Annotated in this window: 53 protein-coding genes, 1 tRNA gene and 1 pseudogene (2 of these 55 cut by a window edge); 23 read left to right on the top strand and 32 right to left on the bottom strand. The window is 59.2% G+C overall.

All coding sequences use genetic code 11. The features are described from left to right. From ACM6IV_RS00470 to edd, 10 genes are all read right to left on the bottom strand, one after another. A protein-coding gene (locus ACM6IV_RS00470) for a carbohydrate porin (RefSeq protein ID WP_322844545.1) crosses the window boundary here: on the bottom strand, nt 1-156 show its beginning. 1,194 nt of this gene lie to the left of the window's left edge; the window shows 156 of its 1,350 coding nt (coding positions 1-156); the start codon lies at nt 154-156; its stop codon lies off the left edge, out of view. Nucleotides 157-349: 193 nt separating this feature from the next. Next, entirely contained in the window at nt 350-1,510 is a 1,161-nt protein-coding gene (locus ACM6IV_RS00465) for an ABC transporter ATP-binding protein (protein ID WP_105706980.1), read from the bottom strand. 2 nt (nt 1,511-1,512) lie between these two features. Continuing rightward, a complete protein-coding gene (locus ACM6IV_RS00460; protein WP_123453558.1) occupies nt 1,513-2,358 on the bottom strand; it encodes a carbohydrate ABC transporter permease in 846 nt (281 codons plus the stop codon). Further along, nucleotides 2,351-3,259, bottom strand: coding sequence for a carbohydrate ABC transporter permease (locus ACM6IV_RS00455; RefSeq protein ID WP_414868290.1), 909 nt, complete (start codon nt 3,257-3,259; stop codon nt 2,351-2,353). Before ACM6IV_RS00455 ends, ACM6IV_RS00460 begins: the two co-directional genes overlap by 8 nt. Nucleotides 3,260-3,410: 151 nt before the next feature. Further along, complete coding sequence (locus ACM6IV_RS00450) at nt 3,411-4,712, bottom strand: ABC transporter substrate-binding protein (RefSeq protein ID WP_016983700.1); 1,302 nt, start codon at nt 4,710-4,712, stop codon at nt 3,411-3,413. Between the two features lie 118 nt (nt 4,713-4,830). Continuing rightward, nucleotides 4,831-6,090: an AGE family epimerase/isomerase gene (locus tag ACM6IV_RS00445; protein WP_414868289.1), complete on the bottom strand. Its 1,260-nt coding sequence runs from the start codon at nt 6,088-6,090 to the stop codon at nt 4,831-4,833. A gap of 294 nt (nt 6,091-6,384) precedes the next feature. Beyond that, nucleotides 6,385-7,854 (bottom strand): ATP-binding protein, encoded by a 1,470-nt coding sequence (locus ACM6IV_RS00440; protein WP_414868288.1) that lies wholly within the window; start codon nt 7,852-7,854, stop codon nt 6,385-6,387. Further along, nucleotides 7,844-8,575 (bottom strand): response regulator, encoded by a 732-nt coding sequence (locus ACM6IV_RS00435; protein ID WP_003227460.1) that lies wholly within the window; start codon nt 8,573-8,575, stop codon nt 7,844-7,846. Before ACM6IV_RS00435 ends, ACM6IV_RS00440 begins: the two co-directional genes overlap by 11 nt. 179 nt (nt 8,576-8,754) lie before the next feature. Next, complete coding sequence (locus ACM6IV_RS00430) at nt 8,755-9,714, bottom strand: glucokinase (RefSeq protein WP_414868287.1); 960 nt, start codon at nt 9,712-9,714, stop codon at nt 8,755-8,757. Then, nucleotides 9,711-11,537: a phosphogluconate dehydratase gene (gene edd, locus ACM6IV_RS00425; protein WP_414868286.1), complete on the bottom strand. Its 1,827-nt coding sequence runs from the start codon at nt 11,535-11,537 to the stop codon at nt 9,711-9,713. The genes ACM6IV_RS00430 and edd overlap by 4 nt, the downstream gene beginning before the upstream one ends. Nucleotides 11,538-11,757: 220 nt before the next feature. Between edd and gap the strand changes: the two genes are divergently transcribed. From gap to ACM6IV_RS00380, 9 genes and pseudogenes are all read left to right on the top strand, one after another. Beyond that, entirely contained in the window at nt 11,758-12,759 is a 1,002-nt protein-coding gene (gap, locus tag ACM6IV_RS00420; RefSeq protein ID WP_034153396.1) for a type I glyceraldehyde-3-phosphate dehydrogenase, read from the top strand. 191 nt (nt 12,760-12,950) lie between these two features. Next, nucleotides 12,951-13,469, top strand: a complete 519-nt coding sequence (locus ACM6IV_RS00415; protein ID WP_414868285.1) for an RNA polymerase sigma factor — start codon at nt 12,951-12,953, stop codon at nt 13,467-13,469. A gap of 124 nt (nt 13,470-13,593) precedes the next feature. Further along, nucleotides 13,594-14,559: a FecR family protein gene (locus tag ACM6IV_RS00410; RefSeq protein WP_414868284.1), complete on the top strand. Its 966-nt coding sequence runs from the start codon at nt 13,594-13,596 to the stop codon at nt 14,557-14,559. Nucleotides 14,560-14,681: 122 nt separating this feature from the next. Beyond that, nucleotides 14,682-17,267 carry a TonB-dependent receptor gene (locus ACM6IV_RS00405; RefSeq protein WP_414868283.1) on the top strand — a complete coding sequence of 862 codons (2,586 nt, stop codon included), beginning with the start codon at nt 14,682-14,684 and terminating at the stop codon, nt 17,265-17,267. Between the two features lie 110 nt (nt 17,268-17,377). Continuing rightward, nucleotides 17,378-17,974, top strand: coding sequence for a biliverdin-producing heme oxygenase (locus ACM6IV_RS00400; RefSeq protein ID WP_414868282.1), 597 nt, complete (start codon nt 17,378-17,380; stop codon nt 17,972-17,974). A gap of 167 nt (nt 17,975-18,141) precedes the next feature. Beyond that, complete coding sequence (locus tag ACM6IV_RS00395) at nt 18,142-18,552, top strand: YbaN family protein (RefSeq protein WP_414868281.1); 411 nt, start codon at nt 18,142-18,144, stop codon at nt 18,550-18,552. Nucleotides 18,553-18,700: 148 nt separating this feature from the next. Next, a pseudogene (locus ACM6IV_RS00390) lies at nt 18,701-19,975 on the top strand (chemotaxis protein); the annotation flags it as partial. Between the two features lie 150 nt (nt 19,976-20,125). After that, nucleotides 20,126-20,881 carry a methyl-accepting chemotaxis protein gene (locus ACM6IV_RS00385; protein ID WP_414868366.1) on the top strand — a complete coding sequence of 252 codons (756 nt, stop codon included), beginning with the start codon at nt 20,126-20,128 and terminating at the stop codon, nt 20,879-20,881. A gap of 192 nt (nt 20,882-21,073) precedes the next feature. Continuing rightward, entirely contained in the window at nt 21,074-22,423 is a 1,350-nt protein-coding gene (locus tag ACM6IV_RS00380) for a CoA transferase (protein ID WP_414868280.1), read from the top strand. Between the two features lie 182 nt (nt 22,424-22,605). On the opposite strand, the gene arcD (ACM6IV_RS00375) is transcribed toward ACM6IV_RS00380, so the two are convergent. After that, nucleotides 22,606-24,033, bottom strand: a complete 1,428-nt coding sequence (gene arcD / locus ACM6IV_RS00375) for an arginine-ornithine antiporter (protein WP_414868279.1) — start codon at nt 24,031-24,033, stop codon at nt 22,606-22,608. Between the two features lie 427 nt (nt 24,034-24,460). On the opposite strand from arcD (ACM6IV_RS00375), the gene arcD (ACM6IV_RS00370) reads away from it, so the two are divergent. The 12 genes from arcD (ACM6IV_RS00370) (at nt 24,461) to ACM6IV_RS00315 (ending at nt 39,265) form a co-directional block, all read left to right on the top strand. Next, a complete protein-coding gene (gene arcD, locus ACM6IV_RS00370) occupies nt 24,461-25,888 on the top strand; it encodes an arginine-ornithine antiporter (RefSeq protein ID WP_414868278.1) in 1,428 nt (475 codons plus the stop codon). Nucleotides 25,889-25,921: 33 nt separating this feature from the next. Then, nucleotides 25,922-27,178 carry an arginine deiminase gene (arcA, locus tag ACM6IV_RS00365; RefSeq protein ID WP_414868277.1) on the top strand — a complete coding sequence of 419 codons (1,257 nt, stop codon included), beginning with the start codon at nt 25,922-25,924 and terminating at the stop codon, nt 27,176-27,178. Between the two features lie 69 nt (nt 27,179-27,247). Continuing rightward, nucleotides 27,248-28,258 (top strand): ornithine carbamoyltransferase, encoded by a 1,011-nt coding sequence (locus ACM6IV_RS00360; RefSeq protein ID WP_186620630.1) that lies wholly within the window; start codon nt 27,248-27,250, stop codon nt 28,256-28,258. A 193-nt stretch (nt 28,259-28,451) separates the two neighbouring features. Further along, nucleotides 28,452-29,381 carry a carbamate kinase gene (gene arcC, locus ACM6IV_RS00355; protein WP_414868276.1) on the top strand — a complete coding sequence of 310 codons (930 nt, stop codon included), beginning with the start codon at nt 28,452-28,454 and terminating at the stop codon, nt 29,379-29,381. 62 nt (nt 29,382-29,443) lie between these two features. Further along, nucleotides 29,444-29,806, top strand: coding sequence for a DUF5064 family protein (locus ACM6IV_RS00350; RefSeq protein WP_283439239.1), 363 nt, complete (start codon nt 29,444-29,446; stop codon nt 29,804-29,806). Between the two features lie 245 nt (nt 29,807-30,051). Further along, a complete protein-coding gene (locus ACM6IV_RS00345; protein ID WP_414868275.1) occupies nt 30,052-31,560 on the top strand; it encodes a sigma-54-dependent transcriptional regulator in 1,509 nt (502 codons plus the stop codon). 432 nt (nt 31,561-31,992) lie between these two features. Continuing rightward, nucleotides 31,993-32,376, top strand: coding sequence for a glycine cleavage system protein GcvH (gcvH, locus tag ACM6IV_RS00340; protein ID WP_236428244.1), 384 nt, complete (start codon nt 31,993-31,995; stop codon nt 32,374-32,376). 11 nt (nt 32,377-32,387) lie between these two features. Then, on the top strand, nt 32,388-35,240 hold the full coding sequence (gene gcvP / locus ACM6IV_RS00335) for an aminomethyl-transferring glycine dehydrogenase (protein WP_414868274.1): 2,853 nt from the start codon (nt 32,388-32,390) through the stop codon (nt 35,238-35,240). Between the two features lie 204 nt (nt 35,241-35,444). After that, entirely contained in the window at nt 35,445-36,821 is a 1,377-nt protein-coding gene (locus tag ACM6IV_RS00330) for an L-serine ammonia-lyase (protein ID WP_414868273.1), read from the top strand. 116 nt (nt 36,822-36,937) lie between these two features. Further along, nucleotides 36,938-38,062: a glycine cleavage system aminomethyltransferase GcvT gene (gcvT, locus tag ACM6IV_RS00325; protein WP_414868272.1), complete on the top strand. Its 1,125-nt coding sequence runs from the start codon at nt 36,938-36,940 to the stop codon at nt 38,060-38,062. Nucleotides 38,063-38,466: 404 nt separating this feature from the next. Continuing rightward, complete coding sequence (locus ACM6IV_RS00320; protein WP_003227496.1) at nt 38,467-38,679, top strand: cold-shock protein; 213 nt, start codon at nt 38,467-38,469, stop codon at nt 38,677-38,679. 97 nt (nt 38,680-38,776) lie between these two features. Continuing rightward, on the top strand, nt 38,777-39,265 hold the full coding sequence (locus ACM6IV_RS00315; RefSeq protein ID WP_414868271.1) for an RDD family protein: 489 nt from the start codon (nt 38,777-38,779) through the stop codon (nt 39,263-39,265). 133 nt (nt 39,266-39,398) lie between these two features. Here ACM6IV_RS00315 and nadA read toward each other — a convergent pair whose 3' ends face one another. The 19 genes from nadA to ACM6IV_RS00220 all read right to left on the bottom strand — a co-directional run bounded on the left by nadA (nt 39,399) and on the right by ACM6IV_RS00220 (nt 54,452). Beyond that, on the bottom strand, nt 39,399-40,457 hold the full coding sequence (gene nadA, locus ACM6IV_RS00310) for a quinolinate synthase NadA (RefSeq protein WP_003227499.1): 1,059 nt from the start codon (nt 40,455-40,457) through the stop codon (nt 39,399-39,401). A 271-nt stretch (nt 40,458-40,728) separates the two neighbouring features. Beyond that, nucleotides 40,729-40,804: transfer RNA gene (locus tag ACM6IV_RS00305), tRNA-Lys, on the bottom strand. A gap of 62 nt (nt 40,805-40,866) precedes the next feature. Beyond that, on the bottom strand, nt 40,867-41,559 hold the full coding sequence (queC, locus tag ACM6IV_RS00300; protein WP_414868270.1) for a 7-cyano-7-deazaguanine synthase QueC: 693 nt from the start codon (nt 41,557-41,559) through the stop codon (nt 40,867-40,869). A 1-nt stretch (nt 41,560) separates the two neighbouring features. After that, nucleotides 41,561-42,208, bottom strand: coding sequence for a 7-carboxy-7-deazaguanine synthase QueE (gene queE / locus ACM6IV_RS00295; protein WP_414868269.1), 648 nt, complete (start codon nt 42,206-42,208; stop codon nt 41,561-41,563). Nucleotides 42,209-42,374: 166 nt separating this feature from the next. Next, nucleotides 42,375-43,208, bottom strand: a complete 834-nt coding sequence (ybgF, locus tag ACM6IV_RS00290) for a tol-pal system protein YbgF (protein WP_414868268.1) — start codon at nt 43,206-43,208, stop codon at nt 42,375-42,377. 6 nt (nt 43,209-43,214) lie between these two features. Next, on the bottom strand, nt 43,215-43,712 hold the full coding sequence (gene pal / locus ACM6IV_RS00285) for a peptidoglycan-associated lipoprotein Pal (protein ID WP_003178634.1): 498 nt from the start codon (nt 43,710-43,712) through the stop codon (nt 43,215-43,217). A 52-nt stretch (nt 43,713-43,764) separates the two neighbouring features. Then, on the bottom strand, nt 43,765-45,066 hold the full coding sequence (tolB, locus tag ACM6IV_RS00280) for a Tol-Pal system beta propeller repeat protein TolB (RefSeq protein WP_414868267.1): 1,302 nt from the start codon (nt 45,064-45,066) through the stop codon (nt 43,765-43,767). Further along, entirely contained in the window at nt 45,063-46,127 is a 1,065-nt protein-coding gene (gene tolA / locus ACM6IV_RS00275; RefSeq protein ID WP_414868266.1) for a cell envelope integrity protein TolA, read from the bottom strand. Before tolA ends, tolB begins: the two co-directional genes overlap by 4 nt. Then, nucleotides 46,127-46,579 (bottom strand): protein TolR, encoded by a 453-nt coding sequence (gene tolR, locus ACM6IV_RS00270; RefSeq protein WP_160767866.1) that lies wholly within the window; start codon nt 46,577-46,579, stop codon nt 46,127-46,129. Before tolR ends, tolA begins: the two co-directional genes overlap by 1 nt. Before the next feature lie 23 nt (nt 46,580-46,602). After that, on the bottom strand, nt 46,603-47,298 hold the full coding sequence (gene tolQ, locus ACM6IV_RS00265) for a protein TolQ (protein WP_007912733.1): 696 nt from the start codon (nt 47,296-47,298) through the stop codon (nt 46,603-46,605). Beyond that, the gene (ybgC, locus tag ACM6IV_RS00260) at nt 47,288-47,755 is read right to left on the bottom strand and encodes a tol-pal system-associated acyl-CoA thioesterase (protein WP_129395228.1); all 468 of its coding nucleotides are present in this window, start codon (nt 47,753-47,755) and stop codon (nt 47,288-47,290) included. Before ybgC ends, tolQ begins: the two co-directional genes overlap by 11 nt. A 127-nt stretch (nt 47,756-47,882) precedes the next feature. After that, nucleotides 47,883-48,944: a Holliday junction branch migration DNA helicase RuvB gene (gene ruvB / locus ACM6IV_RS00255; protein WP_414868265.1), complete on the bottom strand. Its 1,062-nt coding sequence runs from the start codon at nt 48,942-48,944 to the stop codon at nt 47,883-47,885. Next, nucleotides 48,945-49,553 carry a Holliday junction branch migration protein RuvA gene (ruvA, locus tag ACM6IV_RS00250; protein WP_003227522.1) on the bottom strand — a complete coding sequence of 203 codons (609 nt, stop codon included), beginning with the start codon at nt 49,551-49,553 and terminating at the stop codon, nt 48,945-48,947. It abuts the gene before it with no gap. A gap of 114 nt (nt 49,554-49,667) precedes the next feature. Beyond that, complete coding sequence (ruvC, locus tag ACM6IV_RS00245) at nt 49,668-50,195, bottom strand: crossover junction endodeoxyribonuclease RuvC (protein WP_007962095.1); 528 nt, start codon at nt 50,193-50,195, stop codon at nt 49,668-49,670. Between the two features lie 157 nt (nt 50,196-50,352). Beyond that, a complete protein-coding gene (locus ACM6IV_RS00240) occupies nt 50,353-51,099 on the bottom strand; it encodes a YebC/PmpR family DNA-binding transcriptional regulator (protein ID WP_085745204.1) in 747 nt (248 codons plus the stop codon). Between the two features lie 129 nt (nt 51,100-51,228). After that, a complete protein-coding gene (gene aspS, locus ACM6IV_RS00235) occupies nt 51,229-53,004 on the bottom strand; it encodes an aspartate--tRNA ligase (protein ID WP_093430490.1) in 1,776 nt (591 codons plus the stop codon). Between the two features lie 99 nt (nt 53,005-53,103). After that, nucleotides 53,104-53,325, bottom strand: a complete 222-nt coding sequence (locus ACM6IV_RS00230) for an FmdB family zinc ribbon protein (RefSeq protein ID WP_064119106.1) — start codon at nt 53,323-53,325, stop codon at nt 53,104-53,106. 131 nt (nt 53,326-53,456) lie between these two features. Next, nucleotides 53,457-53,795, bottom strand: a complete 339-nt coding sequence (locus ACM6IV_RS00225) for a ribbon-helix-helix domain-containing protein (RefSeq protein ID WP_414868264.1) — start codon at nt 53,793-53,795, stop codon at nt 53,457-53,459. Nucleotides 53,796-53,981: 186 nt separating this feature from the next. Next, nucleotides 53,982-54,452 carry a Dps family protein gene (locus tag ACM6IV_RS00220; RefSeq protein WP_414868263.1) on the bottom strand — a complete coding sequence of 157 codons (471 nt, stop codon included), beginning with the start codon at nt 54,450-54,452 and terminating at the stop codon, nt 53,982-53,984. Nucleotides 54,453-54,763: 311 nt separating this feature from the next. On the opposite strand from ACM6IV_RS00220, the gene ACM6IV_RS00215 reads away from it, so the two are divergent. Continuing rightward, nucleotides 54,764-55,366 carry a cold shock domain-containing protein membrane protein gene (locus tag ACM6IV_RS00215; protein WP_414868262.1) on the top strand — a complete coding sequence of 201 codons (603 nt, stop codon included), beginning with the start codon at nt 54,764-54,766 and terminating at the stop codon, nt 55,364-55,366. A 69-nt stretch (nt 55,367-55,435) separates the two neighbouring features. Here ACM6IV_RS00215 and ACM6IV_RS00210 read toward each other — a convergent pair whose 3' ends face one another. Further along, nucleotides 55,436-55,642 (bottom strand): SlyX family protein, encoded by a 207-nt coding sequence (locus ACM6IV_RS00210; protein WP_099757009.1) that lies wholly within the window; start codon nt 55,640-55,642, stop codon nt 55,436-55,438. A 3-nt stretch (nt 55,643-55,645) separates the two neighbouring features. Further along, nucleotides 55,646-56,071, bottom strand: coding sequence for an HIT domain-containing protein (locus ACM6IV_RS00205; protein ID WP_414868365.1), 426 nt, complete (start codon nt 56,069-56,071; stop codon nt 55,646-55,648). Nucleotides 56,072-56,965: 894 nt separating this feature from the next. Between ACM6IV_RS00205 and ACM6IV_RS00200 the strand changes: the two genes are divergently transcribed. Continuing rightward, nucleotides 56,966-57,671, top strand: the 5' portion of a protein-coding gene (locus ACM6IV_RS00200; protein ID WP_414868261.1) for an OprD family porin. Its footprint extends 644 nt past the window's final position; the window shows 706 of its 1,350 coding nt (coding positions 1-706); the start codon lies at nt 56,966-56,968; the stop codon falls past the right edge of the window.

The raw sequence follows: 57,671 nt of genomic DNA, 5'->3' as shown, positions 1-57,671 counted from the left end.
CTCGATCAGCTTGGTCCGCTCGCCACCCCAGTCGCCGGTCATCCATTTCGAATCGGAACTGAAGGCATCCGCCGCCATCGCGTTACCGGCCAGCACCAATGCCGCCGCAGCTGATACCTGGCAGATCAACCGGGCATTGACGTGTTTCTTTTTCATCCCTACATCCTCGTCTTTATTGTTATTAACTGTTTTTATCTAACGCGGTTTACATAAAGTGCGACGAATGACAGGCCATTCACCGCGTGCTCCTTTGTGGGAGCGGGCTTGCTCGCGAAGGCGCCGTGTCAGTCAGTACATGTGTTGCCTGACACTCCGCATTCGCGAGCAAGCCCGCTCCCACATTTGTTCCTCAGCGGCCTTTGAATTGCGCCACGTTCGCAGACCGCGCATCGGTCTGTGGTTGCCCGGCAGTGCCGAGGCGCTCGCCGGTATTGGCATCGAACAACAACACTTTCGACGGATCGAATTGCAGCGTCAGGCTCTCGCCCACCTGCGGTGCCACGTCTGGCGCTAAACGGCAGCAGACTTTGGTTTCATTCAAATTGACGAACACCAGGGTGTCCGGACCGGTCGGCTCGGTCACCTGCACTTCGGCGCGAATGCTCGGCAGGCCATTGCCCTCGCCGTTCGCCAGTACGATCTGTTCAGGGCGCAGGCCGAGGATCACTTCGCGATCTTCCAGCCCGGCATCCTGCATGCTCATCGGCAATTCACAACGCGCCTGACCGCTGTCGAGCAGCGCCAGCAGACGGCCGTCCTTGCGTTGCAGACGCAGCGGGATGAAGTTCATCGGCGGCGAACCGATGAAGCTCGCCACAAACAGGTTGGCCGGGTTGTTGTAAATGTCTTTCGGCGTGCCGAACTGCTGGATGATGCCGTCCTTCATCACCGCAACCTTGTCGCCCAGAGTCATCGCTTCGATCTGGTCGTGGGTCACGTAGACCGTGGTGGTTTTCAGGCGCTGGTGCATCAGTTTCATTTCGGTGCGCATCTCGACGCGCAGCTTGGCGTCGAGGTTGGACAGCGGTTCGTCGAACAGATAAATCTTCGGCCGACGCGCCAGTGCACGGCCCATCGCCACACGCTGTTGCTGACCACCGGAAAGCTGACCCGGCTTGCGATTGAGCAGGTGTTCGATCTGCAGCAGCTTGGCCACGCGCGCGACTTCTTCGTCGATCGCCGCCTGCGGCATCTTGCGGATCTTCAGACCGAACTCGATGTTCTCGCGCACGCTCATGGTCGGGTAAAGCGCGTAGGACTGGAACACCATGGCGATGTCGCGATCCTTCGGGCTCATGCCGCTGACGTCTTGATCACCGATCATGATCGCGCCGCCGGTGATGGTTTCCAGACCGGCGATGCAGTTCATCAGGGTCGATTTGCCGCAGCCCGACGGGCCGACCAGGATCAGGAACTCACCGTCCTTGATCGACAGTTCGATGTTCTTCAGGGTGTCCGGCAGGCCGGCACCGTAGGTCTTGTTGACGTTGCGAAGTTCGAGCGTTGCCATGATTACCCCTTGACTGCGCCGGCTGTCAGCCCGCGCACGAAATACTTGCCTGCGACCACATAGACCAGCAGGGTCGGCAGGCCGGCGATCATCGCCGCTGCCATATCAACGTTGTATTCCTTGGCGCCGGTGCTGGTGTTGACCAGGTTGTTCAGCGCTACTGTGATCGGTTGCGAATCACCGCTGGAGAACACCACACCGAACAGGAAGTCGTTCCAGATCTGGGTGAACTGCCAGATCAGGCAGACCATGATGATCGGCGTCGACATCGGCAGAATGATCCGGCGGAAAATCGTGAAGAAACCCGCGCCGTCGAGGCGCGCAGCCTTCACCAGCGCATCCGGAATGCTCACGTAGTAGTTACGGAAGAACAGCGTGGTGAACGCTAGACCGTAAACCACGTGGACAAACACCAGACCGGTGGTGGTGCTTGCCAGGCCCATTTTGCCGAGGGTGAACGAGGCTGGCAGCAGCACGGTCTGGAACGGCAGGAAGCAACCGAACAACAGCAGACCGAAGAACAGCTGCGAACCACGGAAGCGCCACATCGACAACACGTAACCGTTCAATGCACCAATGGCGGTGGAGATGATCACAGCCGGAACAGTGATCTTGATCGAGTTCCAGAAGTAACCGTCAACCGTGGCCCAGGCCTTGACCCAGCCGATGCCGCTGACCACGGTCGGCCAGCTCAGCAGGTTGCCGGTGCTGATGTCTTCCGGGGTCTTGAAGCTGGTCAGCAACATGACCACCAGCGGCACCAGATAAAGCAGTACAGCGAGGATCAGCACCGCGTAGATCGCGATGCGACTCAGGCTGATGGCAGGTTTGGCAGCGAGACTAGTCATTGCGCTTGGTCCTCAGCTCGGAATACAGGTAAGGCACGATGATCGCGAGGATCGCACCGAGCATCAGAATCGCACTGGCCGAGCCCATGCCCATCTGGCCGCGACTGAAGGTGAAGGAATACATGAACATCGCTGGCAGGTCGGAGGAATAACCCGGGCCACCGGCAGTCATCGCCGCGACAAGGTCGAAGCTCTTGATTGCGATGTGCGCCAGAATCATCACCGCACTGAAGAACACCGGACGCAGGCTTGGCAGCACCACTTTCCAGTAGATGCGCGGCATGCTCGCGCCGTCGATCTGCGCGGCACGGATGATCGATTGATCGACGCCACGCAGGCCAGCGAGGAACATCGCCATGATGAAGCCCGAGGCTTGCCACACGGCGGCGATCACCAGGCAGTAAACCACGCGATCCGGGTCGATCAGCCAGTCGAGACGGAAGCCTTCCCAGCCCCAGTCACGCAACAATTTGTCCAGGCCCATGCCCGGGTTGAGCAGCCATTTCCACGCGGTACCGGTGACGATCATCGAGAGCGCCATCGGGTACAGGTAAATGGTGCGGATAAAGCCTTCTCGACGGATGCGTTGGTCGAGGAACACCGCCAGCAACACACCAATCACCAAGGTGATGCCGATGAACATGCCGCCGAACACGGCGAGGTTTTTGCTCGCGACCCACCAGCGATCGTTGTCGAACAACCGCGCGTATTGTGCAAGGCCCGCCCACTTGTAAGTCGGCAGGAACGTCGAGGTGGTGAACGACAGCACGAACGTCCACAGGATGTAGCCATAGAAGCCCACCAGCACGATGAACATGCTCGGCGCCAGCACCAGTTTTGGCAGCCAGCGTTGCAATGCATCGAACGGCGAGGCCTTGCTGAACACAGCAACAGAACTCATGGGGAAATCCAGTACGAGGGTAGAAAATTCACATGCTTCCCTTTTGTGGGAGCGAGCTTGCTCGCGAAGGCGTCCGACAGGTATTACACCTGCGCCTGACATTGCGCTTTCGCGAGCAAGCTCGCTCCCACAGGGGTTGCGGTGTTAGCTGTTATTTGGACGACTTGATCGCTGCACCCAGTTTCTTGGCGGTGTCGGCCGGGTCGGCTTTCGGGTCGTTGATGTAGTTGGTCACGACATCAAAGAACGCACCTTGCACCGCCAGCGTGGTCGCCATGTTGTGCGCCATGCTTGGTTGCAGGCCGCCGGACTTGGCGTCCGCGAGGAAGTCTTTGGCAGCGGTCTGTGCGCAGGAGTCGAAACCGAGCTTGTCCATGTTGTTCAACATGTCGTTACGCACCGGGATCGAGCCTTTGTTGATGCTGAAGACTTTCTGGAAGTTTTCACCCAGCACGACTTTGGCGATGTCCTGCTGACCGGCCGCCGTGCCGGCGTCCTTCTGCTTGAACACGGCCAGCGAGTCGATGTTGTAGGTGAACGCCTTGTCGGTGCCCGGGAAGGCTACGCACTCGTAATCCTTGCCGGCGACTTTCTTGGCAGCGGTCCATTCGGACTTGGCCCAGTCACCCATGATCTGCATGCCGGCCTTGCCGTTGATGACCTTGGCCGCTTCCAGGTTCCAGTCCTGACCTTTGCCGTCGGCGTCCATGTAGGTCGCGACTTTCTTCAGCTCGGTCAGCGCCTTGACCATTTCCGGGCCGGTCAGCGCGGCGTTGTCCAGGTCAACCAGGGCTTTCTTGTAACCATCGACACCCATGACCGAGAGCACCACGGCTTCGAACACGGTGCTGTCCTGCCAAGGCTGACCGCCGTGAGCCAGCGGAATGAAGCCCGCCGCTTTCAGCTTGTCGCCAGCGGCATAGAATTCTTCGAGGGTGGTCGGGTTCTTGGTGATCCCGGCTTTCTTGAACACTTCCGGGTTGATCCACAGCCAGTTCACGCGGTGAATGTTCACCGGCACGGCCACGTAATCACCGTCGTACTTCACGGTATCGGAGACTTTCTTGTCGAGCAGGCTGTCCCACTTTTCCGACTTGGCGACGTCTTTCAGCACGTCGGTGTCGAGCAGGCCGGTCGACGCCCATTCCTGGATGTCCGGGCCTTTGATCTGGGCGACGCCAGGCGGGTTGCCGGCAACGGCGCGGCTTTTCAGCACGGTCATGGCAGTCGCACCGCCGCCACCGGCAACAGCGCCGTCTTTCCAGGTGAAACCGTCTTTTTCGACTTGGGCCTTGAGTACATCAACAGCGGCTTTTTCGCCACCGGACGTCCACCAGTGCACGACTTCGACCGAACCTTTGGATTCGGCAGCGGAAACACTGAGCGGCAGGATTGCGAGCGGGAACAGGGAGGCGACAGAAATGACAGTAGCGAGGCGAGAAATCGCATTCATTCGGAATGTACCTTTCTTGTTGTTATGCATTGCAAGTCTGGTGCTTGCGCTGCACAGGAGTTTAAACAGGACGTTTCCCCCGCAGGTAACGAAGGGACGCGCGAATGTCACCACATGGTTACACAGGAGTGCCGTGAGACAACTGCGCTAAAGCAGTCGCCATGCTCGGTGCCAAGGGCAGACGAGGGATCAACACCGCCTGCCAGGCGTGGTACAGATCGGGTTTGCCCGCCCAGATATCGGCACTTGGTGTGTTTTGCGGATTGAGTTCGTGGTGCCAGCTGCCGTTGCAACGGTCGATGAAATGCACCTCGCAAAATTCCCAGAACAGCCGGTACCAGGTTTCGTACTGCGCTTCGCCGGTACGTTTGAGCAGAGCACTGGCGGCGGCGCTGGCTTCGGCATGGGTCCAGTGCAGGCGATGGCGGACCACGGCCTGGTTGTCCCAGTCGAGGGTGTAGACGATCCCCGGCGCACCATCGACATCCCAGCCGTGGCGACAGTTCTGCTCGAAGAGTTTCTGCGCATCGGTAGCGAGCCAACCCGGCGTGAGCATGCCAGCCTGCACCCGCGCGGCTTCGAGATGGAGCAAGAGCCGCGCCCATTCGAAACCGTGGCCGGGCGTGGTGCCGTAAGGGCGGAAACCATCGGCCGGATTGTCGTGGTTGTATTCGCGCAACGGTTGCCAGTCGCGGTCGAAGTGCTCGATGACCATGTAACCGTTGCCGGCAGCGTGACCGTGGATCACCCGCTCGACGATGCGTTGCGCACGCACCAGCCAGCGCGGATCTTCAGTGACATCGGCCAGCGCGAGGAATGCTTCGGTGGCGTGCATGTTGCTGTTGGCACCGCGATACGCTTCTTCTTCACTCCAGTCGCGGTTGAAGAATTCGCGCATGGCGCCCTCTTCTTCGCTCCAGAAATAGGTGTCGATGATGTCGATGGCGTCATCCAGCAGCGCTTGGGCACCGGGACGTTGTGCGACCACTGCAGAGCTGGCCGCGAGCGCGACAAAGGCATGCAGATAGGCGTTCTTGCCGGTGTTGTCGTCACGGTGTTCGGCGACCGCAAACCAGCCGCCGTGCAGGGCGTCACGCAACGGCCCACGCAGGGCGGCAATGCCGTGATCGACCAGTTCGGCAAAACCCGGCAAGCCTTGAATATGGGCCATGGCGAAGCTGTGGGTCATGCGTGCGGTGTTCATGGTTTCGGCGTGTGCGTTCGCTGGCAGACGGCCGCGTTCGTCGAGGTTGCCGAAGCCTTCAGGCAGTTTCGATGCCTTGGCGAATTCCAGCAGGCGCAGGCCTTCGGCGGCGAGCCATTGCTGGTGGGCAGGGGAGTTCAGCCAACTGCTGAAGCCTGGGTGGAAGAGATCCATGGGTGGCCTTTTTTGTTGTTATGACTGCGGGGAGTCTAAACAACGGGCCGGGGTGGGCTTGTAACGAAGGGGGCGGGTTTTGTCACCATGTCGTGACAAAAGAACCACCCTCACCCCAGCCCTCTCCCAGAGGGAGAGGGGGCCGACCGAGGTGTAATGAGCTTTCCGCCGACCTGATACATCGAGTCGATTATGGATTCGCTACCGGACTTCCAGGTCGGCGTATCTCTGCAGCATCCCCCGATCAGTCCCCTCTCCCTCCGGGAGAGGGCTAGGGTGAGGGGCTCTTTTGATCTAATCCGCCGAACGCGGCAACTGCAACGTCACCCGCAAGCCACCCTCACGCAAATTCTGCAACGTCACTTCCCCACCATGGCTGTGGGCAATGTTGCGTGCAATGCCGAGACCCAAGCCATAGCCCTGCTGCTGCCCCGCCAAGCGGAAGTGCGGCTCGAACACCTGCTCCAGGCGCTGCTCCGGCACGCCCGGACCTTCATCGTCGACGTGCAGAACAAACGCGCGCTCATCATCGTCGATGTGCAAATGCGCGTTCTGCCCGTACTTCAAAGCGTTGTCGATCAGGTTGCCGATGCAGCGCTTCAGCGCCAAAGGCTTGCCCGGATAAGCTGCCAGCGCCTTGCCCTGCTGCGTCACGCGGCCATTGCCGTTGGGCGCCAGATACGGCTCTACCAGGCAGTCGAGCACATGATTGAGGTCCACCGGTTCGATGTTCTCGTGAATGTCGGTGTCCTTCACGCATTGCAGCGCGCCCTTGACCAACAACTCCAACTCGTCCAGATCACGGCCGAACTTGGCTTGCAGCTTCTCGTCTTCAAGCAATTCGACACGCAAACGCAAACGGGTGATCGGCGTGCGCAGGTCATGGGAAATCGCGCTGAACAACTGGCTGCGCTCGGTCAGGTAGCGGCTGATGCGTTCACGCATGGTGTTGAAGGCGCGGCCCACTTCGACCACTTCACTGCCCCCGCCCTCGGCCACCGGTTCGACGTCCGCCCCCAGCGACAGATCCCGCGCGGCTCGGGCCAGACGCTTGAGTGGGCGGCTTTGCCAATGCACCAGCAGGCCGATGAACAGCAGCAGAAAACCACTGGTGAGGACGATGAACCACACCTGTTGCGATGGCAGACCTTGCTCTTCAAGACTGGTGTACGGCTCCGGCAACAGTGAGGCGATATACAGCCATTCGCCCGGCGCCATTTGAATCTGCGTGACCAGTACCGGTGGGTTTACCGGTTCCAGAGTCAGCGCGTAATGCGCCCACGAGCGGGGCAACTCATCGAGTTTCAGCCCGGCGTTGAAAATCCGCAGGTCTTCGGGGCTGACAAAGGTCACGGAAATATCGGTGTCATGGCCCAACGTCTGACGCAGCACCTCGTCGACCGCCTTCATCACCGCCGCTTTACGCGGTGTGACCGGCAGCACATCCATGCCCAACGGTTTGTCATTGAGCGTCACGACGAAGCGCGTGCCGCCCATGCTGCGCAATTGATCGAGGACCAACGGCCGATAAGCGACCGGCAATGAGCGGAAGTAACTGACGCTGGCGGTCATCGAATGCGCAAGACTGCGCGCGCTGGTGACAAGACCTTCGAGCTGGGTAGCACGCAGTTGCGAGACCCAGATCACGCTCGACAAGGTCTGCGCAAACAACACCGCAAGCAGGGTCAACAGCAGCATGCGTCCGAGCAACGAACGCGGCACCGGCACTTTGGCAGCAAGTTTGCGCAGCGACTCAGTGACCATTGCCGGCAACCACGTTGGCTGCCAGTTGGTAGCCGCTGCCACGTACGGTGCGAATCAGTCGCGGCGGTTTTTCCGTGTCGCGCAGGCGTTGGCGCAAACGGCTCACGGCCATGTCGACGATGCGGTCGAGCGGCATCAGGTCGCGGCCGCGGGTGGCGTTGCCGATGGTGTCGCGGTCGAGGATTTCCTGCGGGTGATCGAGGAACAGTTTCAGCAGGGCGAAGTCCGCACCGGAAAGAATCACTTCCTCGCCATCGGTGTGAAACAGGCGATGGCTGACCATGTCCAGACGCCATTCATCGAAGGCCAGCACGTCACTGCCACTGCGCTCCTGACCGAATTGTGCACGGCGCAGCAAAGCCTTGATGCGCGCTTGCAGTTCGCGGGGGCTGAAGGGTTTGCCGAGGTAATCGTCGGCGCCGAGTTCGAGGCCGATCACGCGGTCGGCTTCATCGGAACTGGCAGTGAGCATGATGATCGGCACCTGCGCCTGACGCGGATGCTGACGCACCCAACGGCAGAGGCTGAAGCCGTCTTCGTCAGGCAGCATGACATCGAGGATCACCAGATCGCTCGGCGCCTCGTTGAGGGCCTGACGGAAACTGGCACCGTCGGCGGTAGCCCGTACCTGAAACCCGGCACGGGTCAGATAGGTTTCCAGCAACTCGCGTATTTCCTGGTCGTCATCGACCAACAATATCGACTTGTTGACTGAGCTCACTTCGAAGGCATCCTTGTTGTTGGAATTGGGGCGGATTATGCCTTAAGCATGGAACTTACAAACACCACAGAACCACTGTGGGAGCGGGCTTGCTCGCGAAAGCGGTGTGTCAGTCACCTTGAATGTCTCTGATACACCGCTTTCGCGAGCAAGCCCGCTCCCACAATTTTGAGCGCATTTCAGGTCGAGATTGATTGATCCAGCGCTACGCCGGCCCCCACAAGGCCGGAATACGGCGCCGTCACCAGCCACACCGGGATGCCTTTGAAGTAATCGCTCATGCAACCCTTGTCAGCGAAGCTGCGGGCAAAACCGCTTTCAAGGAAGAAATCGGCAAACCGCGGAATCACCCCACCGACAATGTAAACCCCGCCACGGCCGCCGGTGGTCAGCACGTTATTACCCGCCACACGACCGAGCCAGCAGCAGAACTGCTCGAGCACTTCCAGCGCAATCGGATCGCCCGCAAGACCTGCCGCCGTAATCGCTTCCGGCGTATCGAGTGTCGGCTCATGCCCATCGACTGCGCAGATAGCCCGGTAAACCCGTGGCAAGCCACCACCGCTCAACGCAGTTTCCGCGCTGACATGGCCAATCTCGTTATGAATGTGCTGCCACAACTGGGTTTCACGCGGACTGCTCAGCGGCAGATCAACGTGCCCGCCCTCGCCCGGCAACGCCGCGAAACGGCCTTCACCGAGATCAAGCAAGGTGCCGACGCCAAGACCAGTGCCCGGGCCGATCACCACCGCCGGACGCAACGGCTCCGGCGTGCCCTCGCAGACCACGCGGAATTCGCCCGGTTGCAAACAGGTCATGCCCAGCGCCATCGCCGAGAAGTCGTTGACCAGCAACAACTGCTCGACCTGCAAGGTTTTGCAAAACGCTGTGCGACTCAAGCGCCAGTGGTTGTTGGTGAACTTGAATTCATCACCGCTGACCGGACCTGCCACCGACAGGCACACCGAACCGATCGAACCCGGTGCCAGACCGAGCCCGCTCAGGTACAGGCTGATCGCCTCTTCCGGGCTGGCATGGTCGGCCGTGGCCAGCACCTGAACCGATTCCAGTTGCTGGTTTTTCCACAACGCAAACCGCGCGTTGGTGCCTCCGATATCACCGACCAAAGCCAGTTTCAATTAAGCGTCTCCAGGGCAGAAGTGAAGGCGCTGGCGCCCTGCTCCGCCGAGCTGAAGGCCAAACGCATGAAACCAAACAGTTCGCGACCGCTGCCGATGTTGTTGCCCAACAGGCCTTTGGCGGGTTCGCGCGCTGCAAATTCGGCGGCGTCGACCTTGAGTTCCAAAGTGCCTTTGACGCCATCGACGCGGATGATATCGCCCTCTTGCACGCGCGCCAAAGCGCCACCGACATAAGCTTCGGGGCTGACGTGAATCGCCGCCGGGATTTTCCCCGACGCGCCGGACATCCGCCCGTCCGTCACCAGCGCCACTTTGAAGCCGCGATCCTGCAGCACGCCGAGGAACGGCGTCATCTTGTGCAGTTCCGGCATGCCGTTGGAACGCGGGCCCTGGAAGCGCATCACCGCGACAAAATCCTTCTCCAGCAGACCGGCCTTGAACGCATCGGCCAGGTCCTGCTGATCCTGGAATACCATCGCCGGCGCTTCGACGATCTGGTTTTCCAGCGCCACTGCGGACACCTTCATCACCCCGCGACCGAGATTGCCTTCCATTACGCGCAAGCCGCCCTCTGGCGAGAACGCGCGGGACACCGGACGCAGGATGTTTTCGTCGAGGCTGTCGACCGGGCCTTCGCGCCAGACCAACTCACCGTTATCGAGAAACGGTTCTTTGGTGTACCGGCTCAAACCGTGGCCGAGCACGGTGTTGACGTCTTCGTGCAGCAGACCGGCGCCAAGCAGCTCGCGGATCAGGAACGACATGCCGCCCGCCGCCTGGAAGTGGTTGATGTCGGCTTTGCCGTTCGGGTAGACGTGGCTCAGGGTCGGCACGACTTCGGAGAGGTCGGCCATGTCCTGCCAGGTCAGTTGAATGCCCGCCGCCATGGCGATGGCCGGCATATGCAGGGTGTGGTTGGTCGAGCCGCCAGTGGCGTGCAGCGCAACAATGGAGTTGACCAGCGCCTTCTCGTCGACGATTTCGCCGATCGGCATGAAATTGCCATTCTGTTTGGTCAGGCGTGTGACCTGGTGCGCGGCCTCGCGGGTCAACGCGTCACGCAGCGGCGTGTTCGGATTGACGAACGAGGCGCCCGGCAAGTGCAGGCCCATGACTTCCATCAGCAACTGGTTGGTGTTGGCAGTGCCGTAGAAGGTGCAGGTGCCCGGGCTGTGGTAGGACTTCATCTCCGATTCCAGCAGCTCTTCGCGGGTGGCTTTGCCTTCGGCGTACTTCTGGCGCACATCGGCTTTTTCCTTGTTGGAAATCCCCGAGACCATCGGCCCGCCCGGCACGAAAATGGTCGGCAGATGGCCGAAACGCAGCGAGCCCATCATCAGGCCCGGGACGATCTTGTCGCAGATGCCCAGCATCAACGCGCCATCGAACATGTTGTGCGACAGCGCCACAGCGGTGGACATGGCGATCACTTCGCGGCTCGGCAGGCTCAGCTCCATGCCCGGCTCGCCCTGGGTGACGCCGTCGCACATCGCCGGCGTACCGCCAGCGAACTGGCCGACCGAGCCGATTTCGCGCAAGGCATTCTTGATCTGTTGCGGGAAGACTTCGTAGGGCTGGTGCGCCGAGAGCATGTCGTTATACGAAGACACAATGGCGATGTTCGCCGAGTTCATCATCCGCAGGCTGTGCTTGTCTTCGCTGCCGCAACCGGCCACGCCGTGGGCGAAGTTGGCGCATTGCAGCTTGCCGCGCATCGGCCCGTCGGTGGCGGCGCCGCGAATCAGTGCAAGGTAAGCCTGACGCGTGGCGCGGCTGCGGGCGATAAGCCGTTCGGTGACCTCAAGGACGCGGGGATGCATGTGTAGAACTCCAGGCTAACGGATGTGGCGACCTGATTGTCTATGCTGATCAAACGCCGTTGTTGTTGGAATGACAGACGGCTTTTTTGACCATTCGGACCAGTTGATTCAGGTCACTCGTTGTAGATAAAACAAAATATTGCCACTAAAAAGGCTTGTTTTCTATTTTTATGCGAATAATCTTGTAATTCCAACAACAAAACGACGGCGGCGCTGTTCAATGACTCTTCGAATCGCAATCAATGGTTTTGGCCGCATCGGCCGTAATGTCCTGCGCGCACTGTATACCCAAGGCTATCGACAGGATTTGCAGATTGTCGCCATCAATGATCTGGGCGACAGCTCGATCAATGCTCATCTGCTCAAATACGACACCGTTCACGGCACGTTCGACGCTCAGGTCGAGCATGACAATGAAAGTCTGACCGTCAACGGCGACCGCATTGCGGTCAGCGCCATTCGCAACCCGGCCGAACTGCCATGGGCGGCGGAAAAGATTGATGTGGTGTTCGAATGCACCGGTCTCTTTACCGATCGCGCCAAAGCAGCCGCGCATATTACTGCCGGCGCACGCAAAGTGATCATCTCGGCGCCGGCCAAAGGCGCCGACGCCACTGTCGTATATGGTGTGAACCACGACATTCTGCGCCAGTCGCACCAGATCATCTCCAACGCTTCGTGCACTACTAACTGCCTGGCGCCGGTGGCGCAAGTGCTGCACCGCGAGCTGGGGATCGAAAGCGGCCTGATGACCACGATTCATGCCTACACCAATGACCAGAACCTCACTGACGTCTATCACACCGATCCGTACCGCGCGCGTTCGGCCACACAGAACATGATCCCGAGCAAGACCGGCGCTGCTGAAGCCGTCGGCCTGGTGCTGCCGGAACTGGCGGGCAAACTGACTGGCATGGCCGTGCGTGTGCCGGTGATCAATGTGTCGCTGGTGGACCTGACCGTGCAGCTGAAAAAAGAAGCCAGCGCCGAGGAAGTCAACGCGCTGATGAAAGCGGCCAGCCAACACTCGAAGATTCTCGGCTTCAACACCCTGCCGCTGGTGTCCAGCGACTTCAACCACAATCCGCTGTCGTCGATCTTCGACGCCAACCACACCAAATCCAGCGGCAAGCTGCTGAAAGTGCTGGCCTGGTATGACAACGAGTGGGGCTTCTCCAACCGCATGCTGGATAACTGCCTGGCGCTGTGTAACGCCGAGTAATCCCTAAACCCCATGTGGGAGCGGGCTTGCTCGCGAAAGCGGTGAGTCAGTCGATACATTTATTGCCTGACAAGACGCATTCGCGAGCAAGCCCGCTCCCACAGTGTTTAGTGCTGTATTCAAAATCAGAGCTTGACCATGCAGGCAGATGATAAGCATTATCATTCGCTCGAAATGGATCAGGTTCCCCCGTGAGTCAATCGCGCTTCAACCATGTCTTCCTCACCCAGCGCACCTCGTTGCTGCGCACGCTGGAACGGATGGTCAACAATCACAGCACCGCCGAAGACCTCTTGCAGGAGACCTACCTGCGTGTGACACGGGCGTTGAGCGAGCGGGCCATCGATCACCTCGAACCTTTTGTCTTCCAGACCGCACGCAATCTGGCGCTGGATCATTTGCGTGCGCGCAAGATTCACGCGCGGACCATGGTCGACGATGTGCCGCAGGATGTCGTGCACAGCGTCGCCGCCCCTGCCAGCAGCGCCGAAGACGCCGCCCACGCCGAACAGATGCTGGAGCGCTTGAACGTGAGCCTCAGTCAACTCAGCCCCCGCCAGCAGCAGATTTTCATCCTCAGCCGTTTGCACGGGAACAGTTATCAGGAAATCGCTGATGAACTGAACGTCTCCCTCAGCACCGTGCAAAAAGAACTGAAGCTGATCATGACCATTTGTATCGGCGTCGCTGAACGTCTGAATGGCGACTGAAGCTGTAGGGCTTTTCTGTAAGTACCAGGATCGCCTGCACGGATCAGCTGGCTTTGTTACCCTTGCCCGACTTTTACGCTTCACTTAAAAAACAGCCGTGCGCAGACACTGCCGAGGAAACACCGTGACGGACACCCACCGCTCGCCTTCGCCGGATTCGGCGCAGGACGCTGCCAACGCAATGGACCAGGCACTCGACTGGCTCATCGTGCTCGGCAGCCCGGACGAGGAGCAGACCCGGCAGTTCCATGCCTGGCTGGCGGCCGATCCGTTGAACGCCGAGGCGTTTGCCAAGGCCCAGGCGATCTGGGACGGCCCGCAAGTCGCACTGTGTGCGCAAAGCCTGGCGGCGAAACCTGCGAAGATCACTGTCCTCAAGCGTCTGCGTCCGCACTGGAAACCGCTGGCCACTGCCGCCGTGCTGCTGCTCGGTGTGTTCAGTTTCAGTAATGTGCCGATGCGTCTTCAGGCCGATCACCTCACGGTCGTCGGCGAGCGTCAGCGCCTGCAACTGGAGGACGGCTCGAAAGTCCTGCTCAATACCAATTCGGCATTCTCCAGCACCATCAATGATCAGCAGCGTGTTGCCCGGCTGTTTCAGGGCGAGGCGTTTTTCGAGATTGCCAGCGGCCGCAGTCAACCCTTGGAAATCGACGCCGGCCCGGTCCGCGCCAGCGTGCGCGATACCGCATTCGCCGTGCGTTATCTCGATGGCGTGGCGCAGGTCAACGTGCAGCGCGGCGATGTCGATCTGCAGGCGACGCATAACGACGCTCGCGTACGTCTGACGGCCGGAGAAAGCATCCGCATCGGTCCCAACGGTTTCGACCGCCCGGCCAGACTTGACGCCAACACGGATCTGGCCTGGGTACAGGGCCGACTGGTGTTCGAGAACTGCCCGCTGAATCAGGTGCTGGCCGAATTGCGCCGTTACTATCCGGGCTGGATCATCAACACCAACGAGCAGTTGGCCGACGTCGCCGTAACCGGCAATTACCGTCTCGATCAACCGCTCGACGTGGTGCGTTCCCTCGCGCACATCACCTCGGCGCAACTGAAAGAATTCCCCGCCCTGGTCATCCTGAACTAAATGAGAATTATTTTTACTCGATAGCCAGCGTCAGTACGTCTCGTTATAGCCAATGCAATTGATTCGCAACACGCGAAACCAATCAGCCCCTATAAAGATTCGTGCGACACGGAGCGCTATCGATGTCCTCACGCCATACCCGCCAATCCTCTTCCCCTTCTCGCGTTCTGTCGCTGTTGACCGCTGCCATTCTCATGGCCGGCGCGGCGCCATTGATGGCGGCCACCGAACAGCCGACGCGCAACATGGGCGATTACTCGTTCTCCATCGGCCAGCAACCGCTGGTGTCGGCGCTCAATGCCTTCACCACCGTGACCGGTTGGCAGGTCGGTTTGCCGGCGGAACTGGGTCAGGGCGTATCGTCACCGGGCGTGCGTGGCTCGTTGCCAGCGGAAAAAGCCCTGGAGCGTCTGTTGGTGGGGACCAACCTGAGCTTCCGCAAAATCAGCAACAACAACGTCGTGCTGGAAAAACGCAACGCCAGCGGCACGCTCAATCTGGATCAGGTGACCATCAGCGCCACCCGCCAGGAGCAGTCGGTCAACAGCGTGCCGGCTACCGTTACCGTGCGGACCCGTCAGGATCTGGACCGCAACAACGTCAACACCATCAAGGATCTGGTGCGTTATGAGCCGGGCGTGTCCGTCGGCGGCGCTGGCACACGGGGCGGTATCAGCGGCTACAACATTCGCGGGATCGACGGCGACCGCATCCTGACGCAAGTCGACGGCGTCGAAGTGCCGGACGGCTTCTTCAACGGCCCGTACGCCAAGACCCAGCGCAATTACGTCGACCCGGAAATCGTCAAACGGGTGGAAATCCTCCGTGGCCCGGCCTCGGTGCTGTACGGCAGCAACGCCATCGGCGGCGCCGTCAGCTATTACACCCTCGACCCGGACGACATCATCAAGCCGGGCCAAGACGTCGGCGCCCGTCTGAAAACCGGTTACAGCTCGGCCGATGACAGCTGGCTGAAGTCCGCCACCGTGGCCGGCCGCGCCGACCAGTTCGATGGCTTGCTGCACTACAGCCAGCGCGACGGTCACGAAACCGATTCCTACGGCAGCAACAATGGCACTGGCCTTGAGCGCACCGCCGCCAACCCGGAAGACGTCAACGCCTACAACGTGCTGGCCAAGATCGGCTGGAACTACAACGAAGATTCGCGTCTGGGCCTGACCTACGAAAAGTACAAGGATGATCGCGACACCGATCAGAAAAGCGCTTACGGCGGCCCGTACTTCAACGGCGCGCCGACGATTCCGAACAGCGTGCTGCCCGGCGGTATGTACCAGTGGCGCACCGGCAACGACACCATCACCCGTGAGCGTTTCGGCATCGAGCACACGTTCGCCCTCGACAGCCTGCTGGTCGACAACGTGAAGTGGAGCCTCAACCACCAGATTGCCAAGACCGACCAGAGCACCACCGAGTTCTACTACCCGATCACCCGTAAAGTGCTGCGCACTCGCGACACGATCTACGAAGAAAAGCAGTGGGTGTTCGATGCGCAACTGGACAAGGCGTTCGCCATCGGCGACACCGATCACGTCCTGACTTACGGCACCACCATCAAACAACAGAAAGTCACCGGCTCGCGCAGCGGCAACGGCACCTGCCTGGCGGTCGGTCGCGGCTGCACCGCGATCGGCGCAACCAGCAGCGCTGACGTGTTGGCCAAAGCCACCGACTTCCCGGACCCGACCATCAACACCTACAGCCTGTTCGCCCAGGATCAGATCAGCTGGAACAACTGGACCTTCCTGCCGGGCCTGCGCTACGACTACACCCAGCTCAAGCCGCACATCACTCAGGAATTCCTCAACACCGTGGCGGCTGACGGCCAAGGCTCGGTCAGCGACGAAAACAAAACCTGGCACAAAGTCTCGCCAAAATTCGGCCTGACCTACGCCCTGAGCGAAAACTACACCTGGTACGGTCAGTACGCCGAGGGCTTCCGCACCCCGACCGCGAAAGCCTTGTACGGCCGCTTTGAAAACACCACGACCGGTTATAGCGTGGCGCCGAACCCGGACCTCGAACCGGAAAAAAGCAAAAGCTATGAAACCGGTCTGCGCGGCAATTTCGAGCAAGGCTCGTTCGACGTGGCCGTGTTCTATAACAACTACCGCGACTTCATCAATGAAGACGCCGTCACCCCGGGCTACAGCGAGCTGACCTTCCAGTCGAGCAACATCAAGCACGCCACCATCAAGGGTGCGGAAGTCAAAGGTCGTCTGAACCTGGACGCGTTCGGTGCCCCGCAAGGCCTCTACACCCAAGGCTCGATCGCCTACGCCTACGGTCGCAACAACGACAACGGCGAGCCGATCAACAGCGTCAACCCGCTGACCGGCGTGTTCGGTCTGGGTTACGACCAGGACAACTACGGCGGCCTGCTGAGCTGGACCGTGGTGAAGAAAAAGGATCGCGTCGACGACAGCAACTTCAAGTCGCCGGATGGCGTCAGCAGCCAGTTCAAGACCCCGGGCTTCGGCATTCTTGATCTGGCCGGTTATTACAAAGTCACCGACGACGTCACCGTCAGCGGCGGCATCTACAACCTGACCGACAAGAAGTACTGGCTGTGGGACGACGTGCGCGGTTACGACAGCGTCGGCGAAGCCTCGGTGACGCAACCGGCCAACCTCGATCGCCTGACCCAACCAGGCCGCAACTTCGCGATCAATCTGATCTGGGACATCTGATCCGGCCAACCTCACGGCGCGTGTTCAGGCACCGCGCCGTGAGGTTTTTTTACGCTTGCACCTCGTCTTGTTCGTCTCGTTATCAAGCGCCTCTTTATCAAGGACATGTCATGACCACTTCGGAAAAAGCCCTGCGTTCACAACGCCTGAACCAGATCACCCATGCGCCGCACAGCAAGCTCGATGCCCTGGTCAAAGCCCATGCGCCATTCGAGACCCGCGCCAATTTCGCCCGTTTCGTCGTCGCGCAGTACCTGTTCCAGTCGGAACTGGTCGACCTCTACAACGACGCCGAACTGACCGCGATCGTTCCGGATCTGCCGGCGCGTTGCCGCGCCGAAGCGGCCAAGGCTGACTTGGCGGATCTCGACACTGAAGTGCCGGCGCCGGTGGCGGGCGCGGTGAAAAATCCGAGCAAGGCTCGCGCGCTGGGCTGGATCTTTGTTTCCGAAGGTTCGAAGCTCGGCGCTGCGTTTCTCATTAAACGCGCGGTGGCGCTGGAACTGAGCGAAACCTTCGGTGCCCGTCACCTCGGCGAACCTGAAGGTGGCCGCGCCGAGGGCTGGAAAAGCTTCGTGCGCACCCTCGATTCGCTGCAGTTCAGTGCTGAAGAAGAAGCCGAAGTGGAGCAAGGCGCGCTTGATGCGTTCAACCGCTTCACCGTGTTGCTGGAACAGGCTTACGCCACAGAAGCCGAACCGGCCTGATTCCCGACACACCACAAAACCCTGTGGGAGCGAGCTTGCTCGCGAAGACGGCAGCACATTCAACGCTGATGTGACTGACATACCGCTTTCGCGAGCAAGCTCGCTCCCACATGGGAACAGCGCAAGTCTGTAGAATCCCCATCTCGCCTCACAGCAATCCCGAGCCCATGCCGCCACCCGCCTCCTCGAAACTCGCCCGTCTGCTGTTCGGCCTGCTGGCGTACGTCAGCCTCGGCATCGGCCTGATCGCCATTGTCGTGCCCGGCCTGCCGACCACCGAGTTCATCCTGCTCGCCGCCTGGGCCGCGACCCGCAGCTCGCCGCGCCTCAGTGCCTGGCTGGAAAACCATCGGTTGTTCGGGCCGATCCTGAGTAACTGGCGCAACGGCAAGATCATCGCGCGCAAAGCCAAAGTCAGTGCGACGGTAAGCATGTTGCTTTGCGCAACTCTGATGCTGGTGATGCTTGATCACGGCTGGCCGATCTATCTGGCGATTGCCGGGATGAGCCTGGGCAACCTGTGGATCTGGTCGCGTCCGGAATCGGTAGCTGTGCGCAGCGATCCTTCTTCGCACTGAAACATCCCTGTAATTAATCGCTTTTTCAGCACTTTCCCCTGCGCAAACGTTTAGCGCTGACCGTTCGTCGGCAGCCGCCTCATGCGCTCTCGTTCCACGCCGATGAGCAGTGAATAGCGCTGAATGGATTTGGCGAACCGGATAGTTCATGTCCGTCTGCCACCCGTTTATTCATTCGCGAGATCGCCCCATGTTCGCCTCTCTGTCCATTCGCCTGAAAATCGTCCTGCTCTCCGGTCTGTGCCTGCTCGGTGTGGTCGCGCTGATCGTCGGCATGAACATCTACCAGACCAACCGCAACGACGAACTGGTCAGCCACTCGAGCAACCAGTTGCTCACCGCCAGCGTGCAAAATCTGCTGCAAGCCAAAGCCGCCGAGCAAGCAGTGCGGGTACAGAAGACCTTTGGCGAAAGCCTGACGGTGATCACCGCTCTGGCTGACCAGATCAAGGACATGCGCGCCATGGCTGCCAAGCGTTCGCTGGACGCCGGCGCCCTGCGGGAAGAGTTGAACCTGAGCCTGAAAACCGCCTTCCAGCGCAACGACAAAGTGCTCGGGATCTGGCTCGCCTTCGAACCCGACGGCCTCGACGGCAAGGACAGCGAGTTCGTCAACGACGCTGCCCGCCAGTCCAACGAAGCCGGACGCTTCGCCACCTACTGGAGCCGGGCGGCGGGCGCGGTGCTGAACACGATCATGGTCGAAGAAGACTTGACCAAGACCACCCTCAGCCTCAGTGGCACGCCCTATAACAGCTGGTACACCTGCCCTCGCGACAACAAGCGTACCTGCCTGCTCGACCCGTATGCCGACACCGTCGGGGGCAAGGAAATGCTCATGACGACCATTTCCGTGCCATTGATCATCGACGGTAAAGCCATCGGCGTGGTCGGTATCGACATTGCCCTCGATGCGCTGCAAGCGGCCGCCGTGGATTCTCAGCGCAACCTGTTCAACAACGCCGGGCACATGCTGATCGTCTCCGGCAGCGGCGTGCTCGCTGCTGACAGTTCTGACGCCAGCAAGGTCGGCAAAAAAATCAGCGACACCGCCGGCGCCGATAGCAAGGATGTCCTGCAACTGCTGAGTTCCGGCGCACCGAAGATTCTCGAACAGGGTGACCTGATTCGCGCCGTGTACCCGGTCGACCCGATCGGCAACTCGCGCGCCTGGGGCGTGGTCATCGACCTGCCGAAACAGGTGCTACTGGCCGACTCGGTCAAGCTGCAAGCGGTACTCGACGACGCTCAGGAAACCGGGGTGATCACCGCGCTGCTGGTCGCCATCGCTGCCGGCCTGGTGGGTCTGTTGTTGATCTGGCTGACCGCATCCGGCGTCACCCGTCCAATCAACAGCGTCGCCGAGATGCTGAAGAACATTGCCAGCGGCGAAGGCGATCTGACCCAGCGCCTGCACTACAGCAAGCAGGATGAACTGGGCGAACTGGTGAACTGGTTCAACCGCTTTCTCGACAAGCTGCAACCGACCATCGCGCAGATCAAACAGAGCATCACCGAAGCCCGCGGCACCGCCGACCAGTCTTCGGAAATCGCCCGTCAGACCAGTGAAGGCATGCAGGTGCAGTTCCGTGAAATCGACCAGGTCGCCACCGCCTCCAACGAAATGAGCGCCACGGCCCACGATGTCGCCAACAGCGCCTCCAACGCGGCCAACGCCGCGAAAGGTGCCGATCAGTCGGCCAAGGACGGCATGTCGATCATCGAGCGCAGCACCCGCGACATCAATCAACTGGCCGATGAAGTCAGCAAGGCTGTGACCGAAGTTGAAGCACTGGCGGTCAATAGCGAACAGATCGGCTCGGTGCTGGAAGTGATCCGCAGCATCGCCGAACAAACCAACCTGCTCGCCCTCAACGCCGCGATCGAAGCGGCTCGTGCCGGTGAGAGCGGCCGGGGCTTTGCAGTGGTTGCCGACGAGGTGCGCAACCTCGCCAAGCGCACTCAGGATTCGGTAGAAGAGATTCGCATCGTGATCGAGCGCATTCAGACCGGCCCCCGTGGCGTCGTCGCGACCATGCATTCGAGCCAGACCCAGGCGCACAACAACGCCGGGCAGATTCGTCAGGCGGTCGATGCACTGGGCAAGATCAGCGATGCGGTGACGGTGATCAGCGACATGAACCTGCAGATCGCCAGTGCCGCTGAACAGCAAAGTGCAGTCGCCGAAGAGGTAAATCGCAATGTCTCGGCCATCCGCACCGTGACTGAAACCCTGACCGGGCAAGCCACTGAATCGGCGGCGATCAGCAGCCAGCTCAATGCACTGGCCAGTCAGCAGATGAAATTGATGGATCAGTTCCGCGTCTGACGCTACACCGTTGAACCCTGTGGGAGCGAGCTTGCTCGCGAAAGCGGTCTGCCATTCAGTAATGATGTTGAATGTGACGGCCCCTTCGCGAGCAAGCTCGCTCCCACAGTGGTGAGTGCTCACCTGCCGGGATTTCATCTGACTCGGGATTGTTTTGCACTATCATCGCCCTCTCGCTCCGGAGGGCCTTCGATGACTGATTTACTCACGTCCATTCAAGCCGCACTCGGCTTGCCGCATACGCCGATCCCGTTCACCGACCGTGGCGCCCTGCCCTCGGCGTTTGCCGTCACTGACCTTGCCTGCGCCGGCATGGCCGCGGCCGGTCAGGCTGTCAGTGAATTGCTCCGGCAGCAGACCGGCCAACTGCCCGCCGTTGAAGTCGACCGACGTCTGGCCTCGTTCTGGTTCGCCACATCGATCCGTCCCATTGGCTGGCAGGTCCCGCCGCTGTGGGATCCGGTGGCCGGTGATTACGCGACAAAGGACGGCTGGATCCGTCTGCACACCAACGCTCCACATCACCGCGCCGCCGCTGAACGCGTACTCGGCGCCTGCGCCGACCGTGCCGCGATGGCTGGCAAAGTCGCGCAATGGGCGAGTACCGATCTTGAGCAAGCGGTGGTCGACGCCAAGGGCTGTGCTGCCGAAATGCGCAGTTGGGCACAGTGGCAGAATCATCCGCAGGGGCTGGCGGTGAACGCCGAGCCGCTGGTGCATTTCCATGCTGCGCAGGATGAACATAACCAAACGTGGCAAGGCTCAGTGGCGCAACCGTTGGCCGGGATCAAGGTGCTGGACCTGACGCGCGTGCTCGCCGGCCCCACCGCCAGTCGCTTTCTCGCCGGCCTTGGCGCGGATGTATTGCGCATCGATTCACCGACCTGGGACGAACCGGGTGTCGTCCCGGAAATGACCCTCGGCAAACGTTGCGCGCGACTGAACCTGCATGATCCGGCCGATCGCGTGGTGTTCGAGGGTTTGTTGCAAGACGCCGATATGCTGCTGCACGGTTACCGCGCCGATGCGCTGGAGAATCTGGGTTTCGGGATTGAGCGCCGTCGCCAACTCGCGCCGGGCCTGATCGACGTCGGCCTCAACGCCTACGGCTGGAGCGGTCCCTGGCAGAACCGCCGCGGCTTCGACAGCCTGGTGCAGATGAGCAGCGGCATTGCCGAGGCCGGACAGCGCTGGAAGCAGGCCGAGAAACCGACGCCGTTGCCGGTGCAGGCACTGGATCATGCGACCGGGTATTTGCTGGCGGCGAGTGCGATCAGATTGCTGACCGAACGTTTGCAGACGGGTCGCGGTGGCTTGGCTCGGTTGTCGCTGGCGCGTACGGCGAAGTTGTTGGTTGAGCATGGACCGGGGACAACGGAAGCGCTGCGCGCCGAGGATGCACAGGATCAGAGTTCGCTGCTGGAACAGACATCTTGGGGCCCGGCGCATCGTTTGCAGGTACCGGTGAGGATCAGCGGCACACCAATTCAGTGGGCGTTGCCGGCTACAAAATTGGGTTCACACCGACCACAGTGGGTCTGAAAAGCCCCTCACCCTAACCCTCTCCCAGAGGGAGAGGGGACTGATTGGGGGATATTCGAGAGTTACGCCGACCTGAAAGATTCACAGTGAATCCATAATCGACTGTTTTTTTCAGGTCGGTGTATAGCGCCAGACACCGCGGTTGGCCCCCTCTCCCTCCGGGAGAGGGCTGGCTTTTCAGATCACAACGACAACACTCCGCTATACAACCCATACGCCGCCAACCCTGCCCCAATCACCACGCAGGCAAAAATCCCTTTTTCCACCGTAGTGAAAACCGGCTGTCCCTGTTCACGCTTGGCCTTGGCAAACAAAATCACCCCCGGCGCATAGAGCAACGCCGACAGCAGCAAATACTTCACCCCGCCGGCATACAACAACCACACCGCGTAGACGAGAGCGATGCCACCGATCAGCAGATCCTTGGTGCGCTCCGCCGAGGCGTGTTCGTAGGTTTCGCCGCGCCCGCTGAGCAGCACCGCGTACGCCGCCGACCACAGGTACGGCACCAGAATCATCGACGACGCCAGGTAAATAAGACTGGTGTAAGTGCCCGCCGAAAACAGCGTGATCAGCAGGAAGATCTGGATCATCACATTGGTCAGCCACAACGCATTGACCGGCACATGGTTGGCGTTTTCCTTTCTGAGAAACGCCGGCATGGTTTTGTCCTTGGCGGTAGCAAAGAGAATCTCGGCACACAGCAGCGCCCACGACAGCAATGCGCCGAGTAAGGAAATCGCCAGACCAATGCTGATCAACAACGCGCCCCACGGCCCGACGATGTGTTCCAGCACCGCTGCCAGCGACGGGTTCTGCAACTTGGCCAATTCCGGTTGGCTCATGATCCCCAGCGACAGCACATTGACCAGCACCAATAACGCCAGCACGCCGATGAAACCGATCACCGTGGCGCGGCCGACGTCGCTGCGTTTCTCCGCCCGCGCCGAGTACACGCTGGCGCCTTCGATGCCGATGAACACGAACACGGTGACCAGCATCATGTTGCGCACCTGATCCATCACCCCGCCGAAACTCGGGTTGCTGCGGCCCCAGATATCCCGGGTAAATATGTCGGCCTTGAACGCCACGGCGGCGATGACAATGAACATGATCAGCGGCACGATCTTGGCCACCGTGGTCACCTGATTGATGAATGCCGCCTCCTTGATCCCGCGCATTACCAGAAAATGCACGGCCCACAGCAGCACCGAGGCGCAGCCGATAGCGATCGGCGTGTTGCCCTGACCGAATACCGGAAAGAAGTAACCGAGGGTGCTGAACAGCAACACGAAATAACCGACGTTGCCCAGCCACGCGCTGATCCAGTAACCCCACGCCGAGGAAAAGCCCATGTAGTCGCCAAACCCGGCCTTGGCGTAGGCATATACGCCGGAATCCAGCTCGGGTTTGCGATTGGCCAGCGTCTGGAATACGAACGCCAGGGTCAGCATGCCGATGGCCGTAATGCCCCAACCGATCAGGATCGCCCCGGCATCGGCGCGTGCCGCCATGTTCTGCGGCAGCGAGAAAATCCCTCCGCCAATCATCGAACCCACCACCAGCGCGATCAACGCGCCTAATCGCAGCTTTTGCGTCGGTTGCGACATTTCAATTTTCCTTTATGTGTGGCGATCGGTTGTTTGTAACAACTATTGGCTAAATCAATAAAGCAAGATGATGGCTATCAGGTAAAGCCCGTGAATATATAGCGGATGACGCTAACGCCTACCACGTTAAGACAGTTTTGTGCGCTGATCCTGATAATTCAATTCTGTACTGAAAACAGATGCGGAAAATTTGCCAAAAGCTGAAAAAGAACTAGCGTGATAATTCCAAAGTAATAATAGCCATTCGCAAAAATGTAGCCACAACGCCTCTGGGACGGGCCTTGCGGGCACAAGCCTCATGCCTTCAAACCGAAGCCTAAGTCATTCATTAACAATGGAATGTGACCATGCACTGATCTAAGTCAGCTGTTTGAACAGACAACAGAACTACGCTGTGATCTCTTCTCTCCTGCAATGGAGTCATGCAATGTCTGAAGCTCCCGGAAAACTGCGACTAGGTGCACTGGTCGCGTTGGTAGTCGGCTCGATGATTGGTGGCGGGATATTCTCTTTGCCACAAAACATGGCCGCCAGCGCCGATGTCGGTGCGGTACTTATCGGTTGGGCCATTACCGCTGTCGGCATGCTCACCCTCGCTTTTGTCTTCCAGACCCTCGCCAATCGCAAGCCTGACCTGGACGGCGGGGTCTACGCCTACGCCAAGGCCGGATTCGGCGATTACATGGGTTTTTCGTCCGCCTGGGGTTACTGGATCAGCGCCTGGCTGGGCAACGTCGGTTACTTCGTTCTGCTCTTCAGCACCCTCGGCTATTTCTTCCCGATTTTCGGTGAAGGCAATACCGTTGCTGCGGTGATCGGCGCTTCAGTGCTGCTGTGGGCCGTGCATTTCCTGGTGCTGCGCGGGATCAAGGAAGCGGCGTTCATCAACCTGGTGACCACGGTCGCCAAGGTCGTGCCACTGCTGCTGTTTGTGCTGATCGCGATCTTCGCCTTCAAACTGGACATCTTCACCGCTGACATCTGGGGCGTGAAGAACCCGGATCTGGGCAGCGTGATGAACCAGGTACGCAACATGATGCTGGTCACCGTATGGGTGTTCATCGGCATCGAGGGCGCGAGCATCTTCTCGGCCCGCGCGGAAAAACGCTCGGACGTCGGTAAAGCCACTGTGATCGGCTTCATCACCGTGCTGCTGTTTCTGGTGCTGGTGAACGTGCTGTCGCTGGGCATCATGACCCAGCCAGAACTGGCGAAATTGCAGAACCCGTCGATGGCCGCCGTGCTTGAGCATGTGGTCGGTCACTGGGGCGCGGTGCTGATCAGCGTCGGCCTGATCATCTCGCTGCTGGGCGCGTTGCTGTCGTGGGTGCTGCTGTGTGCGGAGATCATGTTCGCCGCCGCCAAAGACCACACCATGCCGGAGTTCTTGCGTAAGGAAAACGCCAACCACGTACCGGTCAACGCCCTGTGGCTGACCAACGCGATGGTGCAGATTTTCCTGATCATCACACTGTTCTCGGCCAGTACTTACTTGTCGCTGATCTACCTCGCCACTTCAATGATTCTGGTGCCGTACCTGTGGTCAGCGGCCTACGCCCTGCTGCTGGCGGTACGCGGCGAAACCTACGAAGGCTTTGCGGCCGAACGGCGCAAGGATCTGATTATCGGCGGCATCGCGCTGATCTATGCGGTGTGGCTGCTGTATGCCGGCGGGGTCAAGTATCTGCTGCTCTCGGCCCTGCTCTACGCACCTGGCGCGATCCTGTTCGCCAAAGCCAAGCTGGAACTCAAACAAGCGATTTTCACTAACGTCGAGAAGCTGATTTTCGCCGCCGTGATCGTCGGTGCCCTGGTGGCGGCCTACGGTCTCTACGACGGCTTCCTGACTCTGTAACCCCTGATTGATTTGTTATCTGGAGGATCTGAAATGACCACGGAAAAAGTTAAGTACGGCGTCCATTCCGAAGCCGGCAAACTGCGCAAAGTCATGGTGTGCTCCCCAGGTCTGGCCCACCAGCGGCTGACCCCGAACAACTGCGATGAACTGCTGTTCGACGACGTGCTCTGGGTCGCCCAGGCCAAGCGTGACCACTTCGACTTCGTCACCAAAATGCGTGAGCGCGGCATCGATGTGCTGGAAATGCACAACCTGCTGACCGACATCGTCGCCATCCCTGAGGCGCTGGACTGGATTCTCGAGCGCAAGGTCACCGCCGACTCGGTGGGCCTGGGCCTGATCAGCGAAGTCAAATCCTGGCTGAAAAGCCTCGAGCCACGGCACATCGCTGAATTTCTGATTGGCGGCGTGTCCGCCGATGATCTGCCGGACAGCTTCGGTGGCAAGACCATCCAGATGTTCCGCGATTTCCTCGGCCATTCGAGCTTCATTCTGCCGCCGCTGCCCAACACCCAGTTCACCCGCGACACCACCTGCTGGATCTACGGCGGCGTGACGCTGAACCCGATGTACTGGCCAGCTCGCCGTCAGGAAACCCTGCTGACCACCGCCATCTACAAATTCCACCCGCAGTTCACCAACGCCGAATTCGAAATCTGGTACGGCGACCCGGACAAGGATCACGGCAATTCCACCCTGGAGGGCGGCGACGTCATGCCGATCGGCAACGGCGTGGTGTTGATCGGCATGGGCGAGCGTTCATCACGTCAGGCCATCGGCCAACTGGCGCTGAACCTGTTCAACAACAAAGCCGTGGAAAAAGTCATCGTCGCCGGCCTGCCGAAGTCCCGCGCGGCGATGCACCTGGACACTGTGTTCAGCTTCTGCGACCGCGACCTGGTGACGATTTTCCCGGAAGTCGTAAACCAGATCGTCGCTTTCACCCTGCGCCCGGACGAAAGCAAACAGGGCGGTATCGACATCCGCCGCGAAGAAGGCAGCTTCCTCGACACCGTCGCCGCCGCGCTCAACCTGCCGAAGCTGCGCGTGGTGGAAACCGGCGGCAACAGCTTCGCCGCCGAACGCGAGCAATGGGACGACGGCAACAACGTGGTGGCCGTGGAACCGGGCGTGGTCATCGGCTACGACCGCAACACCTACACCAACACCCTGTTGCGCAAGGCCGGCGTGGAAGTCATCACCATCAGCGCCGGCGAACTGGGCCGTGGCCGTGGCGGCGGCCACTGCATGACTTGCCCGATCATCCGCGACCCTATCGATTACTAAACGACCATCTCCCCGGCCGCACCCATCCCGTAGCGGCCGGGCCGATTACCGAATCCAAGGAGAATCATCATGGCGTTCAACATCCACAACCGTAACCTGCTCAGCCTGGAACACCACACCCCACGTGAGCTGCGTTACCTGCTCGACCTGTCCCGCGATCTGAAACGCGCGAAATACACCGGCACCGAGCAACAACACCTGAAGGGCAACAACATCGCCCTGATCTTCGAAAAAACCTCGACCCGTACCCGTTGCGCCTTCGAAGTGGCGGCGTATGACCAAGGCGCCAACGTCACCTACATCGACCCGAACTCGTCGCAGATCGGCCACAAGGAAAGCATGAAAGACACCGCCCGCGTGCTCGGGCGCATGTACGACGCCATCGAGTACCGTGGCTTCAAACAGGAAATCGTCGAAGAGCTGGCCAAGTTCGCTGGCGTGCCGGTGTTCAACGGTCTGACCGATGAATATCACCCGACTCAGATGATCGCCGACGTGCTGACCATGCGTGAACACGCCGACAAGCCGATCCATGAAATCAGCTACGCCTACCTCGGCGACGCGCGCAACAACATGGGCAACTCGCTGCTGCTGATCGGTGCCAAATTGGGCATGGACGTGCGCATCTGCGCGCCGAAAGCCCTGTGGCCACTGGATGATCTGGTCGAGCGTTGCCACAAATATGCGGAAGAAAGTGGCGCACGTATCACCCTGACTGAAGACCCGAAAGCGGCGGTCAAAGGCGTCGACTTCATTCACACCGACGTTTGGGTGTCGATGGGCGAGCCGGTGGAAGCCTGGGCCGAGCGTATCCAGCAACTGCTGCCCTACCAGGTCAACGCCGAGCTGATGAAAGCCACCGGCAACCCGCGCACCAAGTTCATGCACTGCCTGCCGGCATTCCACAATAGCGATACCAAGGTCGGCAAACAGATTGCCGAACAGTATCCGCACCTGAAAAACGGCATCGAAGTGACCGACGACGTGTTCGAGTCGCCAGCCTGCATCGCCTTCGAGCAAGCGGAAAACCGCATGCACACGATCAAGGCGATTCTGGTTTCGACCCTGGCTGATCTGTAAGAATCAACCCGCTCTCACTGAAGAAATCGGCTGGAAATGTGGGAGCGGGCTTGCTCGCGAAAGCGGCGTGTCATTCAACAGTGATGCTGATTGATCCGCCGCCTTCGGGAGCAAGCCCCCTCCCACAAAGCGCCCCGGTTCCGACAGGAAGATCGAGTTGTTTGCCTCTCCTCTGATTAGAAGGACATGCACCATGCGTATCGTCGTAGCGCTGGGCGGTAACGCCCTGCTCCGCCGTGGTGAACCGATGACCGCTGACAATCAGCGCGCCAACATCCGCATCGCCACCGAGCAAATCGCCAAGATCCATCCCGGCAACCAGTTGGTCATCGCCCACGGCAATGGCCCGCAAGTCGGCCTTCTGTCCCTGCAAGCGGCGGCGTACACCTCCGTCAGCCCTTACCCGCTGGACGTGCTCGGTGCCGAAACCGAAGGCATGATCGGCTACATCATCGAACAGGAACTGGGCAACCTGCTCGACTTCGAAGTGCCGTTCGCCACCCTGCTCACCCAGGTCGAAGTCGACGCCAAGGACCCAGCCTTCCAGAACCCGACCAAACCGATCGGCCCGGTGTACGACAAGGCCGAAGCAGAAAAACTCGCCGCCGAAAAAGGCTGGGCGATTGCTCCGGACGGCGACAAGTTCCGTCGTGTGGTGGCCAGCCCACGGCCGAAACGCATCTTCGAAATCCGCCCGATCAAGTGGCTGCTGGACAAGGGCAGCATCGTGATTTGCGCCGGTGGCGGCGGGATTCCGACCCTGTATGACGAGAACCGCAACCTCAAAGGCATCGAGGCGGTGATCGACAAAGACCTGTGCTCGTCACTGCTCGCCGAGCAACTGGAAGCCGACCTGCTGGTGATCGCCACGGACGTCAACGCGGCGTTCATCGATTACGGCAAACCGACGCAGAAAGCCATTGCCGAAGCGCACCCGGATGAACTCGAACGCCTCGGTTTCGCCGCCGGCTCGATGGGGCCGAAGGTACAGGCAGCCTGCGAATTTGCGCGCCATACTGGCAAAGTCGCGGTGATCGGTTCGCTGGCGGACATCGAAGCGATCGTTCAGGGGACTGCCGGTACTCGCGTGAGTACCGCCAAGCCCGGCATCAGCTATCGATAATCAGAAACTCCGGGGGCAGGCCGAAGGTCTGCCCTTCTCCCATGCCTTGAAAGGAGAAAACCATGGCCCAGTTTGAACCCGGTCATTTGCACATTGAGCGGCACGCGTTGACTGACGATGACGTCAATTACAACGTGCACCTCGACTATGAGGTGTTCACCGACCCGCAAAAAGGCAAAGGGATACAGTTCACCCTGCACGGCAATATGCAGGGCAAGGACATGAAGGAAACGTTTTTCCTGCCCAAGGAAGAGGCTTACAACTTCGCCCGCGACGTGACCCGGATTGCCGAGAAGTACGGGATCCCCAAGGCGCACAGCCAGATCGGTTCGGTGCACAAGCATTACGATTTGATGTTTGAAGACATTCGGCAGAAGTTGAATATGCAATCCGGGGATCCGGTCAATCCCGAGCATTTCGAATAAACATCAAAAGCCCCTCACCCTAGCCCTCTCCCGGAGGGAGAGGGGACCGATGGGGGGATGCTGCAGAACTACGCCGACCTGATCCTGCTTTACCGAATCCATAATCGCCTCGCTTTTTCGGGTCGACGTATAGCAACAGACACCTCGGTCGGCCCCCTCTCCCTCCGGGAGAGGGCTGGGGTGAGGGTGTTTTTGATTTAAGGCATACTTGCCACCCTCCGCTCTGCAGATCACTGAACCGCCCCATGCGTATCCACGTCAGCTTTATCGACCGCGTCGGCATCACCCAGGAAGTCCTGGCTATCCTCGGTGGGCGCAATCTCAATCTGGATGCGGTGGAGATGATCCCGCCGAACGTCTACATCGACGCGCCGACCCTGAGCCCGCAAGTGCTCGAAGAGTTGAAAGATGCCCTGTTTCGCGTGCTCGGCGTGGAAGCGGTGACCGTGGTCGATATTCTTCCCGGCCAGCGTCGGCACCTGCAGCTCGATGCGTTGCTGGCAGCAATGACCGATCCCGTTCTGGCGCTCGACAGTGCCGGCAAGGTGCTGCTGGCCAACCCGGCGTTGATCGCGCTGTACGGTCGCGAGCCGGCCGGCGAGAGTGTCGCGCAATTGTTCAACGACCCCGCGCTGCTCGACACCTTGCTCGAACACGGTTTCCGTTTGCCATTGCGCGAGGTCACCGTCAACGGCCAAACCCTGCTGCTCGACGCCACACCGATCACCGACGCCGGCGCCCTGCTGACGCTGTACCAACCGAACCGCATCGGCGAACAGCTCTCGGCCTTGCATCACGATCACGCCGAAGGTTTCGATGCGCTGCTCGGCGAATCCCCAGCGATCCGCACACTGAAGGCCCGCGCCCAAAGAGTCGCCGCCCTCGACGCACCGCTGTTGATTCAAGGTGAAACCGGCACTGGTAAAGAATTGGTCGCCCGCGCCTGCCACGCTATCAGCACTCGCCACAGCGCACCGTTTCTTGCTCTCAACTGCGCGGCCCTGCCGGAGAACCTCGCCGAGAGCGAACTCTTCGGCTATGCCCCCGGCGCTTTTACCGGCGCGGCGCGCGGTGGCAAACCGGGGCTGATGGAACTGGCCAACCAGGGCACGGTGTTTCTCGATGAGATCGGCGAGATGTCGCCGTACTTGCAGGCCAAATTGCTGCGTTTTTTGAACGATGGCAGCTTCCGTCGCGTGGGCGGTGATCGTGAAGTGAAGGTCAACGTGCGCATCCTCAGCGCGACCCACCGCGATCTGGAAAAAATGGTCAGCGAAGGTTTGTTCCGCGAAGACCTGTTTTATCGCCTCAATGTGCTCAACGTTGAAGTGCCGCCGCTGCGCGAGCGCGGTCAGGACATTCTGCTGTTGGCGCGCTATTTCATGCAGCAGGCCTGCGCGCAGATCCAGCGCCCGGTCTGCCGCCTCGCCCCCGGGACTTACCCGGCCCTGCTCGGCAATCGCTGGCCGGGCAATGTGCGGCAGTTGCAGAACGTGATTTTTCGCGCGGCGGCGATTTGCGAGAGCAGCCTGGTGGATATTGGCGACCTCGACATTGCCGGCACCTCAGTCGCAAGACAGACCGACACTGATATCGACAGCCTCGAACAAGCCGTTGAATCCTTCGAAAAGTCGCTGCTGGAAAAACTCTACGTCAGCTATCCCTCGACTCGCCAACTGGCCAGCCGCCTGCAAACTTCGCACACCGCGATCGCCCATCGCCTGCGCAAATACGGCATCCCCAACAAACCCTGATTCACCGCGCCCCCCTTGTAGGAGTGAGCCTGCTCGCGATAGCGGTTTATCAGTCAATTAACTTGTCGTCTGACACACCGCTATCGCGAGCAGGCTCACTCCTACAATAAATTGTGGCGGATTCGAAATCCGTTCAAAAACGACCTTCATCTGTACTGAAAGCGCTACAGCGGAACGATATCGATACACGCTTCTCCAATCACTGCTGCGCAAGGCTTTGATCCCGTTAAGCTTTTTTCCATGCCTCCTGCTGTAGCGATTTCGCTACACACGCCGCGACCCCATCTTCTTGCATTCTTCTCAAGCTATTGATTTATAACAATAAATCAACATTGGCCGCGTTCTTGCTAATCAACTCTTCATAAATAAGGGCCTTCGCGCCCGACTATTCCACCGCGTCCACCAGACGAGTCTGGCCCCTGAGGAGTTTCCATGAGCGAGTTGCGTTTTACTGAAGATCACGAATGGCTGCGCACCGAAGCTGACGGCAGCGTTACTGTCGGCATCACCGCTTTCGCGCAGAACGCCTTGGGCGACGTGGTGTTCGTGCAACTGCCTGAGCTGCAGGCTTACGAAAAAGGCGCCGAAGCCGCCACCGTGGAATCGGTAAAAGCCGCCAGCGGCGTGTACATGCCTCTGGACGGTGAAGTACTGGCGACCAACCCGGCACTGGAAGACAGCCCGGAACTGGTCAACGAAGATCCGCTGGGCGAAGGCTGGTTCTTCCGTTTCCAGCCAAGCGACGCCGCCGCTGTCGGCAAACTGCTCGATCAGGACGCGTACGACCGTCTGATCAAAGCCCAAGCCGAAGCCTGAGGAGCACCGACATGACTCAAGTAAACCTTGGCACCGCCAACGAATTCATCGCCCGTCACATCGGCCCGCGCGCCGGTGACGAGCAAGCCATGCTCAACAGCCTTGGCTTCGATTCGCTCGAAGCGTTGAGCGCCAGCGTCATCCCGGAAAGCATCAAGGGCACCAGCGTGCTCGGCATGGACGACGGCCTCAGCGAAGCCGACGCCCTGGCGATGATCAAATCCATCGCCGGCAAAAACCAGCTGTTCAAAACCTATATCGGCCAGGGCTACTACAACTGCCACACGCCGTCGCCGATCCTGCGCAACCTGTTGGAAAACCCGGCCTGGTACACCGCTTACACCCCGTACCAGCCAGAAATTTCCCAGGGCCGTCTCGAAGCGCTGCTGAACTTCCAGACCCTGATCAGCGACCTCACCGGCCTGCCGATCGCCAACGCCTCGCTGCTCGACGAAGCCACCGCCGCTGCCGAAGCTATGACCTTCTGCAAACGCCTGAGCAAGAACAAGGGCAGCCACCAGTTCTTCGCCTCGATCCACAGCCACCCGCAAACCCTCGACGTGCTGCGCACCCGTGCCGAACCGTTGGGCATCGAAATCGTGGTCGGCGACGAACGCGAACTGACTGATGTGACGGCGTTCTTCGGCGCACTGCTGCAATACCCGGCGAGCAACGGGGATGTGTTCGACTATCGCGAACTGACCGAACGCTTCCACGCTGCCAACGCGCTGGTGGCCGTGGCCGCTGACCTGCTGGCTCTGACTTTGCTGACCGCCCCGGGCGAGTTCGGCGCTGACGTCGCCATCGGTTCCGCGCAACGCTTCGGCGTGCCGCTGGGCTTCGGTGGCCCGCACGCCGCTTACTTCTCCACCAAAGATGCGTTCAAGCGTGACATGCCGGGCCGTCTGGTCGGTGTTTCGGTTGACCGTTTCGGCAAGCCGGCGCTGCGCCTGGCGATGCAGACCCGCGAGCAACACATCCGCCGCGAGAAGGCCACGTCGAACATCTGCACCGCGCAGGTGCTGCTGGCCAACATCGCCAGCATGTACGCCGTCTACCACGGCCCGAAAGGCCTGACACAGATCGCCAACCGCGTGCATCACCTGACCGCGATCCTGGCCAAGGGCCTGACCGCACTGGGCGCTAACGTCGAACAAGCCAGTTTCTTCGACACCCTGACCGTAGCCACCGGCGCACAAACCGCCGCACTGCACGACAAGGCGCACGCTGCGCAGATCAACCTGCGCGTGATCGACGCTCAGCGTCTGGGCCTGTCGGTCGATGAAACCACCACTCAGGCTGATATCGAAACCCTCTGGGGCCTGTTCGCCGACGGCAAGACCCTGCCGGACTTCGCTGCGTTGGCCGCTTCGGTACAGAGCACCATTCCTGCATCGCTGGTACGTCAGTCGCCAATCCTAAGCCACCCGGTGTTCAACCGTTATCACTCGGAAACCGAGCTGATGCGCTACCTGCGCAAACTGGCGGACAAGGACCTGGCGCTGGATCGCACCATGATCCCGCTGGGTTCGTGCACCATGAAACTCAACGCCGCCAGCGAAATGATCCCGGTGACCTGGGCCGAATTCGGTGCTTTGCACCCGTTCGCCCCAGCCGCACAGAGCGCTGGTTACCAGCAACTGACCGACGAACTCGAAGCGATGCTCTGCGCCGCCACCGGCTACGACTCGATCTCGCTGCAACCCAACGCCGGTTCGCAAGGTGAATACGCTGGCCTGCTGGCGATTCGTGCTTATCACCAGAGCCGTGGCGAGGAGCGTCGCGACATCTGCCTGATCCCGTCGTCCGCCCACGGCACCAACCCGGCCACTGCCAACATGGCTGGCATGCGCGTTGTCGTGACTGCCTGCGATGCCCGTGGCAACGTCGACATCGAAGACCTGCGCGCCAAGGCCATCGAGCACCGCGAACACCTCGCCGCGCTGATGATTACCTACCCGTCGACCCACGGCGTGTTCGAAGAAGGCATCCGCGAAATCTGCGGGATCATTCACGACAACGGCGGCCAGGTGTACATCGACGGCGCCAACATGAACGCGATGGTCGGCCTCTGCGCACCGGGCAAATTCGGCGGCGACGTCTCGCACCTGAACCTGCACAAAACTTTCTGCATCCCCCACGGCGGTGGCGGCCCGGGCGTCGGTCCGATCGGCGTGAAATCGCACCTGACCCCGTTCCTGCCGGGTCACGGCCAGATGCAACGCAAAGAAGGCGCGGTCTGCGCAGCACCGTTCGGCAGCGCGAGCATTCTGCCGATCACCTGGATGTACATTCGCATGATGGGTGGCGCCGGTCTGAAACGCGCTTCGCAGCTAGCGATCCTCAATGCCAACTACATCTCCCGTCGCCTCGAAGAGCACTATCCAGTGCTGTACACCGGCAGCAACGGCCTGGTGGCGCATGAGTGCATCCTTGATCTGCGTCCGTTGAAAGACAGCAGCGGCATCAGTGTTGATGACGTTGCCAAGCGTCTGATCGACTTTGGTTTCCACGCTCCGACCATGTCGTTCCCGGTCGCGGGCACGCTGATGATCGAGCCGACCGAAAGTGAATCCAAGGAAGAACTGGACCGTTTCTGCGACGCCATGATCCGCATCCGCGAAGAAATCCGCGCAGTGGAAAACGGCACGCTGGACAAGGACGACAACCCGCTGAAGAACGCTCCGCACACCGCAGCGGAGCTGGTCGGCGAGTGGACCCACCCGTACAGCCGCGAGCAGGCCGTTTATCCGGTTGCGTCGTTGATTGAAGGCAAATACTGGCCACCGGTCGGTCGTGTCGACAACGTGTTCGGTGATCGCAACCTGGTGTGCGCCTGCCCGTCGATCGAAAGCTACGCTTAAACAGTGTGGGGGCATTTATTTGCCCCCCATTCTCAAAAACACCACAAATCCCAATGTGGGAGCGGGCTTGCTCGCGAATGCGCTGAATCAGTCACATCCAGATTGAATGATCCACCGCATTCGCGAGCAAGCCCGCTCCCACAGGGGAATACCGCAAGCCTGATGTTTCGCCAATTCCTATAACAAGAAACCGGAGAACCACTCATGTCGTTAAGCGTGTTCGACCTGTTCAAGATTGGCATCGGCCCTTCCAGTTCCCACACCGTCGGCCCGATGCGTGCGGCCGCGCGCTTCGCCGAAGGTCTGCGCCGGGAAAACCTGCTGGCAACCACCGCCAGCGTTCGCGTTGAGCTCTACGGTTCCCTCGGCGCCACCGGTAAAGGTCACGGCAGCGACAAAGCCGTGTTGCTCGGCCTCGAAGGTGAACACCCCGACACCGTCGACACCGAAACCGTCGCCGCGCGCCTGCAAGAGATTCGCGGCAACGGCCGACTGAATTTGCTCGGCGAGCACAGCATTGCGTTCAATGAGAAAGAACACCTGGCGATGATTCGCAAGCCGCTGGCCTATCACCCCAACGGCATGATCTTTCGCGCCTTCGATGCGGCGGGGATTCAGATCCGCAGCCGTGAGTACTACTCGGTCGGCGGCGGCTTTGTCGTCGATAAAGATGCCGCCGGTGCCGACCGCATCGTCGAAGACGCCACACCACTGACCTTCCCGTTCAAAAGCGCCAAGGATCTGCTCGCCCATTGCGCCACCTATGGGCTGTCGATCAGTCAGGTGATGCTGACCAATGAAAGCGCCTGGCGCCCGGAAGCGGAAACTCGCGCCGGGCTGCTGAAAATATGGCAAGTGATGCAGGACTGCGTCGCGGCGGGTTGTCGTAACGAAGGCATCCTGCCCGGCGGTTTGAAGGTCAAACGCCGCGCGGCGGCGCTGCATCGGCAACTGTGCAAAAACCCGGAATCGGCGTTGCGCGATCCGTTGTCAGTGCTTGATTGGGTCAATCTCTATGCACTGGCGGTCAACGAAGAAAACGCCAATGGTGGCCGCGTGGTCACCGCACCAACCAACGGTGCGGCGGGGATCATTCCGGCAGTGCTGCATTACTACATGCGCTTTATTCCCGGCGCGAATGACGACGGCGTCGTGCGCTTTCTGCTGACCGCGGCGGCCATCGGCATTCTCTACAAAGAGAACGCTTCGATCTCCGGCGCCGAAGTCGGCTGTCAGGGCGAGGTCGGCGTGGCCTGTTCGATGGCAGCCGGCGCGTTGTGCGAAGTGCTCGGCGGCAGTGTTCAGCAAGTCGAAAACGCCGCAGAAATCGGCATGGAACACAACCTCGGTCTGACCTGCGACCCGATTGGCGGACTGGTGCAAGTGCCGTGCATTGAGCGCAATGCGATGGGCTCGGTGAAAGCCATCAACGCGGTGCGCATGGCCATGCGGGGCGACGGCCAGCATTTCGTCTCCCTCGACAAAGTCATCCGCACCATGCGCCAGACCGGCGCCGACATGAAAAGCAAATACAAAGAGACCGCCCGCGGCGGTCTGGCGGTCAACATTATCGAATGCTGATCACGAAACGTAACTAGCCCCCTCTCCCTTTGGGAGAGGGCTGGGGTGAGGGGCTTTTGATCTTGATCTTAATCTAGCCCCAGCCCCCCCAAACAAAAATTTTCAAGGAGCCACGCATGTCCACCGAACAACTGTCGAAAACCCCGCTGCACGCTCTGCACCTCGAACTCGGCGCCCGCATGGTGCCGTTCGCCGGCTACGACATGCCGGTGCAATATCCGCTCGGCGTGATGAAAGAACACCAGCACACCCGTGAGCAGGCCGGGCTGTTCGACGTCTCGCATATGGGCCAGATTCGCCTGACCGGTGCCAGCGCCGCCAAAGCCCTGGAAAGCCTGGTGCCGGTGGACATCATCGATCTGCCGGTGGGCATGCAGCGTTACGCGATGTTCACCAACGAGACCGGCGGCATTCTCGATGACCTGATGGTGGCCAACCTCGGTAACGACGAATTGTTCCTGGTGGTCAACGCCGCGTGCAAGGATCAGGACCTCGCGCATCTGCAAAAAAACATCGGCGATCAGTGCACCATTACGGCGCTGTTCGAAGAGCGCGCCCTCTTGGCATTGCAGGGTCCGGCGGCCGTTACGGTGCTGGCACGTCTGGCGCCGGAAGTGGCGAAGATGACCTTCATGCAGTTCAACCGCGTACAACTGCTCGGCGTCGACTGCTTTGTCAGCCGTTCGGGCTACACCGGTGAAGACGGTTTCGAAATCTCGGTGCCGGCGGCCGATGCGGAAAAACTCGCCCGCGCTCTGCTCGCCGAACCGGAAGTCCAGGCCATCGGCCTCGGTGCCCGTGATTCACTGCGTCTCGAAGCCGGTCTGTGCCTGTATGGCCACGACATGAACACCGAGACCACGCCGATCGAAGCCAGCCTGTTGTGGGCGATTTCCAAGCCACGCCGCGCCGATGGCGCGCGTGCTGGCGGTTTCCCGGGCGCGGAGCAAGTGTTCACTCAGCAACAAAACGGGATCGCGCGCAAACGTGTCGGCCTGCTGCCGCAGGAGCGTACGCCAGTGCGTGAAGGCGCAGAAATCGTCAACGAAGCGGGCGAAATCATCGGCAGCGTGTGCAGTGGCGGATTTGGTCCGACACTGGGCGGGCCTTTGGCAATGGGATACCTCGACAGTGCTTATGTCACGCTCGATACGGTGGTTTGGGCAATAGTTCGTGGGAAAAAGGTGCAAATGCTTGTAAGCAAAATGCCATTTGTTCCACAACGCTACTATCGCGGTTGATTGACTGTTTCTATAAGTAACGCGATTGCGTTATGCGTGCACTAATGTGTAACGCAATCGCCACAAAAAAGTGCATTTTCTAACATCTCATTCGAATATGAACTTTGCTTATAACGTTCGAAAACATTTGAACAAGCTATTCGCCCAAACCGCACTAGTGAACTGACTAAATGCCAGCAAGAGTAGGAAAACCGGGGCCTTCACGGGGCTTGTTTTTTCTCCCATAGTTGGCGTAGAGTTTCTCCACTGTGTTTGCATGGGTCAGCTTGGAATCGTGACCTGGGCAGTAGCCTACAAGTTAGCTACATCCCGTTCGACGTCTTCTTACTCTCCTGCAACCAGCCCCAGTACTCTTTCATGAGAAAGAGACTGTCATCAATTTTTTGCGTCAAAGGAAATAAGAAATGTCCACACGTCAGAGCGGTACCGTCAAGTGGTTTAACGACGAGAAAGGTTTTGGTTTTATCACTCCAGAAAGCGGTCCGGATCTGTTCGTGCATTTCCGCGCTATTCAGGGCAACGGCTTCAAGAGCCTGAAAGAAGGCCAGAAAGTGACCTTCGTTGCTGTGCAAGGCCAGAAAGGCATGCAGGCTGACGAAGTACAAGCTGAAGCCTGATTCTCTGTTACGAAAAAGCCCCTGATATTGATATCAGGGGCTTTTTTGTGCGCGCGAATCCGTAAAATGGCGCTTCATTTTGCGTCCAGAGGCTGCCATGTCGAAAAACCTGCTCACCCCCCAGGGCGATTTTCCTGCCGTTGGCCTCGGCCGACGTCTGGCGGCGATGTTCTATGACTTCTTGCTGTGCACCGCCCTGCTCATCGTCACCGGGTTCGTTTACAAGTTGATCCAGGCAGCGATCATCGGCGAAGAGCGCCTGCGGGTGATGACCGATGCCGGCCAGCTCGATGGCGATCCGCTCTATTCCACGGTGTTGGTGTTAGTGTTGTTCGGCTTCTTCGCCAAGTTCTGGACCCATGGCGGGCAGACACTCGGCATGCAGGTGTGGGGCATTCGCGTGCAGAATGCCGACGGCACGGCCATCAGCCTGTGGCAGGCGCTGTTGCGCTTTATGGTGTCGATCGCGTCGTGGTTGTGTATCGGGCTGGGTTTCTTCTGGTCGCTGTTCGACAAGCAAAAACGCACCTGGCATGACATCTACTCTGATACACGCGTGGTGCGAGTCCCGAAGAAAACCAGCTAATTTCCCGACACCGAATACCAATGTGGGAGCGGGCTTGCTCGCGAAGGCGTCGTATCAGTCAATTTCAATGGTGACTGATACACCGCTTTCGTGAGCAAGCCCGCTCCCACATTTGATTTGCGTTGCCTGAAGATCAGGCGTTACCGGCCAGCTTCATCCGCGCCGCCTGGGTGAAATCGAGCATGCGCTTCAACGGCCGGATCGCCTGCGGAATCAACGCCGGATCAACAAAGATCTCGTTCGTCCCTTCCTTCAAGCTCTTGAGCGTGCGCTCAAGGGTGTTCATGGCCATCCACGGGCAATGTGCGCAGCTGCGGCACGCGGCGCCATTACCGGCAGTAGGCGCTTCGATGAAGACCTTGTCCGGGCACAGCTGCTGCATCTTGTAGAAGATGCCACGATCGGTCGCAACGATCAGGGTCTTGTTCGGCAGAGACTGCGCCGCCGCGATCAATTGGCTGGTAGAACCGACGGCGTCCGCCAATTCGATCACCGACGTCGGCGATTCCGGGTGCACCAGAATCGCGGCGTCGGGATACAGCGCTTTCATGTCTTCAAGCTGCTTGGACTTGAACTCCTCGTGAACGATGCAGGCACCGTCCCACAGCAGCATGTCCGCACCGGTCTTGCGTTGAATGTAGGTGCCCAGGTGTTTGTCCGGCCCCCAGATGATGGTCTCGCCGTTATCCATCAGGCTTTCGACGATCTCCAGTGCGCAACTCGACGTCACGACCCAGTCCGCACGTGCCTTGACCGCTGCGGAGGTGTTGGCATAAACCACTACCGTACGCTCCGGGTGCTGATCGCAGAACGCCGAGAACTCGTCCACCGGGCAACCGAGGTCCAGCGAGCAGGTCGCGTCCAGGGTCGGCATCAGCACGCGTTTTTCCGGGTTGAGGATTTTCGCGGTTTCGCCCATGAACTTCACGCCGGCCACCACCACGGTCTTCGCCGGGTGGGCGTTGCCGAAGCGGGCCATTTCCAGGGAGTCAGAAACACAGCCACCGGTTTCTTCGGCCAGGGCCTGAATCACCGGATCGCAATAGAAGTGAGCCACCAGCACCGCGTCCTGAGCCTTGAGCTCGGCGGCGATGGCGGAACGGTAGTAAGCCTCTTCCTCGGCCGTCAGCGGTTTGGGCTGTTTGGCGTCGAGGTGAGCTTGAACCAGAAGGCGTTCGGAAATCTGCGTCATGTTCGCAAGACCTGCAGGCGCTTTCGCGCGAAAGTCGAGTATACACCCGGCTCCGGACCGCATGCGGGTACCGCCGGGAGAGTGAGTTTTATCAGGCACGGACAGCGTTGAAGCTGCGCAAGGCTACAGAATATCCCGTTGATACAAAAGATGATTCTGACCTGCGTCAGCGCTGCCGGTATTGAAACAACGCATAGCGAAATTGCAGGCAAAAAAAAACCCGGAAATCCTCACTTTCGTGGGCCTTCCGGATTTTCTAAACCGCCAAATATGGTGGGTCGTGTGGGATTCGAACCTACGACCAATTGGTTAAAAGCCAACTGCTCTACCAACTGAGCTAACGACCCGCTGTGTGGTGGCGCGTATAATACTGATTTTTAAGGACTATTCAACACCTTTTTGAAAATAATCAAAAATAAGGTGTTGGATCGTCCACACCAGCGGCCGCGAAGCCTTCTGCGCGCAGGCGGCAGCTGTCGCATTTGCCGCACGCGCGGCCATCACCGTCGGCCTGATAGCAGGAAACGGTGAGGCCATAATCAACGCCGAGTTTCACGCCCGCCTGGACGATCTGCGCCTTGCTCAGGTTCTGCAATGGCGCCTGAATGCGGAAGCCATTGCCTTCCACACCGGCCTTGGTCGCCAGATTGGCCATGCGCTCGAATGACTCGATGAACTCCGGACGGCAATCCGGGTAACCGGAATAGTCCACCGCGTTGACACCAATAAAGATGTCACGCGCGCCCAACACCTCTGCCCAGCCCAGCGCCAGCGACAGGAACACTGTGTTGCGTGCCGGCACGTACGTCACCGGAATGCCTTCACCCAGCTCTTGCGGAATGTCGATGCTGCTGTCAGTCAGGGCCGAGCCGCCCATGCCATTCAGGTTGAGGCCAATCACCTTGTGCTCGACCACGCCCAGGTCGCGGGCGACGCGGGCAGCGGCGTGCAATTCAGCATGAGAGCGCTGGCCGTAGTCGAAGCTCATGGTGTAGCAGCTGTAGCCTTCGGCGCGAGCCATGGCCACGACAGTGGCCGAATCGAGGCCGCCGGACAACAGGATGACGGCACGTTTTTCAGTGGTATTCAGTTGTTCTGTCATATCAGCGCCCCGGCTCGTCATTCCATAGATATTTATGCAGCTGCAATTGCAACCGGACCGGCAGGTTGTCCGCCACCACCCAGTCCGCCAGATCCCGAGCATTGAGGTCATGGTGACTTGGGGAGAACAGCACTTCACCGGCACGCCGCTCAAGACCGTACTGGATCAACTTGAACACGGCCCAGTCATAGTCTTCCCGCGAGCAGATGACAAACTTCACCTGATCGTTTGGGGTCAGCAGTTCGATATTCTCGTAACGGTTGCGATGGGCTTCTTTCGAGTCCGGCGTTTTCAGGTCGACCACACGACTGACGCGCGGATCGACCGCCGAAATATCGAGGGCACCACTGGTTTCCAGCGAGACCTCATAACCGGCATCACACAACTGTTTGAGCAAAGGAATGGCGTTCGGCTGGGCCAGCGGCTCACCGCCGGTGACACAGACGTAGCGCGGACGGAATCCGGCCACTTGCTCGAGGATGTCATCAAGGGTGCGCACGGTGCCGCCACTGAACGCATAGGCACTGTCGCAGTATTGGCAGCGCAACGGGCAACCGGTCAGGCGCACGAAAACCGTGGGCAGCCCGGCAGTCCGCGTTTCCCCCTGCAACGAGTAGAAAACTTCGGTGATTCTCAATGTGTCTTGCATAGTCGCCACGGGCGTAACAGCTAAACAGGCTGTCCGCCTCCGTCAGGCACTTCAGGCAATCCCGCCAACGCGTAGACTGCAAGAAGCGTGTTTCAGAAAAAGGGCGTGAATTCTAACGAAAAAACCCGCGACAGGCGCGGGTTTCTTCTAAACGGATAACACGACCTTACATGCGTTGCAGATCGCGTTGAGCCAACTGAGCGGCGGAGGTACCCGGGTATTGGGCGACCACCTGCTGCAGAATGCCTTTGACCTTGTCGGTGTGACCGAGGCGGCGCTCTACATCAGCCAGCTTGTACAGCGAGTCCGGCACTTTGGCGTGCTTGGGATACAGCTGCGAAACCTTGGCGAAAGCCTGACCTGCGCCTTGCAGATCGCCTTTGGCCAGATTGACTTCGCCCAACCAGTACTGGGCGTTGCCCGCGTACTGGCTGTTCGGGTACTTGCGCAGGAACGCGGCAAAAGCCTGACTGGCCTTGTCGAAATCCTTGGCTTTGATCAGGTCGAAAGCGGCATCGTAATACAGCTTTTCCTTGGCCGGATCAGCCGGTTCGCTACCTGCTGCAGGGGCCTGGGCAGCAGCCCCGGCGCCAGCAGCAGCACCGGCAGCAGCACTTGCATCGCCACCGGTAGAAGAATTCTCAGGAGTCGCGGCAGGTGCAACACCGGATCCTATGCGCCGATCAAGATCCTGGTATCGCTCCAGGGCTTCCTGTTTCATGCGCGCAACCTGATTCTGCAGTTCTTCGATCACGCCTTGCTGGCGCGATATCTGATCCTGCATCTGTTGCAATTGGTTGAACAGCATGCCTTGTGCCGAGGCAGGGGCCGAAGCCGCTCCCCCGGCATAGGCGCCGTTCGTACCGTAACCTGCAGGGGGATAACTGCTCCCGCTATTGTTATAACCGGAGTTGTCATCGACCACAGGAACCGCAGCCCACGCCGCAAGCGGCGCGAGGCTGAGAGCCAGAACAGTTACAGCACGACGGCACGTTCGCATATCGAATTACTTACGCAGTTCGACGCGACGGTTTTGAGCCCAGGACTGCTCGTCGTTGCCGGTAGCAACTGGACGCTCTTCGCCGTAGGAAACCAGTTCCAGCTGAGCTGGGGAAACACCTTGCAGTACCAGGTAGCGCTGAACGGCTTTCGCACGACGCTCGCCCAGTGCCATGTTGTACTCACGAGTACCACGTTCGTCGGTGTTGCCTTCCAGAACAACGCGAGCGCCGTTTGCTTTCAGGTCTTTGGCGTGAACGTCCAGGGCGCGCATGGCTTCTGGCTTCAGGTCCGAGCTGTCGTATTCGAAGTAGAAGGTGGTGATTGCGCGCAGAGCAGCTTCTTCGCTCAGGGAACCGTCAACGGCACCAGTGTTTGCGCCGTAACCAGCGTTTGGATCAACAGCGCCTTCACCGGCGTTGTCGCCGCCTTTGGACGAGCAACCTACAGCTACAGCCATGGCCAGAGCCAGCGCAGCAAATTTACCAAACTTCAGCATTTCCATCGTGAAACTCCTAATGAACCCCAGTGTGTTAAGTAAAACGTGTAGCGCCCGCTCACTTCAGGTAAGGGGACCAGGACGGTTCTCTGACTTCGCCTTGAGCGGTAGGAAGCGGGAGCCTCACGCGCCCATTAATGGACACGAGCATCAAGACTCCCCGGCCCTGCTGGCGGGTGGCGTAGATTACCATGGTGCCGTTGGGCGCAACAGTAGGGGACTCGTCCAGAGTGCTATCAGTGAGGATCTTTACACTACCTCGCTGCAGATCCTGGGCTGCCACCTTGAAATTGGTGAAGCCATCCTGACGATGGATCATCACCAAAGTCTTTTCATCAGCCGAAAGTTTCGGGTTGGCGTTGTAGTTGCCCACGAACGTCACACGCTCGGCACCACCGCCACTGGCGCTGGTTTTGTAGATCTGTGGCTTGCCGCCGCGGTCCGAGGTGAAGTAGATGGTCGAACCATCCTTGCCCCAGTACGGTTCGGTGTTGATGCCAGGACCTGCGGTTACGCGGGTGATCTGACGTGAAGCCAGGTTCATGACATAGATGTCCGGGTTGCCGTCCTTCGACAATACAAATGCCAGGCGGTCGCCATTCGGCGACCAGGCTGGCGCGCCGTTCAGGCCTTCGAAGTTGGTGATCTGCTCACGGCGACCGGTGTCGATGTTCTGCATGAAGATACGCGGACGCTTCTGCTCGAACGAGACGTAGGCGATACGCTTGCCATCCGGTGCGAAACGAGGCGACAGGATCGGCTCGCGCGATTGCAGCAGAGTCACAGCGCGGGCACCGTCATAGTCCGAACGCTGCAGGGTGTAACGGGTGTTCTTCTCGGAGAAGCGTTCAGCCGTCACATACAGCAGGCGAGTCGAAAAGGCACCTTCGATACCGGTCAGTTTCTGGAACGACTGGTCGGAGATAAAGTGCGCCATGTCACGCAGCTGCTCGGTGGTACCGGAAACACTGCCGTCTGCCACTTTCTGTTCGGTGGCCACATTGAACAGTGCCCACTGCACCTGCAGGCGACCGCCCGCTGGAGCAATGCTGCCGACCATGATGAATTGAGCATTCACCGCCTTCCAGTCACGGAAGATAATTTCGCTCGGCTGGCTTGGCTGGCTGATCATGTTTTGCTTTGGAATCGGTGCGTAGTAGCCCGAGTTACGCAAATCGTTACCAATGATTTCAGCCATGTCATCCGGCAGCACTGCACCGCCCTGGAAACCAAACGGTACAACGGCGATCGGCGTTGCCTGGGAGCTGCCACTGCTGACCAGGATATTTTTTTCATCCGCCGTGGCCAGTCCTGCAAAGCAGAACATGACTACAAGCAGTCCTCGAAGAAGGTTTCTCACAAGGCTAGATCCTCAGGTGTGAATGTCATCTTGAATGAACGGTAAGGTGCGAAATCAGCTGGTTTCAGCCCCTGCATTTCGGTCAATCGTCCAATATTTTTTACAGCTGCGACTGCAGAACTGTCGAAGGGTACATCACCGCTGGAACGCGCAACCGAAACACCGGAGATCGTTCCGTCAGGCAGCATGTTGATTTGCAGGATCACCTTCATGCCTTTACGGGCCGACGGTGGCTGCGCCCAACCTTCCGATGCTCGCGAACGAATCAGATCATCGAAGTTACCTGCGGTTTCATCACCCTGCTCATCCGCCAAAGCCTGCTGACGCTCGGTCTTGTCGGAAAGCAAATCAGCCAGGGCCTGTGCCTTCTTGTCTTCTACAGATTTACGTGCCGCATCCTGCGCTTTCTTCTTCGCAGCATCGGCAGCAGCTTTCTTCTTCGCTTCGTCGGCGATTTTCTTCTTCGCCTCTTCAGCTTCAGCTTTCTTCTTGGCGTCTTCGGCGGCTTTCTTCTTCGCGTCTTCGACGATCTTCTTCTTGGCTTCTTCAGCGGCCTCTTTCTTGGCCTCTTCTTTAGCCTCTTCTTCAGCCTTCTTCTTGGCTATATCAGCCAATTGTTTCTCTTCGGCCTTCTTGGCTTCGGCTTTCTTCGCGTCGTCGGCTTTCTTGGCTTCATCAGCCTTCTTCGCTTCGTCCGCTTTTTTCGCCTCGTCGGCCTTCTTGGCTTCCTCGGCCTTTTGAGCCGCTTCTTCTTTCTTTTGTTCCGCAGCTTTCACCGCTTCCTGCTCGACCTTTTTCTGTTCCATCTGCTCGACTTCGGTCTGGCGTGCGGCGGATTTCTTCGCCTCACCCGCAATCTTCTGATTGGTCTGGGTGGTTGCCTGACTTTTCGATTTCAGCTGGTACAGGGTCGCCTGGACAATCGGTTTGGCTGGCGGCAGCTCTGGTGTGAAGGCAAAACTGACGAACAGCATGCCGAACACCAGCACGTGCAGGACAATTGCCAGAACACTAGGCCAGAAGTAGCTTTCCGAGGCGGACGGCTCTCGCTGTTGCTGCATCAGGGGGCCTCGGTGATCAAACCAACATTACCGACCCCGGCTTTCTGCAACCCGCCCATGGCGCCCATGACGGCGCCATAGTCGACGGTCTTGTCACCGCGGATGAAGACCTGAGTACGCTTGCCGCCTTCAGTGCCGGCACGAATGATCTTGGTCACCGCGTCGGTCATTTGCGGCAGGGTCATGGCCCTGTCCTGTTGCTTCTCGGTGTCGACTTCGCTGCCAAGGTTCCAGTAGTAGGTCTTGTCAGCCTTGATCGAAATGGTCAGGACCTGGGTGTTGTTGTCCTGCGGCAAGGCTTCGCTGGAAACCTTGGGCAGATCAACTTTCACGCCCTGATTGAGCATCGGCGCGGTCACCATGAAGATGACCAGCAGCACCAACATCACGTCGATGTAGGGCACCACGTTCATCTCGGCGACCGGCTTGCGCTTTTTGCGAGCTCGAGCGATTAAAGCCATTGGAAATTACCTGCTTATTCTTCGCTGGTGTGCACTTTGCGGTGCAGGATCGCCTGGAATTCGTCGGCGAAGGTGTAGTAGCGGCTCAGCAAGGTTTCGCTGCGGGCAGAGAAACGGTTGTAAGCGATAACGGCCGGGATTGCCGCGAACAGGCCGATCGCGGTGGCGATCAGGGCTTCAGCGATACCCGGGGCCACAGTGGCCAGGGTCGCTTGCTGGGCGCTGGCCAGACCGCGGAAGGAGTTCATGATGCCCCACACGGTACCGAACAGACCGATGTACGGGCTGACCGAACCGACGGTGGCGAGGAACGGCAGGCTTTGCTCCAGCTTCTCTTCTTCGCGGGAGATGGCCACGCGCATGGCACGGGCCACGCCTTCCATGACCGCTTCAGGATCGACACCTGGCTGCTGACGCAGACGGGAGAATTCCTTGAAGCCGGCGCGGAAAATCTGCTCGACGCCCGAATCAGGATCCGGGTTGCTGCCCGCCTGACGGTACAGTTTGGACAGATCGATACCCGACCAGAAGCGCTCTTCGAAGCTCTCCAGGGCGCGTCGACCGGCACGCAGCAGATTGCTGCGCTGAAAGATCATGATCCATGAGGTCACCGATGCGGCCACCAGGGTCAACATTACCAACTGCACCACGATGCTGGCATTGCTGACCAGGCTCCACATGGAGGAATGGTCGACGACGTTAGCTTCCACGCTTTATCTCCTGCTTTGAGTGTGTACCCGGGCCGACCGCGTCGGCGAAGGCCGCACGCAAGTCTTCGGGAAGGGCCCGGGGTTTCAAACTGTCAGTGCGCACACAGGCCACCAAAAACTGCCCTTCACAGAGCAGCACATTATCCGTTGCCCGCCTGACCTGCTGTTTGAAGCGCAGGCTGGCACGGTTCAATTCGATTACCTCAGCGCTTACCAGCAGTTCGTCGTCCAGTCGCGCCGGCGCGTGATAGCGCGCTTCGCTGGAGTGCACGACAAACAACAGGTCCTCCCCGGCAAGCTGCGATTGGGCAAAGCCCAGTTCGCGGAGCCGCTCGGTTCGAGCCCGTTCCATAAACTTGAGGTAATTAACGTAATACACGATGCCGCCCGCATCGGTGTCCTCGTAATAAACGCGACAACGATGTGCGAACGGCTCAAGCCCGTTTTGCGCGCGCATACTCTAGTGCTTACTCCTCAGGTTGCCAATCCGGCCAGGCAACTGTTTTTCATGGTTTCAGGGCATTACCGCAAAAGTACCGTCCTATGACCGTACAAACCCTGAATAAATCGACAAAAAATGTGTATCAATCGTCCACGGCATCGAGAAACTCGTCTGCCACGGGCATTTCACCCATTCGTGACGGGATGTTTAAACCGAAGTGCAGGTACGCATGCCGCGTCACCACCCTGCCCCGCGGTGTGCGCATGATGTAACCCTGCTGGATCAGGTACGGTTCCAGCACATCCTCAATGGTGTGGCGCTCTTCGCTGATTGCAGCGGCGAGGCTGTCAATACCGACCGGGCCGCCATCGAACTTCTCGATCATGGTCAGCAACAGACGCCGGTCCTGATGATCGAAACCGTGTTCGTCGACATCCAGCAGGTTCAGCGCCATATCCGCCACCGCTTTGGTGATATGGCCCTTGGCGCGCACTTCGGCAAAGTCGCGTACCCGGCGCAGCAAACGGTTGGCGATCCGCGGTGTACCACGGGCCCGACGAGCAATTTCGAATGAGCCTTCCGGGTCCAGCGGCAGACCGAGGATGGCCGCCGAACGGCTGACAATCGTCGCCAGATCAGCGGTGCTGTAGAACTCGAGACGCTGAACGATACCGAAGCGATCACGCAACGGATTGGTCAGCATGCCAGCACGCGTCGTTGCGCCCACCAGGGTAAACGGCGGCAGATCGAGCTTGATCGAACGCGCTGCCGGCCCTTCGCCGATCATGATGTCCAGCTGGAAATCTTCCATCGCCGGGTACAGCACTTCTTCAACGATCGGCGACAGACGATGGATTTCATCGATGAACAGCACGTCATGCGGCTCAAGATTGGTCAGCAACGCTGCCAGATCTCCGGGCCGTTCAAGGACGGGCCCGGACGTGCTCTTGATCGACACCCCCATTTCCTGAGCGATGATGTTGGCCAGCGTGGTCTTGCCCAGCCCCGGCGGGCCGAAGATCAGCGTGTGGTCGAGGGATTCGCTTCGGCCACGGGCGGCCTGGATGAACAGCTCCATCTGCTCGCGCACGGTCGGCTGGCCGATGTAGTCGGCCAGACTGACCGGGCGAATGGCCCGGTCCTGGACTTCTTCGCGCTCGCGCGGACTGTGCGCGGCGGTGATCAGACGATCAGCTTCAATCACTTAAATCATTCCCTTCAGGGCACGGCGGATCAGGTCTTCACTGCTCAGATTCTTGTCCTTGATGGCGGTAATCGCCTTGCTCGCTTCCTGCGGCTTGTAGCCCAGGGAAATCAGCGCACTGACCGCATCGTTCTCGGCAGTGTTGACCGGCGCCGGGCCATCCGGCTGATTCGGCACGAGCGCGAACATCGCCGGCGAGGTTTCCCAGGCCTTGAAGCGGTCTTTCAGCTCGACCAGCAAACGCTCCGCGGTTTTCTTGCCGACCCCCGGCACCTTGGTCAACGCCGAAGTGTCCTGAGACTGCACGCAACGGATCAATTCATCGACTTCCAGACTCGACATCAGGGCCAAAGCCAATTTTGGCCCGACACCATTGAGACGGATCAGCTCGCGAAAAAAGTCTCGCTCACGCTTGCCGGCAAAACCATAGAGCAATTGCGCGTCTTCGCGTACGACCAAATGGGTGTGCAGGGTCAGCGGTTCACCGACCGACGGCAGGCGATAAAGAGTAGTCATGGGCACTTCCAGCTCATACCCGAGGCCGTTTACATCCAGAATCAGGTGCGGCGGCTGTTTTTCAGCCAGGGTGCCGCGCAAGCGTCCAATCACGTTTCAGATCCTTGAGCGTTGGCCAGCCGTGGGCTGGCGACTGTCGAAAGGCGGATTTCGGGCCGACGACCCAGGCGCAAAAATCCGCTTTCAGGAAAATTGATGCTGATGCTATCAGAGACGCAGGCGCCCGCCACGACTGCGTGCGGTTCCCAAACCGTGCGGCAGCAGACTGGAGCGTGTGTGCGCATGGCAAATGGCAATGGCCAGGGCGTCCGAAGCATCGATTTGCGGTTTGCTGGTTAGCTTGAGCATGTGCATGACCATCATCTGCACTTGTTCTTTATTTGCGGCGCCAGTGCCGACCACGGCCTGCTTGACCTGGGTGGCGGTGTACTCGGCGATCTCCAGGCACTCTTCGGCGCCGGCGACAATCGCCGCGCCGCGTGCTTGCCCGAGCTTCAGCGCCGAATCGGCGTTTTTCGCCATGAACACCTTTTCGATGCCCATGGTCACCGGCCCGTAGGTCTGGATGATCTCGCGCACACCGCGATAGACGATTTGCAGGCGTTCATGCAACTCGCCAGCCCCGGTGCGAATGCAGCCGGAAGCCACGTAGATACAGCCGCCCCGTCCGGTATCGCGAACAATCCCGTAACCGGTAATACGCGAACCGGGGTCGATACCAAGAATTAAAGTCATAACGCCTACAGATTCGGTAAAAGCACGATTTTCAAATCAACCCATAACAAATGTGGGAGCGAGCCTGCTCGCGAAGCGGTTTCATGATCAGCAACGATGTTGCCTGAAAATCCGCCTTCGCGAGCAGGCTCGCTCCCACATTGAATCGTAGTCGCTCTTAACCGAGCTGAGCGGCCACGTCTTCCGGAATGTCCGCGTTGGAATACACGTTCTGCACGTCATCCAGGTCTTCAAGCATGTCGATCAGCTTGAGCACTTTTTCCGCGCCTTCCAGATCCAGTTCGGCGCTGGTGGTCGGCTGCATGACGATTTCCGCGTCATCACCCTTGAATCCCGCGGCTTCCAGCGCGTTACGCACGGCATAAAAACCGGTGAACGAGGTGAACACATCGATCGAACCGTCCTCATGACTGACCACGTCGTCGGCATCGGCTTCCAGCGCTGCTTCGGTCAGCGCATCTTCATCGACGCCCGGTGCGAAGCTGATCTGGCCTTTGCGCTCGAACAGGTACGCCACCGAACCGTCGGTGCCGAGGTTGCCACCACACTTGCTGAACGCATGACGTACGGCTGCGGCAGTACGATTGCGGTTGTCGGTCATGCACTCGACCATTACCGCCACGCCGCCCGGGCCGTAACCTTCGTAGGTCAACTCTTCAACGTTGTCCGCTTCAGTGGCGCCGGCGCCGCGCGCAACAGCGCGGTCGATGATGTCGCGGCTCATGTTCGCCCCGAGCGCCTTGTCGAGGGCCAGACGCAGACGCGGGTTGGAGCCCGGATCACCGCCGCCCTGACGGGCCGCAACGGTCAGCTCGCGAATCCACTTGGTGAAAATCTTGCCTCTCTTGGCATCCTGACGTTCTTTGCGGTGCTTGATGTTCGCCCACTTGGAATGACCTGCCATAACTCGCTCCGAATTCTCTTTGAAACGTTGTCGGCCCTGCTGATGCAGCAGCCGGCAAACAAAAAAATCTCGACCTGCTCTCTATAAAAAGAAAAAAGGCGCATCCGAAGATGCGCCTTCAGGCCCGTCTTACTCAGCCTTTGGCGTTTCGCGCAAACGAATGTGCAATTCGCGCAGAGCCTTGGCATCCACCACACCCGGTGCTTGCGTCATCACGTCGGCAGCACTCTGGGTTTTCGGGAAGGCGATCACTTCACGGATCGACTGGGCGCCGGTCATCAGCATCACCAGACGGTCCAGACCGAAGGCCAGACCACCGTGCGGCGGCGCACCGTACTTCAGCGCGTCAAGCAGGAAGCCGAATTTCTCTTCCTGTTCTGCTTCATTGATACCCAGCAGACGGAACACCGCTTGCTGCATTTCCTTGCGGTGGATACGAATCGAACCGCCACCCAGTTCGGTGCCGTTCAGCACCATGTCGTACGCGCGGGACAGAGCGCCGGCCGGATTGGCTTCCAGCTCTTCAGGAGAGCACTTCGGTGCGGTGAACGGGTGGTGCAGCGCGGAGAAGCTGCCGTCGTCGTTTTCTTCGAACATCGGGAAGTCGACGACCCACATTGGCGCCCACTCGCAGGTCAGCAGCTTGAGGTCGTGACCGAGCTTGATACGCAGCGCGCCCAAGGCTTCGCTGACGATCTTGGCCTTGTCGGCGCCAAAGAACACGATGTCGCCATCGACTGCGCCAACGCGATCGAGGATCACGTTCAGCTTGTCTTCCGGGATGTTTTTCACGATCGGCGATTGCAGGCCGTCAACACCGGCAGCGCGCTCGTTGACCTTGATGTACGCCAGGCCCTTGGCACCGTAGATGCCGACGAACTTGGTGTAATCGTCGATCTGCTTGCGCGGCATGCTGGCCCCGCCTGGAACGCGCAGAGCGGCGATACGGCATTTCGGATCGTTGGCCGGGCCGCTGAACACCTTGAACTCGACTTCTTTCAGTTGATCGGCCACGTCGACCAGTTCCAGCGGGTTACGCAGGTCTGGCTTGTCGGAACCGTAGCGGCGCATGGCTTCTTCGAAGGTCATGTGCGGGAAGTCGCCGAATTCCAGACCCAGCACTTCCTTGAACAGGTTGCGGATCATTTCTTCGGTCAGGCCCATGATCTCTTTTTCATCGAGGAAGCTGGTCTCGATGTCGATCTGGGTGAATTCCGGCTGACGGTCAGCGCGCAGGTCTTCGTCGCGGAAGCACTTGGCGATCTGGTAGTAACGGTCGAAGCCAGCGACCATCAGCAGTTGCTTGAACAGCTGCGGCGATTGCGGCAGGGCGAAGAACGAACCGGCGTGGGTACGGCTTGGCACCAGATAGTCACGCGCACCTTCAGGAGTCGCACGGGTCAGGATCGGCGTTTCAACGTCGAGGAAGCCGTTTTCGTCGAGGAAGCGACGGATGCTGGTGGTCATGCGCGAACGCAGACGCAGCTTCTCGGCCATTTCCGGACGACGCAGGTCGAGGAAGCGATAGCGCAGGCGGGTTTCTTCGCCCACGTCGGAGAACTCGTTCAGCGGGAACGGCGGGGTTTCCGACTCGTTCAGCACTTCCAGTTCGTAGCCCAGCACTTCGATCATGCCCGACGCCATGTTGGCGTTGGTGGCACCGGCCGGACGCAGACGCACCTTGCCGGTGATCTTGACGACGTACTCGCTGCGCACGCGATCGGCAGCGGCGAAGCTCTCGGCGCGATCCGGATCGAACACCACCTGGGCCAGACCGTCACGATCACGAATATCGAGGAAAATCACCCCGCCGTGGTCGCGGCGACGGTGAACCCATCCGCAAAGGGTAATTTCCTGACCTTCCAGGCTTTCGTTCAGTTGGCCGCAATAGTGGCTGCGCATCATGATAATGGTTCGCTTCTCGTCATTCGATATTCGGTGGAGATCCCGTTGCTTTCAAGCAATGCGGAAACTCACGCGTGTCGTTCAACCTTGGGTTGAACCCTAGTCAGATTTGTCGCCACCGGCCAGATTCTTCTTGGTACCGGTCTTGAAATCGGTTTCGTACCAACCGCTGCCGCTGAGGCGGAAGCCTGGCATGGACAGCTGTTTCTTGAGCTCTGGTGCCTGACAGGCAGGACAGTCGACCAGCGGTGCCTCGCTGATCTTTTGAATGGCTTCCAACTGATGACCACAGGAAGCACATTGGTAATCGTACATCGGCATGGGGGTGTCTCGGCGATCAGATTGCCACCGCGCACAGGGCTTTGCGGCGAAAGAGCGGGATTATATCGATTAAATGCGGCCTGTGCAGCCGTAAGACTGCACAGGCCGCGACCTCGTTTGCAACCGCCGTTTCAGAGCGATCCGGGCGCTGCAGTTTGCCTGACGCCGTTCATGACGCACACCACCCGCACCAGCGCACTGAAATTTTTTACCCCGCCGTGACGCAGATGCACTTCGCGGTCGACGTGGGATAGCAGCGAACTGATCGAGCAGCAGTTGTCTGCGGCCATATTGCCGAGGATGTTCCAGTAGACCTGCTCCAGCCGCAGGCAGGTCGCATAACCGTTCAGACGCACGGATCGTGACGATGGCTGAACCAATGCCATGTCGAATTCGTTGACGAACGGGTCGACTTTCAATTCATGCGGCAAGCCGACAATCCTGTCGCCTCGCCTGTCTCCTTCGATCATATCGGTGACACTCCTTTGTCATCTCTGCTTGTTTGAAAAGTCACATCCTGTGGCTTTCATAAAAGCGCAGACACAAAGTTATAGCCAGACGACTTATTGACCGTCTCCGTAGGATAAGCCAACGATACAGGTAAGATTCCGGACAGCGCGCAGGACCATCGAATGCGGGCCTGCGCGCCTGGACGATCAAGCTTCCAGCAGGGCGCGCAGCATCCACGCGGTTTTCTCATGCACCTGCATGCGCTGGGTCAGCAGGTCTGCAGTCGGCTCATCGCTGACCTTGTCGAGCAGCGGAAAGATGCCACGCGCCGTGCGGGTCACGGCTTCCTGGCCATCAACCAGTTGCTTGATCATGTCTTCGGCACTCGGCACACCCTCCTCTTCCTTGATAGAAGAAAGACGTGCATAGGTGGCATAGGCGCCCGGCGCCGGGAAGCCCAGAGCACGAATACGTTCGGCGATCAGATCCACCGCCAGCGCCAGTTCGTTGTATTGCTCTTCGAACATCAGGTGCAGCGTACGAAACATCGGGCCGGTGACGTTCCAGTGAAAGTTATGGGTTTTCAGATACAGCACGTAGGTGTCCGACAGCAGACGTGATAAACCGTCGACGATGGACTTGCGGTCTTCTTCACTGATACCGATATCGATTGCCATGATTACCCCCTAACGGCGATTGAATTCATCCAACAGGTGCAGGCCCACTCTAGCAAGGCTGTCGATAACCCGCAGCCCTGATCGGGTGCACACACTGCGACAAATCGACCGATTCGGTGCCACTGGCCGGGCTGATTTGAGTAGCCGCAGGCTTTGCTGTTAAATAGGCAGTGTGTCGCCATGCCCCGTTTTTCGCGGCGTTGCGCATAGGCTGATGCCGTGAACGTGTCCACCGCCTCTTATTTTGTTCCGAAGCGAACCGTGCGCCTTCAGCTCTTCCTTGTGAGCCGTCATAACGTGAGCCAATCAAAATGTTGAAAATCGTCCACCTGCTAATGGGCGCAGCGGCACTGCTGCTGTCGTTCATCCCCAGCCTGAAATCCGAAGCCGTTCCCTACCTGCAACAACCCGATGCACTTTACCTGGCCTTTTTCGGCCTGCTGAACCTGGTGATTGCGCCAGTGATTCCGTTCTGGAACAAAGGCCCTCGTCAGCATCTGCAAAACCTGGTCAGCGCGCTTCTGGTCCTGACCGTCGTCCTGCAAACCTTGACCCTGATTGCCCCGATGCCTGTCATCGCCGGCCAGCCAGCCGTGCTGTTCAGCCTGGTGATTGCGCTGGTTGCTGTGGTTCTGCATCTGGCCGTCAGCTTCTATCGTTCTTCACCCGCTGCCGCTCCAACCAGCTATGACATGACCAATCGTGATACCGGTACGGTCAAGTGGTTCAACACCTCCAAAGGCTTCGGTTTTATCTCGCGGGATTCCGGCGATGATATTTTCGTGCACTTTCGCGCGATCCGTGGCGAAGGTCACCGCGTCCTGGTCGAAGGCCAGCGCGTGGAGTTCTCGGTGATGAACCGCGACAAGGGCCTGCAAGCCGAGGACGTGATCGCCGCGCTGCCGCGACGCTGATCCGGATATAAAAAACCGCGAGCAGCGTGCTGTTCGCGGTTTTTTTACGCCTGATGAAAAGGAACCGCCTCAGTAGTGCGGCGGCGGCGCCTCATCTTCGAAGGACTCGAACTGGCCGACCATCTCCTCCTGGCGTTTGAGCAGGGCCGCCATCTGCAATTGCAGCCGCTCGACCACTCGCTGCTGGGCCACCAGCACGTCGTTCAGCGACTGAATGGTGTCATCCTGAAACGCCAGACGGCTTTCCAGGTCGGTAACACGTTCTTCCAGACTCATGACTCAGCCCTCCACAAAGGTGAAATGCTCGGTCAGGACCAGACGCAACCGTTCGCGAATGGCGGCGACCTGCTCGGCACTGTAAGGCCTGGCCGGATGCTTGCCCCAGACCGGCGCCGGCCAGGCTGCGTCATCGCGTTGGCGCACAATCACATGCATATGCATCTGGCTGACAACGTTACCCAGGGTTGCGACGTTCATTTTGTCGGCGTTGAACAGATCCTTGAGCAGCTCAGCCAGTGCAGTGGTTTCCTGCCACAACTGCTGCTGATCGGCGACATCCAACTGAAACAACTCGCTGATATCGTCGCGACGAGGCACCAGGATAAACCATGGGTAGTTGGAATCATTGGACAACAGCAGTCGGCACAGAGGGAAATCACCGATCGTCAGCGTGTCCTGTTGAAGTCGTGAATCTAAAGCAAACACTGCGCGCACTCCCGGCTGATCTTCATTATTCAGCTTAGCGGCGATCCTTATTGACGGCGCACCAAGCGACAGGACGGCAGCATACCTGCGAATGCGCCAGCCTTCACGACGACGGTGAACGCCGTCGCTCTGCCAACGCCCCGAGATGTGACATTTGTGAGCGGGACGCACCAGTACGGAACCCATATCGACACTCAGCCGGAAAAAATGACCGGAATCAGTAGCTACGTGCAGCATCATGACTTCTGCGAGCTGTATGAATTCAGAACAGCTGTAAATTTTTTTGCACCAAAACCGTACAGTGCGTCTACGCTCACTGCGTCGGGCATCCGCCAAATACTCACTGACGGGGTGAACCGGTAACGTTTTTGGTTGTCGGGCGCGCTTCTCGGCGTGGCAACACCATAGGAGGAATGGCGTCAAGCACAGAAAAAATCAGGCTTGAAGCCCCGTTTTCACAAGGTTTTCACAAGTGCGGCAGGTGTTCAGAAAAATAACCGCAACGAAAATGCGGTTTGTGCACGCTTGTTGCATTCGTACCCATATGGACTATAAGCGCACCACTGGAAGTGGATGCCTTAAGCCCCATAAGAACAGTGGCAGGGTTGCCCGATGGAGATTCAAGTGTTTTGCCAGGGACTCTTTTTTACCGATGCAAAAAGGCCCATAAACAGCGAAAAAGTTGTCAGTCCGGCTGCGTCGGTACTGTGAATTTGCGACATCCACCACGCCATTTGCGACAAGGTCGTAAAGATGCTGAAAGGTTGGATTAGCAAGTATCGCCAACATTGTCGGCGTGATATAAGTTTGCGCCGACACAAAAAGAAAGAGCCGCCCAGATAATAAAACAGGTGGGACGGCAGTACTCTTCTAAAACCAAAGGAGCAAATCACGATGCGCGTGATGAAGTGGAGCATGATCGCACTGGCAGTTGCTGCAGCAGCCAGTTCTCAGTTGGCTACGGCCGCACCGTTTGTTAGTGACCAGTCTGAAGCCAAAGGTTTTGTTGAAGACGCAAAACTCACCGAGACGTTGAAGAACTACTACTTCAACCGCGACAACAAGAACGGTGGCCATGACCAGAAAGACTGGACTCAGGGTTTCCTCGGCAACTTCACCTCCGGTTACACCCAAGGTACCGTTGGTGTTGGTATTGATGCATACGGCTATCTGGCCTTGAAACTGGATGGTGGTGACGGTACTTCCGGTACCGGCAACATGAGCCGTAGCGATACCCTCAAGGCCAATGGCTATGCGCACGACGTCAACGACAGTCAGGGCAAGGCCGGCGCTTCCATCAAATTCCGCGTTTCCAAAACCGAACTGAAATTCGGCGACATGCAGCCAAGCACCTCGCCAGTGTTCGCTGTTGGCGGTTCCCGCATCCTTCCGCAAACTGCCACTGGCTTCCAGTTGCAGAGCAGTGAAGTCAAAGACCTTGACCTCGAAGCCGGTCACTTCTACTCCGGCTCCAGCCAGGACAAGAACGCCCGCGATGGCGGCCTTTACGCTACCTATGCCGGTGTTGAAGCGAACAACATCGACTATTTCGGTGGCAAGTACTCGATCACTGACAACCTCAGTGCATCGCTGTACGGCG

Origin of the sequence: Pseudomonas sp. IT-347P (genome assembly GCF_949768005.1) — a bacterium.
Lineage (GTDB): Bacteria > Pseudomonadota > Gammaproteobacteria > Pseudomonadales > Pseudomonadaceae > Aquipseudomonas.
Note: the sequence above shows the minus strand (reverse complement) of the source record. Positions and strands in the feature narration are given on the sequence as shown.

What these genes read in the sequence shown, in the direction of transcription:
- ACM6IV_RS00465 (WP_105706980.1), bottom strand. Translation starts at nt 1,510, where the DNA reads ATGGCAACGCTCGAACTTCGCAACGTCAACAAGACCTACGGTGCCGGC.
- ACM6IV_RS00460 (WP_123453558.1), bottom strand. Translation starts at nt 2,358, where the DNA reads ATGACTAGTCTCGCTGCCAAACCTGCCATCAGCCTGAGTCGCATCGCG.
- ACM6IV_RS00455 (WP_414868290.1), bottom strand. Translation starts at nt 3,259, where the DNA reads ATGAGTTCTGTTGCTGTGTTCAGCAAGGCCTCGCCGTTCGATGCATTG.
- ACM6IV_RS00450 (WP_016983700.1), bottom strand. Translation starts at nt 4,712, where the DNA reads ATGAATGCGATTTCTCGCCTCGCTACTGTCATTTCTGTCGCCTCCCTG.
- ACM6IV_RS00445 (WP_414868289.1), bottom strand. Translation starts at nt 6,090, where the DNA reads ATGGATCTCTTCCACCCAGGCTTCAGCAGTTGGCTGAACTCCCCTGCC.
- ACM6IV_RS00440 (WP_414868288.1), bottom strand. Translation starts at nt 7,854, where the DNA reads ATGGTCACTGAGTCGCTGCGCAAACTTGCTGCCAAAGTGCCGGTGCCG.
- edd (WP_414868286.1), bottom strand. Translation starts at nt 11,537, where the DNA reads ATGCATCCCCGCGTCCTTGAGGTCACCGAACGGCTTATCGCCCGCAGC.
- gap (WP_034153396.1), top strand. Translation starts at nt 11,758, where the DNA reads ATGACTCTTCGAATCGCAATCAATGGTTTTGGCCGCATCGGCCGTAAT.
- ACM6IV_RS00405 (WP_414868283.1), top strand. Translation starts at nt 14,682, where the DNA reads ATGTCCTCACGCCATACCCGCCAATCCTCTTCCCCTTCTCGCGTTCTG.
- ACM6IV_RS00400 (WP_414868282.1), top strand. Translation starts at nt 17,378, where the DNA reads ATGACCACTTCGGAAAAAGCCCTGCGTTCACAACGCCTGAACCAGATC.
- ACM6IV_RS00395 (WP_414868281.1), top strand. Translation starts at nt 18,142, where the DNA reads ATGCCGCCACCCGCCTCCTCGAAACTCGCCCGTCTGCTGTTCGGCCTG.
- ACM6IV_RS00385 (WP_414868366.1), top strand. Translation starts at nt 20,126, where the DNA reads ATGCAGGTGCAGTTCCGTGAAATCGACCAGGTCGCCACCGCCTCCAAC.
- ACM6IV_RS00380 (WP_414868280.1), top strand. Translation starts at nt 21,074, where the DNA reads ATGACTGATTTACTCACGTCCATTCAAGCCGCACTCGGCTTGCCGCAT.
- arcD (WP_414868279.1), bottom strand. Translation starts at nt 24,033, where the DNA reads ATGTCGCAACCGACGCAAAAGCTGCGATTAGGCGCGTTGATCGCGCTG.
- arcD (WP_414868278.1), top strand. Translation starts at nt 24,461, where the DNA reads ATGTCTGAAGCTCCCGGAAAACTGCGACTAGGTGCACTGGTCGCGTTG.
- arcA (WP_414868277.1), top strand. Translation starts at nt 25,922, where the DNA reads ATGACCACGGAAAAAGTTAAGTACGGCGTCCATTCCGAAGCCGGCAAA.
- ACM6IV_RS00360 (WP_186620630.1), top strand. Translation starts at nt 27,248, where the DNA reads ATGGCGTTCAACATCCACAACCGTAACCTGCTCAGCCTGGAACACCAC.
- arcC (WP_414868276.1), top strand. Translation starts at nt 28,452, where the DNA reads ATGCGTATCGTCGTAGCGCTGGGCGGTAACGCCCTGCTCCGCCGTGGT.
- ACM6IV_RS00350 (WP_283439239.1), top strand. Translation starts at nt 29,444, where the DNA reads ATGGCCCAGTTTGAACCCGGTCATTTGCACATTGAGCGGCACGCGTTG.
- ACM6IV_RS00345 (WP_414868275.1), top strand. Translation starts at nt 30,052, where the DNA reads ATGCGTATCCACGTCAGCTTTATCGACCGCGTCGGCATCACCCAGGAA.
- gcvH (WP_236428244.1), top strand. Translation starts at nt 31,993, where the DNA reads ATGAGCGAGTTGCGTTTTACTGAAGATCACGAATGGCTGCGCACCGAA.
- gcvP (WP_414868274.1), top strand. Translation starts at nt 32,388, where the DNA reads ATGACTCAAGTAAACCTTGGCACCGCCAACGAATTCATCGCCCGTCAC.
- ACM6IV_RS00330 (WP_414868273.1), top strand. Translation starts at nt 35,445, where the DNA reads ATGTCGTTAAGCGTGTTCGACCTGTTCAAGATTGGCATCGGCCCTTCC.
- gcvT (WP_414868272.1), top strand. Translation starts at nt 36,938, where the DNA reads ATGTCCACCGAACAACTGTCGAAAACCCCGCTGCACGCTCTGCACCTC.
- ACM6IV_RS00320 (WP_003227496.1), top strand. Translation starts at nt 38,467, where the DNA reads ATGTCCACACGTCAGAGCGGTACCGTCAAGTGGTTTAACGACGAGAAA.
- ACM6IV_RS00315 (WP_414868271.1), top strand. Translation starts at nt 38,777, where the DNA reads ATGTCGAAAAACCTGCTCACCCCCCAGGGCGATTTTCCTGCCGTTGGC.
- nadA (WP_003227499.1), bottom strand. Translation starts at nt 40,457, where the DNA reads ATGACGCAGATTTCCGAACGCCTTCTGGTTCAAGCTCACCTCGACGCC.
- queC (WP_414868270.1), bottom strand. Translation starts at nt 41,559, where the DNA reads ATGACAGAACAACTGAATACCACTGAAAAACGTGCCGTCATCCTGTTG.
- queE (WP_414868269.1), bottom strand. Translation starts at nt 42,208, where the DNA reads ATGCAAGACACATTGAGAATCACCGAAGTTTTCTACTCGTTGCAGGGG.
- ybgF (WP_414868268.1), bottom strand. Translation starts at nt 43,208, where the DNA reads ATGCGAACGTGCCGTCGTGCTGTAACTGTTCTGGCTCTCAGCCTCGCG.
- pal (WP_003178634.1), bottom strand. Translation starts at nt 43,712, where the DNA reads ATGGAAATGCTGAAGTTTGGTAAATTTGCTGCGCTGGCTCTGGCCATG.
- tolA (WP_414868266.1), bottom strand. Translation starts at nt 46,127, where the DNA reads ATGCAGCAACAGCGAGAGCCGTCCGCCTCGGAAAGCTACTTCTGGCCT.
- ybgC (WP_129395228.1), bottom strand. Translation starts at nt 47,755, where the DNA reads ATGCGCGCGCAAAACGGGCTTGAGCCGTTCGCACATCGTTGTCGCGTT.
- ruvC (WP_007962095.1), bottom strand. Translation starts at nt 50,195, where the DNA reads ATGACTTTAATTCTTGGTATCGACCCCGGTTCGCGTATTACCGGTTAC.
- ACM6IV_RS00240 (WP_085745204.1), bottom strand. Translation starts at nt 51,099, where the DNA reads ATGGCAGGTCATTCCAAGTGGGCGAACATCAAGCACCGCAAAGAACGT.
- aspS (WP_093430490.1), bottom strand. Translation starts at nt 53,004, where the DNA reads ATGATGCGCAGCCACTATTGCGGCCAACTGAACGAAAGCCTGGAAGGT.
- ACM6IV_RS00230 (WP_064119106.1), bottom strand. Translation starts at nt 53,325, where the DNA reads ATGCCGATGTACGATTACCAATGTGCTTCCTGTGGTCATCAGTTGGAA.
- ACM6IV_RS00225 (WP_414868264.1), bottom strand. Translation starts at nt 53,795, where the DNA reads ATGATCGAAGGAGACAGGCGAGGCGACAGGATTGTCGGCTTGCCGCAT.
- ACM6IV_RS00220 (WP_414868263.1), bottom strand. Translation starts at nt 54,452, where the DNA reads ATGGCAATCGATATCGGTATCAGTGAAGAAGACCGCAAGTCCATCGTC.
- ACM6IV_RS00215 (WP_414868262.1), top strand. Translation starts at nt 54,764, where the DNA reads ATGTTGAAAATCGTCCACCTGCTAATGGGCGCAGCGGCACTGCTGCTG.
- ACM6IV_RS00210 (WP_099757009.1), bottom strand. Translation starts at nt 55,642, where the DNA reads ATGAGTCTGGAAGAACGTGTTACCGACCTGGAAAGCCGTCTGGCGTTT.